47 protein-coding genes and 2 pseudogenes are annotated in these 51,746 nt (G+C 74.2%); 25 read left to right on the top strand and 24 right to left on the bottom strand.

The genetic code is table 11. The annotated features are described in order from the left end of the window. Positions 1 to 206: 206 nt before the first annotated feature. A complete protein-coding gene (locus E4P41_RS07220; protein WP_135140229.1) occupies positions 207 to 947 on the bottom strand; it encodes a VOC family protein in 741 nt (246 codons plus the stop codon). A gap of 124 nt (positions 948 to 1,071) precedes the next feature. Here E4P41_RS07220 and E4P41_RS07225 point away from each other — a divergent pair, with 124 nt between their 5' ends. Genes E4P41_RS07225 through E4P41_RS07235 form a run of 3 tightly spaced genes read left to right on the top strand, consistent with a single transcriptional unit; the run spans position 1,072 to position 2,950 of the window. Next, on the top strand, positions 1,072 to 1,551 hold the full coding sequence (locus E4P41_RS07225) for a DUF2975 domain-containing protein (protein WP_135140230.1): 480 nt from the start codon (positions 1,072 to 1,074) through the stop codon (positions 1,549 to 1,551). Beyond that, positions 1,551 to 1,796, top strand: a complete 246-nt coding sequence (locus tag E4P41_RS07230; RefSeq protein ID WP_135140231.1) for a helix-turn-helix transcriptional regulator — start codon at positions 1,551 to 1,553, stop codon at positions 1,794 to 1,796. The genes E4P41_RS07225 and E4P41_RS07230 overlap by 1 nt, the downstream gene beginning before the upstream one ends. Next, the gene (locus E4P41_RS07235) at positions 1,793 to 2,950 is read left to right on the top strand and encodes an NAD(P)/FAD-dependent oxidoreductase (protein ID WP_135140232.1); all 1,158 of its coding nucleotides are present in this window, start codon (positions 1,793 to 1,795) and stop codon (positions 2,948 to 2,950) included. The genes E4P41_RS07230 and E4P41_RS07235 overlap by 4 nt, the downstream gene beginning before the upstream one ends. A 185-nt stretch (positions 2,951 to 3,135) precedes the next feature. On the opposite strand, the gene E4P41_RS07240 is transcribed toward E4P41_RS07235, so the two are convergent. Together E4P41_RS07240 and E4P41_RS07245 are read right to left on the bottom strand one after the other, a co-directional pair. Next, positions 3,136 to 4,341 carry a PP2C family protein-serine/threonine phosphatase gene (locus tag E4P41_RS07240; protein ID WP_245177162.1) on the bottom strand — a complete coding sequence of 402 codons (1,206 nt, stop codon included), beginning with the start codon at positions 4,339 to 4,341 and terminating at the stop codon, positions 3,136 to 3,138. A gap of 279 nt (positions 4,342 to 4,620) precedes the next feature. After that, positions 4,621 to 4,824 carry a hypothetical protein gene (locus tag E4P41_RS07245; RefSeq protein ID WP_135140233.1) on the bottom strand — a complete coding sequence of 68 codons (204 nt, stop codon included), beginning with the start codon at positions 4,822 to 4,824 and terminating at the stop codon, positions 4,621 to 4,623. Between the two features lie 135 nt (positions 4,825 to 4,959). On the opposite strand from E4P41_RS07245, the gene E4P41_RS07250 reads away from it, so the two are divergent. The 12 genes from E4P41_RS07250 (at position 4,960) to gcvP (ending at position 17,112) form a co-directional block, all read left to right on the top strand. Next, positions 4,960 to 5,157 carry a DUF1918 domain-containing protein gene (locus tag E4P41_RS07250; RefSeq protein ID WP_135140234.1) on the top strand — a complete coding sequence of 66 codons (198 nt, stop codon included), beginning with the start codon at positions 4,960 to 4,962 and terminating at the stop codon, positions 5,155 to 5,157. 5 nt (positions 5,158 to 5,162) lie between these two features. Continuing rightward, the gene (locus tag E4P41_RS07255; protein ID WP_135140235.1) at positions 5,163 to 7,238 is read left to right on the top strand and encodes an elongation factor G-like protein EF-G2; all 2,076 of its coding nucleotides are present in this window, start codon (positions 5,163 to 5,165) and stop codon (positions 7,236 to 7,238) included. 247 nt (positions 7,239 to 7,485) lie between these two features. Beyond that, positions 7,486 to 8,148 carry a CDP-alcohol phosphatidyltransferase family protein gene (locus tag E4P41_RS07260; RefSeq protein WP_135140236.1) on the top strand — a complete coding sequence of 221 codons (663 nt, stop codon included), beginning with the start codon at positions 7,486 to 7,488 and terminating at the stop codon, positions 8,146 to 8,148. A 73-nt stretch (positions 8,149 to 8,221) separates the two neighbouring features. Then, positions 8,222 to 9,145 carry a DUF881 domain-containing protein gene (locus tag E4P41_RS07265; protein ID WP_135140237.1) on the top strand — a complete coding sequence of 308 codons (924 nt, stop codon included), beginning with the start codon at positions 8,222 to 8,224 and terminating at the stop codon, positions 9,143 to 9,145. Between the two features lie 2 nt (positions 9,146 to 9,147). After that, a complete protein-coding gene (locus E4P41_RS07270) occupies positions 9,148 to 9,480 on the top strand; it encodes a DUF1290 domain-containing protein (RefSeq protein WP_135140238.1) in 333 nt (110 codons plus the stop codon). Continuing rightward, positions 9,477 to 10,370, top strand: a complete 894-nt coding sequence (locus E4P41_RS07275; RefSeq protein WP_135140239.1) for a DUF881 domain-containing protein — start codon at positions 9,477 to 9,479, stop codon at positions 10,368 to 10,370. Before E4P41_RS07270 ends, E4P41_RS07275 begins: the two co-directional genes overlap by 4 nt. 45 nt (positions 10,371 to 10,415) lie before the next feature. Continuing rightward, positions 10,416 to 10,829, top strand: a complete 414-nt coding sequence (gene gcvH / locus E4P41_RS07280) for a glycine cleavage system protein GcvH (protein WP_135140240.1) — start codon at positions 10,416 to 10,418, stop codon at positions 10,827 to 10,829. Between the two features lie 288 nt (positions 10,830 to 11,117). Further along, positions 11,118 to 11,633, top strand: coding sequence for an FHA domain-containing protein (locus E4P41_RS07285; protein ID WP_135140241.1), 516 nt, complete (start codon positions 11,118 to 11,120; stop codon positions 11,631 to 11,633). A 49-nt stretch (positions 11,634 to 11,682) separates the two neighbouring features. Further along, positions 11,683 to 12,408: a MerR family transcriptional regulator gene (locus E4P41_RS07290; protein ID WP_245177163.1), complete on the top strand. Its 726-nt coding sequence runs from the start codon at positions 11,683 to 11,685 to the stop codon at positions 12,406 to 12,408. A 119-nt stretch (positions 12,409 to 12,527) separates the two neighbouring features. Further along, positions 12,528 to 13,019, top strand: a complete 492-nt coding sequence (locus tag E4P41_RS07295) for a bifunctional nuclease family protein (RefSeq protein ID WP_135140242.1) — start codon at positions 12,528 to 12,530, stop codon at positions 13,017 to 13,019. 362 nt (positions 13,020 to 13,381) lie between these two features. Continuing rightward, positions 13,382 to 13,900: a MerR family transcriptional regulator gene (locus E4P41_RS07300; RefSeq protein WP_245177167.1), complete on the top strand. Its 519-nt coding sequence runs from the start codon at positions 13,382 to 13,384 to the stop codon at positions 13,898 to 13,900. 185 nt (positions 13,901 to 14,085) lie between these two features. Further along, positions 14,086 to 17,112: an aminomethyl-transferring glycine dehydrogenase gene (gcvP, locus tag E4P41_RS07305; RefSeq protein ID WP_135140244.1), complete on the top strand. Its 3,027-nt coding sequence runs from the start codon at positions 14,086 to 14,088 to the stop codon at positions 17,110 to 17,112. 501 nt (positions 17,113 to 17,613) lie between these two features. Here the strand turns inward: gcvP and E4P41_RS07310 are convergent. Together E4P41_RS07310 and coaA are read right to left on the bottom strand one after the other, a co-directional pair. Then, positions 17,614 to 18,285: pseudogene (locus tag E4P41_RS07310) on the bottom strand (transposase); the annotation flags it as partial. 137 nt (positions 18,286 to 18,422) lie between these two features. After that, positions 18,423 to 19,385: a type I pantothenate kinase gene (gene coaA, locus E4P41_RS07315; RefSeq protein ID WP_135140245.1), complete on the bottom strand. Its 963-nt coding sequence runs from the start codon at positions 19,383 to 19,385 to the stop codon at positions 18,423 to 18,425. Positions 19,386 to 19,507: 122 nt separating this feature from the next. Between coaA and E4P41_RS07320 the strand changes: the two genes are divergently transcribed. Then, entirely contained in the window at positions 19,508 to 20,317 is an 810-nt protein-coding gene (locus E4P41_RS07320) for a GNAT family N-acetyltransferase (protein WP_135140246.1), read from the top strand. Here E4P41_RS07320 and E4P41_RS07325 read toward each other — a convergent pair. Beyond that, the gene (locus E4P41_RS07325; RefSeq protein WP_209307580.1) at positions 20,248 to 21,147 is read right to left on the bottom strand and encodes a serine hydrolase; all 900 of its coding nucleotides are present in this window, start codon (positions 21,145 to 21,147) and stop codon (positions 20,248 to 20,250) included. The genes E4P41_RS07320 and E4P41_RS07325 overlap by 70 nt on opposite strands. A gap of 160 nt (positions 21,148 to 21,307) precedes the next feature. Next, positions 21,308 to 21,853, bottom strand: coding sequence for a YbhB/YbcL family Raf kinase inhibitor-like protein (locus E4P41_RS07330; RefSeq protein WP_135140247.1), 546 nt, complete (start codon positions 21,851 to 21,853; stop codon positions 21,308 to 21,310). Positions 21,854 to 22,064: 211 nt separating this feature from the next. On the opposite strand from E4P41_RS07330, the gene E4P41_RS07335 reads away from it, so the two are divergent. Together E4P41_RS07335 and E4P41_RS07340 are read left to right on the top strand one after the other, a co-directional pair. Continuing rightward, a complete protein-coding gene (locus E4P41_RS07335) occupies positions 22,065 to 22,796 on the top strand; it encodes a beta-phosphoglucomutase family hydrolase (RefSeq protein WP_135140248.1) in 732 nt (243 codons plus the stop codon). Beyond that, positions 22,793 to 25,156: a glycosyl hydrolase family 65 protein gene (locus E4P41_RS07340; RefSeq protein WP_135140249.1), complete on the top strand. Its 2,364-nt coding sequence runs from the start codon at positions 22,793 to 22,795 to the stop codon at positions 25,154 to 25,156. The genes E4P41_RS07335 and E4P41_RS07340 overlap by 4 nt, the downstream gene beginning before the upstream one ends. 12 nt (positions 25,157 to 25,168) lie before the next feature. On the opposite strand, the gene E4P41_RS07345 is transcribed toward E4P41_RS07340, so the two are convergent. Together E4P41_RS07345 and E4P41_RS23080 are read right to left on the bottom strand one after the other, a co-directional pair. Further along, on the bottom strand, positions 25,169 to 25,888 hold the full coding sequence (locus tag E4P41_RS07345) for a M50 family metallopeptidase (protein WP_135140250.1): 720 nt from the start codon (positions 25,886 to 25,888) through the stop codon (positions 25,169 to 25,171). Positions 25,889 to 26,301: 413 nt separating this feature from the next. Then, positions 26,302 to 26,544: a VOC family protein gene (locus E4P41_RS23080; protein ID WP_348536467.1), complete on the bottom strand. Its 243-nt coding sequence runs from the start codon at positions 26,542 to 26,544 to the stop codon at positions 26,302 to 26,304. A gap of 401 nt (positions 26,545 to 26,945) precedes the next feature. Between E4P41_RS23080 and E4P41_RS23775 the strand changes: the two are divergent. Continuing rightward, a pseudogene (locus E4P41_RS23775) lies at positions 26,946 to 27,524 on the top strand (hypothetical protein); the annotation flags it as partial. A gap of 52 nt (positions 27,525 to 27,576) precedes the next feature. Here the strand turns inward: E4P41_RS23775 and E4P41_RS07360 are convergent. Both E4P41_RS07360 and E4P41_RS07365 read right to left on the bottom strand, forming a co-directional pair. Beyond that, positions 27,577 to 29,964, bottom strand: coding sequence for an excinuclease ABC subunit UvrA (locus E4P41_RS07360; RefSeq protein ID WP_209307581.1), 2,388 nt, complete (start codon positions 29,962 to 29,964; stop codon positions 27,577 to 27,579). Positions 29,965 to 30,268: 304 nt separating this feature from the next. Then, entirely contained in the window at positions 30,269 to 30,691 is a 423-nt protein-coding gene (locus E4P41_RS07365; protein WP_245177164.1) for a hypothetical protein, read from the bottom strand. A gap of 183 nt (positions 30,692 to 30,874) precedes the next feature. On the opposite strand from E4P41_RS07365, the gene E4P41_RS07370 reads away from it, so the two are divergent. Further along, complete coding sequence (locus E4P41_RS07370) at positions 30,875 to 31,651, top strand: glycerophosphodiester phosphodiesterase (RefSeq protein WP_135140251.1); 777 nt, start codon at positions 30,875 to 30,877, stop codon at positions 31,649 to 31,651. 91 nt (positions 31,652 to 31,742) lie between these two features. Further along, positions 31,743 to 33,095 carry an MFS transporter gene (locus tag E4P41_RS07375; RefSeq protein WP_135140252.1) on the top strand — a complete coding sequence of 451 codons (1,353 nt, stop codon included), beginning with the start codon at positions 31,743 to 31,745 and terminating at the stop codon, positions 33,093 to 33,095. Between the two features lie 99 nt (positions 33,096 to 33,194). Here E4P41_RS07375 and E4P41_RS07380 read toward each other — a convergent pair whose 3' ends face one another. Continuing rightward, complete coding sequence (locus E4P41_RS07380; RefSeq protein ID WP_135140253.1) at positions 33,195 to 33,782, bottom strand: class I SAM-dependent methyltransferase; 588 nt, start codon at positions 33,780 to 33,782, stop codon at positions 33,195 to 33,197. A 213-nt stretch (positions 33,783 to 33,995) separates the two neighbouring features. On the opposite strand from E4P41_RS07380, the gene E4P41_RS07385 reads away from it, so the two are divergent. Next, positions 33,996 to 34,340, top strand: coding sequence for an RNA polymerase-binding protein RbpA (locus E4P41_RS07385; protein ID WP_135140254.1), 345 nt, complete (start codon positions 33,996 to 33,998; stop codon positions 34,338 to 34,340). A 150-nt stretch (positions 34,341 to 34,490) separates the two neighbouring features. Here the strand turns inward: E4P41_RS07385 and E4P41_RS07390 are convergent, their stop codons facing one another. The 4 genes from E4P41_RS07390 to E4P41_RS07405 all read right to left on the bottom strand — a co-directional run bounded on the left by E4P41_RS07390 (position 34,491) and on the right by E4P41_RS07405 (position 39,567). Then, positions 34,491 to 35,045: an FxsA family protein gene (locus E4P41_RS07390; RefSeq protein ID WP_135140255.1), complete on the bottom strand. Its 555-nt coding sequence runs from the start codon at positions 35,043 to 35,045 to the stop codon at positions 34,491 to 34,493. A 43-nt stretch (positions 35,046 to 35,088) separates the two neighbouring features. Continuing rightward, on the bottom strand, positions 35,089 to 35,880 hold the full coding sequence (locus tag E4P41_RS07395; RefSeq protein ID WP_135140256.1) for a polyprenol monophosphomannose synthase: 792 nt from the start codon (positions 35,878 to 35,880) through the stop codon (positions 35,089 to 35,091). Next, positions 35,877 to 37,508, bottom strand: a complete 1,632-nt coding sequence (gene lnt, locus E4P41_RS07400) for an apolipoprotein N-acyltransferase (protein ID WP_135140257.1) — start codon at positions 37,506 to 37,508, stop codon at positions 35,877 to 35,879. Before lnt ends, E4P41_RS07395 begins: the two co-directional genes overlap by 4 nt. 514 nt (positions 37,509 to 38,022) lie before the next feature. Then, positions 38,023 to 39,567: an amidohydrolase family protein gene (locus E4P41_RS07405; protein WP_135140258.1), complete on the bottom strand. Its 1,545-nt coding sequence runs from the start codon at positions 39,565 to 39,567 to the stop codon at positions 38,023 to 38,025. A 117-nt stretch (positions 39,568 to 39,684) separates the two neighbouring features. Between E4P41_RS07405 and E4P41_RS07410 the strand changes: the two genes are divergently transcribed. Beyond that, a complete protein-coding gene (locus E4P41_RS07410; RefSeq protein WP_135140259.1) occupies positions 39,685 to 40,215 on the top strand; it encodes a GNAT family N-acetyltransferase in 531 nt (176 codons plus the stop codon). Positions 40,216 to 40,327: 112 nt separating this feature from the next. Here E4P41_RS07410 and E4P41_RS07415 read toward each other — a convergent pair whose 3' ends face one another. Both E4P41_RS07415 and E4P41_RS07420 read right to left on the bottom strand, forming a co-directional pair. Continuing rightward, positions 40,328 to 41,188: a lysophospholipid acyltransferase family protein gene (locus E4P41_RS07415; protein WP_135140260.1), complete on the bottom strand. Its 861-nt coding sequence runs from the start codon at positions 41,186 to 41,188 to the stop codon at positions 40,328 to 40,330. Positions 41,189 to 41,234: 46 nt separating this feature from the next. Continuing rightward, positions 41,235 to 42,371 (bottom strand): glutamate--cysteine ligase, encoded by a 1,137-nt coding sequence (locus E4P41_RS07420; RefSeq protein ID WP_245177165.1) that lies wholly within the window; start codon positions 42,369 to 42,371, stop codon positions 41,235 to 41,237. 134 nt (positions 42,372 to 42,505) lie between these two features. Between E4P41_RS07420 and E4P41_RS07425 the strand changes: the two genes are divergently transcribed. After that, on the top strand, positions 42,506 to 43,366 hold the full coding sequence (locus tag E4P41_RS07425) for a hypothetical protein (protein ID WP_135140262.1): 861 nt from the start codon (positions 42,506 to 42,508) through the stop codon (positions 43,364 to 43,366). 118 nt (positions 43,367 to 43,484) lie between these two features. On the opposite strand, the gene E4P41_RS07430 is transcribed toward E4P41_RS07425, so the two are convergent. Genes E4P41_RS07430 through E4P41_RS07440 form a run of 3 tightly spaced genes read right to left on the bottom strand, consistent with a single transcriptional unit; the run spans position 43,485 to position 46,283 of the window. After that, positions 43,485 to 44,609: an Rv2578c family radical SAM protein gene (locus E4P41_RS07430; protein WP_135140263.1), complete on the bottom strand. Its 1,125-nt coding sequence runs from the start codon at positions 44,607 to 44,609 to the stop codon at positions 43,485 to 43,487. Between the two features lie 44 nt (positions 44,610 to 44,653). Continuing rightward, positions 44,654 to 45,151, bottom strand: a complete 498-nt coding sequence (locus tag E4P41_RS07435) for an Lrp/AsnC family transcriptional regulator (RefSeq protein WP_135140264.1) — start codon at positions 45,149 to 45,151, stop codon at positions 44,654 to 44,656. Next, complete coding sequence (locus E4P41_RS07440; protein WP_245177166.1) at positions 45,126 to 46,283, bottom strand: Xaa-Pro peptidase family protein; 1,158 nt, start codon at positions 46,281 to 46,283, stop codon at positions 45,126 to 45,128. Before E4P41_RS07440 ends, E4P41_RS07435 begins: the two co-directional genes overlap by 26 nt. A gap of 66 nt (positions 46,284 to 46,349) precedes the next feature. On the opposite strand from E4P41_RS07440, the gene E4P41_RS07445 reads away from it, so the two are divergent. Then, positions 46,350 to 47,270 carry a 5'-3' exonuclease gene (locus E4P41_RS07445; RefSeq protein ID WP_135140273.1) on the top strand — a complete coding sequence of 307 codons (921 nt, stop codon included), beginning with the start codon at positions 46,350 to 46,352 and terminating at the stop codon, positions 47,268 to 47,270. 6 nt (positions 47,271 to 47,276) lie between these two features. Here E4P41_RS07445 and E4P41_RS07450 read toward each other — a convergent pair whose 3' ends face one another. From E4P41_RS07450 to E4P41_RS07460, 3 genes are all read right to left on the bottom strand, one after another. Beyond that, positions 47,277 to 47,852 (bottom strand): DUF4333 domain-containing protein, encoded by a 576-nt coding sequence (locus E4P41_RS07450; RefSeq protein WP_135140265.1) that lies wholly within the window; start codon positions 47,850 to 47,852, stop codon positions 47,277 to 47,279. Positions 47,853 to 47,931: 79 nt separating this feature from the next. After that, positions 47,932 to 50,790 carry a DEAD/DEAH box helicase gene (locus E4P41_RS07455; RefSeq protein WP_135140266.1) on the bottom strand — a complete coding sequence of 953 codons (2,859 nt, stop codon included), beginning with the start codon at positions 50,788 to 50,790 and terminating at the stop codon, positions 47,932 to 47,934. A gap of 193 nt (positions 50,791 to 50,983) precedes the next feature. Continuing rightward, positions 50,984 to 51,746, bottom strand: a 763-nt coding sequence (locus E4P41_RS07460) for a diacylglycerol kinase family protein (RefSeq protein WP_135140267.1), incomplete at its 5' end; no start/stop codon positions are given.

Raw genomic sequence — 51,746 nt, forward strand, 5'->3', positions numbered from 1 at the left:
CGCACTCCGAAGCGATGATCAAGTGGGCCATGATCGGATTGATGGCCCGCCGACTCGCGCCTGCACCCGGCCGCCGTCCCTGGCAACCGGCACGCGCCGCCTAATTGCTTTCTCAACACGTTGTCAGAGCGCCGCGGGGTTGATCAGCGCCTGAACTCGCCGGGCTGGTCGAGCTCGCGGCGGCGGCCGCCAGCACGGCCTCGCGGTCAGCGGTCCGGGTCGTTGGCGGTCACGCAGAACGGCAAGCCCACCGGGTCCTGCAGCGCGACGAACCCGTGGCCGGGCCGGAGTACCCGAGCGCCGAGCGCCTGGACCTGGGCGACCTCGGCGGCCAGGTCGTCGGTGCCCAGGTCGAGGTGGGCGCGCGCCCGCGTGGCGCCGTCGTCGTCACCGAGCCGCTGGACGAGCAGCTGCAGCGGGCTCTCGGCGCGGTGCACCAGACGGGCGAACTCCGGCGCGTCGACCGGCTCGTCGGCCCATCCGGTCGCCGACCGCCAGAACGCCAGCTCGGCGTCGTACCACGGCGCGGGGACGTCGACGCACAGCTGCACCAGCCGGCTACGGTGCCCGCCGGGCCACGTCGCGGCGCCGGGCCGCCGGTGTGGCCAGGCCTCGGCGCACACGCAGAACGGCAGGCCGGCCGGCGAGGTCATGACCTGCCACCCGTCGCCGCGGTGCGCGCGGACCGCGCCGAGCCGCTCGAGGCGTGCGGGATCGGCGTCCAGGTCGCCGAGCAGGTCCAGGTGCACCCGCGGCATGTCGTCGATGGTCTGCACGTGCAGGTAGGACGTCCCGGTGCGCGGGATCAGCGAGACGAACTCGGGGTGGCCGGGCCACGGCTTCCCCGGCGGCCAGCCGACCGCTGCCGACCAGAAGGCCCGCGTCGTCCCGACGTGCTCGGTCGGCACGTCGACGAAGGCGTGCATCCACGCCACCGGTACCGGCACGCCGACGAGGCTGGCACAGGCCTCGCCGATCTGCTGGACGGCCGGGGCCGCTCAACCCGGCCCCACGACACGACACGCTGCGTCGTCGATTGACAATCGATAGATATCAGTCGAGACTCGATGCGTGTTGACGACACGTCGGGTGGTGGGCCCGCTCAGGATCCTGCTTGCGCTGGCGTTCGCCGCCCTGGTGCTCGCCCAGGTCGTCGTGCTGCCCGGCACGTGGCGGGAGCGGGCCGGGGAGTTCCCGAACTCGGCGTACTGGGGCTGGCCGACGCTCACGGTCGCCGTCCTGGGGCTGCTCTGCGTGCAGGTGGTGATCGTGTGCACCTGGAAGCTGCTCACCCTGGTCGAGGACGACCGCATCTTCAGCGAGGCCTCCCTGGCCTGGGTGAACGCGATCGTGGGCGCGCTCGGCACCGCGTGGGTGCTGCTCCTGGGCGCGTTCGTCCACTCCGTCGTCCGCTGGGACGTCCCAGGGCTGCCGGCCGCCCTCCTGCTGGTGCTGGTGGCCGTCGCTGTGCTGGGGCTGCTCATGGTGGTGATGCGTGCGCTGCTGAAGCAGGCCACGACGCTGCGGACCGACATGGAAGCGGTCATCTGATGCCCATCGTGGTGCGCATCGACGTCGAGCTGGCCAGACGCAAGATGAGCGTGGGCGAGTTCGCCGAGCGGGTCGGTCTCACGCCGGCCAACGTGGCGGTGCTGAAGAACGGCCGGGCCAAGGCCGTCCGCTTCAGCACCCTGGAGGCGATGTGCCGGGTGCTCGACTGCCAGCCCGGCGACCTGCTCGAGTGGGTCGAGGACGACCACGCCGCGCCGCACGCCCCGCACGAGGCCCGCCGGTGAGCGAGGTCCGGAGCCCGGCGGAACGCGACGCCTCTGCACTCCGGCAGAGCGCCGACGTGCTGGTCGTCGGGGCCGGGCTGGCCGGGCTGCACACGGCCACGCTGCTGGCCCGGCGGGGCCACGACGTGCTGCTGGTCGACCGGCGACCCGGTCTCACCGGCGCGATCCGCACCACGGGGATCTTCGTCCGGAAGACGCTCGACGACTTCCCGCTGCCTCCCGAGTTCCTCGGGCCCGCGATTCGACGAGTGGTCCTTTATCCCCCGGGGCTGCGCCGTCCGGTGACCCTGGACAGTGCGCGCGACGAGTACCGGGTGGGCGACATGGCGCCGCTGTACGGAGCGGCCGCCCGCACCGCGGCCGACGCCGGCGTGCGGATCGCGCTGGGCACCCGCTACACCGGCCGGTCAGGCGACATCTCCCTGCTGGCCGGCCCCGACGGGCCGACCCGGGTGCGGGCGCGGTTCGTCGTCGGCGCCGACGGAGCCCGCTCGCGGGTCGCCCGCGACCTCGGCCTGGACCGCAACCGCCACCTGCTGATCGGTGCGGAGGAGGTCTTCGAGGTCCCCGGCGGCGAGGAGCCACCGGCCTTCCACTGCGTGATCGACCCCTCGCTCGCTCCCGGCTACCTCGCGTGGGTCGTCAACGACGGGCGGCACGCCCACGTCGGCGTGGCCGGCTACGCCGACCGCTTCCCCGACGGCATGCGCCGGGCCCTGGAGCGGTTCGGTGCCTCCGCGCCCGGACTGCCCGGTGTCGATCGCCCGGACGAGGTGGAGCGGCGTGGGGGCCCGATCCCCGTCGGTGGCCTGCTGCGCCGGATCGGCTGCGCCCACGGGCTGCTCGTGGGAGATGCGGCGGGTGCGGTGTCCCCGCTCACCGCCGGCGGCCTGGATCCGTGCCTGCGGCTGTCGGAGCTCGCCGCCACCGTCCTCGACGACGCCCTGCGAGCCGGGCGGCCGGACGCCTTGACGCACTACGACGGCGCCGCGCTGCGGGCCCGCTTCCGGGGAAGGCTCGTGCTGCGCCGGGGGCTGGCCCAGGTGCGCACGCCCGCCGTGGCGGCCACGGCGTTCCCGCTGCTGCGCACGCCGTTCGGGCGGGCCGCGGCCCGCCGGATCCTCTTCGGCGACAGGTCCTTTCCCACCTCCTGACCTGGGAGGAACAGCAGGTGACCCGGCCCGCCGGGGTGTGTCCTGCCCCAGCACCGTGCCGGTCCTCGTCCGTGGCGCCGCCGCGAGCAAGCCTGCGTGGGCGGTGCCGGCCGAGTGCCGCGGCCGTCCGGAGCCCGCCGCTGCGGCTTCCCCGACCGGAGCCTCGACGTACCCGCCGTCCTCGGTCACAGCTGTAGTCGCCGCTCGTCTCCGGTTCGCCATTCGAGGACGATGATGCTGGCGTCGTCCTGCAGGTGGTCGGCCTGGTGGGCCAGGACGTGCCGCATCAGGCGCCGGACGGTCTCCGGTGCGGGATCGCCGGCAGCGCTGGCCCGGTAGACGAAGTCGGCCAGTCGTTGCTCGCCGAAGAAGTCGCCCGTCGGCGATCGCGCTTCGACGATGCCGTCGGTGTAGAGGATGACCCGGTCGCCGGCGTGCAGCTGGGTCTCGCAGACGTCGGGCTTCTTCAGCTGCAGGCCGAGCGGAGGATGCGGCTTGCAGGGGCCCGGGCGGAGCAGCGCGCCGTCGCGGACGACCAGCGGATCAGGATGGCCGGCGTTGACCCAGCGCAGCTGGCCGGTGTCCAGGTGCAGACGTGCGATGGCTGCGGTCGCGAAGCGGCTGTCGCTGAACTCGCTGGCGATCACGGCGTTCATCGCAGCGGCGACGTCCGGTAGGTCGCGCATCTCCCGGCGGGCGTGGCGGTAGGCGCCCACCGCGGTGGACGCCAGGACGGCGGCCGGGAGTCCGTGCCCGACCGCGTCGAGCACCATCAGATCGACGGTGGGCCCGTTGATCGCGTAGTCGAACGTGTCACCGCCGATGTCGTAGGCGGGCTCCAGCGCAGCGGAGATCACCACCCGATCGGAGGCGAACGTCAGCGGGGGCAGCAGGTCCCATTGCAGCTCGGCGGCCAGGCTCATGGTCTTGCGCCGGCGCAGCTGGGCGAAGATGTCGGTGTAGCTGTCGTTGACCACGATCAGCTCGGCGATCAGCCCGACGAACGCCCGCATCTCCTCCTCGACCGCCGGCGTGATCGTGTCGAGGACGAACTCCACGACGCCCAGTCGCTCGACCCCGTCGAGCAGGGGGACCCAGAGGCGCTGCGTGCCCGAGTGCGCAGGAGACGAGAGCACCTGCACGCGGCGAAACGCCCGTCCACCCAGCGAGCCGTCGACGCTGAGCTCCTGCCGCGGCGGAACGCCCTCGCCCCGGAGCGGCTGCAGCAGCAACTGCTCGTAGTCCGCCAGGTAGATGACCGACTCCCGAGCGCCCAGTCTCCGCCCATGTGCGGCGATGACCGCGGAGAGCTGGTCGGGGGCGAGCAGGTGGACGTCCCGGAGCAACGCCCGCAGTGGATCGCCGGCCCCGGGCAGGTCAGTGGACGACACGACGGAGTCCCGTGCCCAGAACGCTCGCATCCACACCGAGCTCTCGTCGCGGCCCCGCCCACGCCCCGCAGGAGGCCGCGGGGAGCGCACGGCGATCGGTCTCGCGAGGAGAGCTACGACCACGGGGACGGCGACGCCGATGTCTCGCCACCAGCCGGGAGGGCGCCGCCGCGCCCGCTGACCCGGGCAGCGGAACAGGAACCGGCGCACTGCCTACGACCGTTATCCCCAACTAAACTACACCAAACAAGACGCCGGAACGACGACCGCCGACAGCGATCAGACCCCGACCCGGCGGGCGCACTCCGAACAGGGGCTGGACGAGCCCAGGCCGCGCCGACCGGCCCAGCTGCCCTGCACGACGGCGACCGGGGTGCCGCAGGCGGCCACCCATGGCGGCGGCCCGTCGGCGGAGTCCCGAGGCACGGCGTGCGCCAGCCCGCTGTCCTGGTCGCGGCCGGCCGCGTGGTCGCTGCTCGTCATGGTCTCCAGGATGCGGGCCACGGATGCGGTCCGGCGCGAGCCCGCGGCGGAGTCGTCCCGGCCCTTGATCCGCCCGCAGCCCGCGGGCAGGCTGTGACCCACACCACAGTACGGGTCAACCGTCGGGAGGTCGTCGTGGAAGCACGCGTCGGGGACCGGATCGTCGTCCGGTCCACCCACCAGGGAGAGCCGGAACGCACCGGCCGGGTGCTCGAGGTCAGGGGAGAGGGCGGGGCTCCGCCCTACGTCGTCCGGTGGGACCCGGACGGGCACACCGGCGTCTTCTACCCGGCGGGCACCTGCGCCGTCGTCCCCGAGCCGGCGAACGGCTGACCCGCGTGGCCAAGGAGACCGCCGCCGCACCCGCCCCGCGACCGGCCGAGCAGGTGCGCAACGTGGCGCTGGTGGGCCACGCGGCCGCGGGCAAGACGACCCTCGCCGAGGCGCTGCTCGTCGCCACCGGCGCCCTGACGCGCGCCGGCCGGGTCGAGGACGGCACCACCTGCCTGGACAGCGAGGACGTGGAGGTCCGGCAGCAGCGCTCGGTGTCGCTGGGCGTGGCCACCGTCGAGCACGCCGGCCACCGGATCACCCTGCTCGACACGCCGGGCTCGCCGGACTTCGTCGGTGAGCTGCGCGCCGGGCTGCGCGCGGCCGACGCCGCCCTGTTCGTCGTCTCCGCGGCGGGTGGGGTCGACGCGACCACGGTGCAGCTGTGGGAGGAGTGCGCGGCCGTCGGGATGCCCCGCGCCGTCGTGATCACCCAGTTGGACCGTCCCCGCGCCGACGTCGACGACGCGGTGCGCTCGTGCCGCACGATGCTCGGGGACGGCGTCCTCCCGCTGCACCTGCTCGAGCGCGGGCCGGACGGCACGGTCACCGGCCTGGTCTCGCTGCTGGAGCCGCACCCCGACGCGGAGCTGCCCGACTCCGATCGGCTCCGCGCCGAGCTGATCGAGGGGATCATCGGCGAGAGCGAGGACGAGACCCTCATGGACCGCTACCTCGGCGGCGACGAGCTCTCCGTCGCCGACCTGGTCGCCGACCTGGAGACGGCGGTGGCCCGCGGCCACTTCCACCCGGTCCTGTGCGTCTCCCCGCTGACCGGCGTCGGCGTCCGCGAGCTGCTCGACCTGCTGGTCTCGGCCTTCCCGTGCCCGATGGAGCACGGCTGCCCACCGGTCACCCGCCCCGACGGCTCCCCGGCGCCGCCGCTGTCCTGCGACCCGGACGGTCCGCTGGTGGCGGAGGTGGTCAAGACCACCACCGACCCCTATCTCGGCCGCGTCTCGCTGGTGCGGGTCTTCTCCGGCACGCTGCGGCCGGACACCCCGATCCACGTCTCCGGGCACGGCCTGGCCGACCGCGGACACCCCGACCACGACACCGACGAGCGCATCGGCGGGGTGTCCTCCCCGCTGGGCTCGACCCTGCGCCCGGTCGCCGCCTGCCCGGCCGGCGACGTCTGCGCCGTCGCCCGCCTCACCACCGCGGAGACCGGAGACACGCTCTCCTCGCCCGACGACCCGCGCCTGGTGCCGCCCTGGGACCTGCCCGCCCCGCAGCTGCCGGTCGCGGTGGAGGCGACGTCCCGGGCCGACGAGGACCGGCTGGCGACCGCGCTGTCCCGGCTGGTCGCCGAGGACCCGACCGTCCGGCTGGAGCGCCGCCCCGACACCGGTCAGCTGCTGCTGTGGTGCGTGGGGGAGGCGCACGCCGAGGTGCTCCTGGAGCGGCTGCGCACCCGGCACGGCGTCGCGGTCACCACGGTGCCGGTGCGGGTGCCGATGGTGGAGACCCTGGCCGGGCCGGCGCGGGTCACCGGCCGGCACGTCAAGCAGTCCGGCGGGCACGGGCAGTACGCGATCGTGGTGGTCGAGGCCGAGCCCGGGCCGCCCGGCTCCGGCGTCGTCTTCGAGCAGCGGATCGTCGGCGGCACGGTGCCCGGCCAGTTCCACGGCAGCGTGGAGAAGGGCATCCGCGCCCAGGCCGGGCGCGGCGTCGCAGGCGACCGCCCGATCGTCGACGTCCACGTGACCCTCGTCGACGGCAAGGCGCACTCGGTCGACTCCTCCGACGCCGCCTTCCAGGCCGCGGGAACGCTCGCCCTGCGGGAGGCCGCGGCCGCGGCCGGCACGCGGGTGCTCGAGCCGTGGTGCGAGGTGGAGGTCGTGGTGCCGGGGGAGTACGTGGGTGCGGTGATGAGCGACCTGTCCGGACGGCGGGCGCGGGTCACCGGCAGCGACGCCGACCCCGAGCGCGACCGCACGACGGTGCGCGCCGAGGTGCCCGAGATCGAACTGCTCGGCTACGCCGGTGCGCTGCGCTCGGTGTCGCACGGGACGGGCAGCTTCCTCCGCCGCCCGCGGGGCTACGAGCCGGCGCCCGCGTCGCTGACGGCCGTGCCGGCCTAGGAGAAGGACCACCCTTCCCCCCACCCCCCGTAGAAGGACCGCGTCCTCCCCACCCCTGGCAGGCTCGGGGCGGGTCCCGGGACGGGGCCGGCGGGACCCTGAAGGGTGGCCGTACCAGCACGGCACCCGGCTCGAAACGGACCCGCCGGGACCGGAACCCGGACGACCCGGGGAGTGTCGGCCGGGGGGAGTGTCGCCGCGGGACACTAGCCTCACGGTGGCGGTGTGCTGCGGGTGCGGAGGTGTCGTGACGTCGTCCAACGGGCCGTCGGCCGCCGCCTCGGCCGTCCCGGGGGCGGGTGCGTCCGCCGCGACCGACCGCGACGCGCTCCCCGACCGGGTGTGGACCCTGCCCAACGCGCTCTCGGTGGTGCGCCTGCTCGGCGTCCCCCTGTTCCTGTGGCTGCTGCTGGGGCCGCAGGCCGACGGCTGGGCCGTTCTCGTGCTGGCCCTCTCCGGCTTCACCGACTGGGCCGACGGCAAGCTGGCCCGCATGCTCGGCCAGTCCAGCCGGCTGGGGACGTTGCTCGACCCGGCGGCGGACCGGCTCTACATCGTCGCCACGCTGATCGCGTTCGTGCTGCGCGACGTCGTCCCGCTGTGGGTGGTCGCCGTCCTCGTCGGGCGCGAGCTCGTGCTCGGCCTGATGCTCCTGGTGCTGCGCGTCCACGGCTACCCGCCGCTGCAGGTCCACTACGTGGGCAAGGCGGCCACGTTCATCCTGCTCTACGCCTTTCCGTTGCTGCTGCTCGCCGACGGGGAGGGGCCGCTGGCGGCCGTCGTCGCGCCGGTGGCCTGGGCGCTGACCATCTGGGGTTCGGCGCTCTACCTGCTCGCCGGGGTCCTCTACGTGGTCCAGGTCGCGGGGCTGCTGCGTGCCGACCGGGCGGCCGGGGGGGCGGCCCCGTGACCGAGCTCGCGAGGTCGCGCAGGGGCGCAGCACCACCGGGCGTGGCCGCACCGAACGCCGGCGAGGTGAGGCCGTGACCACCCTGCAGCGCGGTGGCGGCCCGCGCTCGCTCGGCGCCTCCCTGCTCGACCAGGTGCTGGCCGAGACCCTCGACCCCGCCTACGCCCGGGCGGCGCGCGCCCGCGAGGCCCGCGCGGTGGCGGGGGAAGGCACGCCGCCGTCCCGTCGACGCCGCGGGCAGGTCGCGGTGGCCCTGGTCATGGCCGTCGCCGGCGTGCTCGCCGCGGTCACCTACGACCAGGCCGCGGCCGGCGCGCAGGGCCGGGAGGAGGTGCGGGCGGCGCTCGTCGAGGACATCCAGCGGGAGTCGGTCACCACCGACCAGCTCGCCGCCGACCTGGAGGCGCTGCGCGCCGAGGTCACCGCCGCCCGGGACGACGCGCTCGCCGCCACCGCCGTCGGCCAGCGCGCTCTCGACCGACTGGCCGACGCGGAGGTCGCCGCCGGGCTGGTCCCGGTCACCGGCCCGGGCCTGCTGGTCACCCTGGCCGACGCCGAGCCCGACGCCGACGCCGACCCGGTCGGCGGGACCGGGGAGCCCGACCCGCGCGGCCAGGTACGCGACGGCGACCTGCAGCTGGTGGTCAACGCGCTCTGGGCGGCCGGCGCCGAGGCGGTCAGCATCAATGGCCAGCGGCTGGGGCCGACATCGGCCATCCGGTTCGCCGGCGAGGCCGTCCTGGTCGACTTCCGGCCGGTCACCAACCCCTACCTGGTCAGCGCGATCGGCGACCCCGAGACGCTGCGCGGCCGTTTCCTGGCCAGCCCCGAGGTCGGCGCCCTCGCCGTCATCTCCGAGTCCTTCGGACTGCGCTTCGAGTTCGCCCAGGAGGACGAGCTGTCCCTGCCCGCCGGGAGCCTGCCCGAGCTGCGTTCCGCCGTCCCGGTGTCCGAGGAGCCCCCCGCACCGGCCTCGCAGCCCGCGCCGGGAGGCTGACCGTGGTCCCGATCCTCGGCCTCGCGGCCGGCATCCTGCTCGGCCTGGTCTTCGACCCCACCGTGCCGCTGTGGCTGCAGCCCTACCTGCCGATCGCCGTGGTCGCCGCCCTCGATGCCGTCTTCGGCGGTTTCCGCGCCCGGCTCGACGGGATCTTCGACGCGAAGGTGTTCGTCATCTCCTTCGTGTCCAACGTGGTGGTGGCCGCCCTCGTGGTGTTCCTCGGCGACCAGCTCGGCGTCGGCGCCCAGCTGTCGACGGCCGTCGTCGTCGTCCTCGGCATCCGCATCTTCGGCAACGCCGCGGCCATCCGCCGGCACGTGTTCCGGGCATGAGCGGCGAGCAGCGCCCGGCGCCCCGACCCGACGGGTCCGCGGAGGACGGCGTCCCCCCGGAGGGCAGCGACACCGCGCGGAGCGCCCCGCGGGACGATGCCGGCCAGGCCGCGCCGGTGCCCGCGGAGGAGGTCCCGGACCGGCCGGCCGACCAGCCGGGCGAGTCGGCCGCGGATCGACTACCGGTGCGGCGGCGTCGCCGGCGCGACCCGCTCGCTGCGCTGCTCATCGGCGTGCTGACGCTGCTGCTCGGCTTCGCCTTCGCCGTCCAGGTACGCACCACCGGCACCGGGGAGGACTACTCCGCCGCCCGCGAGGAGGACCTCGTCCGCATCCTCGACGACCTCGACGCGCGCGAGGACCGACTGCGCGAGCAGATCGCCGACCAGCGGGCCGCGCTGCGCGAGCTCAACAGCTCCGACAGCCAGGCGGAGGCCGCGCTGCAGGAGGCCCGGGAGCGCGCCGAGGCGCTCGGCATCCTCAACGGCACGGTCGCCGCGGAGGGGCCGGGGCTGGTGATGACCATCTACGACCCGGAGGGCCAGGTGCGGGTCGCCGACCTGCTCGACGCCGTCCAGGAGCTGCGCGGCGCCGGGGCCGAGACGATGCAGATCGACGGGGTCCGCGTCGGGGTGTCGACGGCGATCACCGGCGAGCCCGGCGCGCTCCGGGTCGACGGCGTCGCGGTCAGCAGCCCCTACGAGATCCTGGTCATCGGCTCGCCCCAGGACCTGCAGACGGCGATGAACATCCCCGGCGGCGTGGTCGACCGGGTCGGCCGGCAGGGGGGCAGCGTCGAGATCGAGCAGTCCCGGCGCGTCGTCGTCGACGCGTTGCGGCAGCTGGACCGGCCTCAATACGCTCAGCCCGACGCCGACGACGGCGACTGACCTCCGCCGCCCGCCCACCCCACCCAGACCGGGAGACGACGCCGCATGAGCACGCCCGACGACCGCCGCTACACCGAGCAGCACGAGTGGGCCCTGGTGGTGGACGGCGGGACGCAGGCGGGCGAGGGGGCCGTCGTGCGGGTGGGCATCACCGACCACGCGCAGGACGCGCTCGGCGACATCGTCTTCGTGCAGCTGCCCGAGGTCGGCGCCGAGGTGGCGCCCGGCAACCCCATCGGCGAGGTGGAGTCCACCAAGTCGGTCTCCGACGTCTACGCGCCGGTCGCCGGTGTCGTGGCCGCGGTCAACGAGGCCCTCGCCGACGCGCCCGAGACCATCAACGCCGACCCCTACGGCACCGGCTGGCTGGTCGAGATCACCGTCGCCGGCGACGGCGGCGACCCCACCGAGGCACTGCTGGACGCCGCTGCCTACCAGGCCTTGGTCGACGCCACCTGAAAGGCTCCCTGCAGGGACCCGCCGCGAGCCTGCGAGTGGCGGGGGGCAGGGAGCCCTTCTCCTATGCTCCCCGATGGGGCGCCGCGGATCCCGCCGGGGGCCCGCGCAGCCTCACCCTGTACGTTCGGTTGACCCTCGGGTCGGCCGCTGGTTCCATGACCCACGGCCCGCCGTGACCCACGCGGCGACCGACCCACGACGGGCTGTCCGGCCCGTCGTCCGCCGGCCGCCCGCGGCCAGACCCCTCAGGTCCGCGGCGGTGCCACCCCTGCACCGGAGGAGACAGACGTGCACTGCACTCGTTGTGGCCACAACAACCCCGAGGGCAGTCGCTTCTGCGCGCAGTGCGGCGCGGCGCTGTCCCAGGAGCGGATCGGGGAGTCCACCAGCGTCATTCCCAAGGTGGGTGGCGAGGACTCCGCGGAGAGCCCCGAGGTCACCGAGGCCGACGCCCACGCCGGAGCGGTCGAGTCGCTGCCCGCGGGCTCGGCTCTGCTGGTCGTCAAGCGCGGCCCGAACGCCGGCAGCCGCTTCCTGCTCGACCAGGACGTGACCACCGCCGGCCGGCACCCCGACAGCGACATCTTCCTCGACGACGTCACGGTCAGCCGCCGGCACGTGGAGTTCCACCGCGAGGGCGGCGGCTTCTCGGTGCACGACGTCGGCAGCCTCAACGGCACCTACGTCAACCGCGAGCCGGTCGACGTGGCGACGCTGGCCGGTGGCGACGAGGTCCAGATCGGCAAGTTCCGGCTCGTCTACCTGACCGGCCCGCGCACGGGCGAGCCCACAGCCGGCGCGTGACCGGGCGCGGCGCAGACAGCAGGTCGGTGCCGGGAACACGGACGGCGGCGTGAGCGCGGTGCCCTCGCGTGCGGATGCGTCCGGGGAGTCCGACGACCGGCACGCGCCCCGCCTCACGATCGGCGAGGTGCTGACCGTCCTGCGGGACGACTTCCCCGACGTCACGATCAGCAAGATCCGCTATCTGGAGTCCGAAGACCTCGTCCACCCGCAGCGCACGCCGTCGGGGTACCGGAAGTTCTCCTCCGCCGACGTGGCGCGGCTGCGGTACGTGCTGGCCGCGCAGCGTGACCAGTACCTGCCGCTGCGGGTCATCAAGGACAACCTGGACGCGCTCGACCGGGGGGAGCCGCTGCCCGGCAGCACGCCGCCGGCGCCGCCGCCGCCCGAGGAGGAGGCCGACGGGAGCAGCCTGTCGCCCGAGCAGTTCGCCCGGGCCTCGGGGCTCGAGCCCGGGCAGCTGGCCGACTGCGTGCAGTTCGGGCTGCTGGCGCCGGACGCCGACGGTCGGCACCCGGCGGCCGACCTGCCCATCGCGCGGGCGGCGGCCGGACTGGCCCGGCACGGCATCGAGCCCCGGCACCTGCGCGTCTACCAGAACGGCGCCGAGCGGGAGGCCGGGCTGGTCGAGCAGCTGGTCGCGCCGGTCCTGCGGGCCCGTTCGGAGGAGGCCCGCACCCGGGCCACCGAGAAGCTCCGTGAGCTGGCCGGCCTCTCGGCGCAACTGCACGGTGCGCTGCTGGAGGCACGTCTCCGGGATCTCCTGCGCCCCTGAGTCGGGCGTACCGTGGTCGGCGTCGGGCACCGAACCCATGGCCTCGGTGCCGCCCCCGTCCGCCAGCCGCCCGTACCGACCCACCGCCCTCTCCGGGCCGCAGCTGAGGGAGTCCCACCGTGCAGGAACTCAGAGTCGTCGGCGTCAGGGTCGAGCTGCCCGGTAACCAGCCGATCCTGCTGCTCAAGGAGACGCAGGGGGAGCGTTACCTGCCCATCTGGATCGGTGCGGTGGAGGCCGCCGCGATCGCCTTCGAGCAGCAGGGCGTGCGCCCGGCCCGGCCGATGACCCACGACCTGCTGCGCGAGGTGGTCCGCGCGCTCGGGGCGACGCTCGAGGCGGTCAACATCACCGAGATGCGCGACGGTATCTACATCGCCGAGCTGGTCTTCGGGGACGACCGGGTGGTCAGCGCCCGCCCGTCGGATGCCGTCGCCCTCGCCGTCCGCACCGGCGCCCCGATCTACGGCGCCGAGGACCTGCTCGACGAGGTCGGCATCGAGATCCCCGACGAGCAGGAGGACGAGGTCGAGAAGTTCCGCGAGTTCCTCGACCAGATCTCGCCGGAGGACTTCGGTGCCGGCTCCGGCTCCGGCGGCGGATCCAGCTGAGGACGACGCGTCTGTGCCTGTGACGGTCGGTGCTGCTGTGACGCGAGGGAAGCGTGAGCCGGTTCCCACCGGATCGGCCGGCCCTCCGGGTCAAGAGCGGACCGCTCCGCGCCGATACCCCTCCGATGGGTGAGTGCCGCGACACGCCGCCCGCCTCAGTTGACCCACCTCAGGGCCCGGCTTACCGTCGGCGAACAACACCGGTGTGACACCCGGGGCGTGACGCGACAGCCGGCGCTGCAGCGACACGAACCGGGTATCCCGCCCCGGGAACCGCGGCGAGCGCCGCGGGAGCAGAGGAGGACGCTGACGTGAGCGACCAGAGCAACGGCTCCCAGGGTCAGCTCTTCAGCGACGCTGCCGTGGGGGCACCGTCCTACGACGAGGTCGACACCGACCTGGTCGGGTACCGCGGCCCGACGGCGTGTGCCGCCGCCGGCATCACCTACCGGCAGCTGGACTACTGGGCCCGCACCGGCCTGGTCGCCCCGTCGGTGCGCAGCGCGACCGGCTCGGGGACGCAGCGGCTGTACTCCTTCCGCGACATCCTGGTGCTCAAGGTCGTCAAGCGGCTGCTCGACACGGGCGTGTCGCTGCAGAACATCCGCAAGGCCGTGGACCACCTGCGCAACCGGGGCATCAAGGACCTCGCCAACGTCACCCTCTTCTCCGACGGCGCCACGGTCTACGAGTGCACCTCCGCCGAGGAGGTCGTCGACCTGCTCGCCGGCGGCCAGGGCGTCTTCGGCATCGCCGTCTCCGGTGCCCTGCGCGAGCTCTCCGGTGAGCTCGCCGAGCTGCCCGCCGAGCGCATCGACGGCGGCCCCGTGCACCCGGTGGACGACGAGCTCTCCCTGCGCCGCCGCCGCCGCGCCATGTGATCTGTCGGACCACCGGGCGACACCGCGGCCCCTGGCCGTCCCCACGGCTGCGTCGAGCCGTTGCTCTTGCGGTGTTGTGCGCCCCTCTGCACCGTTGCATCACCGCAAGACTCCATCAGGGAGACCGAGTAGCAACCCCTCCCGTCGCAGCCGGAGCGTGCCAGCGCGCTGGTAGCGTCGTGGTAATGGCGGACCGTGCCCCTGAGCCCCTGCCCGCACTCGCCTCGCTGGACCCCGCCGGGTCCTTCGTCGCCCGGCACATCGGCCCACGGCCCGACGAGACCGAGGCGATGCTGGCCGCCGTCGGCCATTCCTCGCTGCAGTCGCTGGTCGACGCGTGCGTCCCCGAGGGGGTCCGCGACCGGGGGCCGCTGGACCTGTCGCCCGCTGCCGACGAGGCCACGGTGCTGCGCCTGCTGCGCGAACGCGCCGACGCCAACGACGTCTACACCTCGATGATCGGCCTCGGCTACTCCGGCACGGTCACCCCGGCGGTCATCCAGCGGGCCATCCTGGAGAACCCCGCCTGGTACACCGCCTACACGCCCTACCAGCCGGAGATCAGCCAGGGCCGGCTCGAGGCGCTGATCAACTTCCAGACGATGGTCGCCGACCTCACCGGCCTGGCCGTGGCCGGCGCCTCGATGCTCGACGAGGCGACCGCCGCCGCCGAGGCGATGACCCTGGTCCGCCGCGCCGGCCGGGCCAAGGCGGACGCGGTCTTCGTCGTCGACGAGGACACCCTCCCGCAGACCCTCGCCGTCCTGCGTACCCGCGCCGAGCCGCTGGGTATCGGCCTGCACGTCGCCGACCTCTCCGCCGGATGGCCGGCCGACCTGCCCGAGGCCGGGGCGTTCGGCGTCCTGTTGTCCTACCCGGGGGCCAGCGGGGCCGTCCGCGACCACCGCGCGCTGGTCACCGCCGCGCACGAGGCCGGCGCGGCGGTCGTCGTCGCCGCCGACCTGCTCGCCCTCACGCTGCTCGAGGCGCCGGGGGAGTGGGGCGCCGACGTCGCCTGCGGCAGCTCCCAGCGCTTCGGCGTCCCCATGGGGTACGGGGGTCCGCACGCCGGCTACCTGTCGGTGCGCGAGGGCCTGGCCCGGCAGCTGCCCGGCCGGCTGGTCGGCGTCTCCGTCGACGCCGACGGCGACGTCGCCTACCGGCTGGCGCTGCAGACGCGCGAGCAGCACATCCGCCGGGAGAAGGCGACCAGCAACATCTGCACCGCGCAGGTGCTGCTCGCGGTCATGGCCGGCGCCTACGCCGTCCACCACGGCGCGGAGGGGCTGACCGCGATCGCCGCCCGCGTGCACCGCAGCGCGCAGACCCTCGCCGGCTGGCTGCGCGCCGGGGGAGTGGGCGTCGTCCACGAGCGGTTCTTCGACACCGTCCAGGCCACCGTGCCCGGCCGAGCCGCCGGGGTGGTCGCCGCCGCGGCGGCCCGGCGGGTCAACCTGCGCCTGGTGGACGACGACACCGTCGGGATCGCCTGCGACGAGACGACGACGGTCGACACGCTGCGCGCCGTGGCCGAGGCGTTCGGCGTCCCCGCCGACGATGCCGCGCTGACCGACGGCGGCGCTGACGCGCTGCCGGCCGAGCTGCGCCGCCGCACCCCGTTCCTCACCCACCCGGTGTTCTCCGCGCACCGCTCGGAGACCGAGCTGATGCGCTACCTGCGCTCGCTGGCGGACAAGGATCTCGCGCTGGACCGCACGATGATCCCCCTCGGGTCCTGCACGATGAAGCTGAACTCGGCAGTGGAGATGGCCGCCATCACCTGGCCGGAGTTCGCCCAGCTGCACCCGTTCGCCCCGGCCGAGCAGGCCCGCGGCTACCGGCAGCTGATCGACGAGCTGTGCACCGCGCTGGCCGAGATCACCGGCTACGCCGCGGTGAGCGTGCAGCCCAACGCCGGCTCCCAGGGCGAGTTCGCCGGGCTGCTGGCCATCCGGAGGTACCACCACTCCCGCGGCGAAGCGCACCGCGACGTCTGCCTCATCCCGTCCTCGGCGCACGGCACCAACGCCGCCAGCGCCGTCATGGCCGGCATGCGGGTCGTCGTCGTGGCCTGCGACGAGGCGGGCAACGTCGACGTCGGCGACCTGCGGCAGAAGGTCGCATCGCACGCCGACCGGCTGGCCGCGATCATGCTCACCTACCCGTCGACGCACGGCGTGTTCGAGGCCGAGGTGCAGGAGATCTGCGCCGCGGTGCACGACGCCGGCGGGCAGGTCTACGTCGACGGCGCCAACCTCAACGCGATGGTCGGGTTGGCCCGGCCCGGCCGGTTCGGCTCGGACGTCAGCCACCTGAACCTGCACAAGACCTTCTGCATCCCGCACGGCGGCGGCGGTCCCGGCGTCGGGCCGATCGGCGTCCGCGAGCACCTGGTGCCGTTCCTCCCCGGCCACCCGGTCGTCGACACCGGCGCGCAGGGCCCGGCGGTGTCGGCCGCGCCGTGGGGGTCGGCCGGCATCCTGCCGATCTCCTGGGCCTACCTGCGGCTGATGGGGCCCGACGGGCTGCTGCAGGCCACCGAGCACGCCATCCTGGCGGCCAACTACGTGGCCGCCCGGCTGCGCGAGCACTACCCCGTCCTCTACACGGGCGCGGACGGGCTGGTCGCGCACGAGTGCATCCTCGACATCCGGCCGCTGACCAGGGCCACCGGCGTCACCAACGACGACATCGCCAAGCGCCTGATCGACTTCGGCTTCCACGCCCCGACGATGAGCTTCCCGGTCGCCGGCACGCTGATGGTCGAGCCCACCGAGAGCGAGGACAAGGGCGAGCTGGACCGCTTCGTCGACGCGATGGTCGCCATCCGGGGCGAGATCGCGAAGGTCGCCACCGGCGAGTACGACCGGACCGACAACCCGTTGCGCAACGCCCCGCACACCCTCGCCATGGTGGCGGGGGAGTGGGGCCGGCCGTATCCGCGCGAGGCGGCCGTGTATCCGGTGCCGGGGTTGCGCGGCCGCGGCTACCTGAGCCCGGTGCGGCGGATCGACCAGGCCTACGGCGACCGCAACCTGGTCTGCTCGTGCCCGTCGCCCGAGGCGTTCGCCGAGCCCGAGACCGCCCCGGGGCCGGCCGCCCGCGTCCCGGACCGTGCCGAGGGCGCCCCGGACGACCTGGGGACGACGGCCGACGCCGTCCCCACCGACGCCGTCCCCACCGACGCCGTCCCCACCGGCGCTCGGGCCTGACCGCCGCTCCCGGCTGCGGCGCCGGCCGTGGGCGGCGTCGAAGCCGCCGCCTGGCTCCATGGCGCCGTCATCCCCAATAGATGCACCACTTCCGCGTCCTCGGGGCCCCAGGACCAAGCGCTGAATCGATCATGGGGTTGTTGCCGGCGACACGCGAGGACACACCGCCGCGGCCAGCGACAATCCCATGATCGACTCGGGGAGCCGAACGGCGTCGAGTGTTCCGGGCGGTCGGTGGACGGTTCGTGCGTACGGGTACCGCGATGCAGCGCGCTCTCCATGGGGGTACGCACGTCAAGTCTGCAGTACCGTTATCCCTAACTATAAACCGCTAACTAGAGATCCCCCACGCCACCACCGATAGAAACCCACAACATGGAGCACGCCAACCGATCCAGCCCGGAGCAATCGTCAAGACCTGTGGATGAAGATTTTTTAGGCGGCCTCGGACTGGGACTGGTCGTCGGGTCGTTCGACGAGCTTGCCGCGATCGAAGACGGCCGACTCGCGGTAGCCGTCGGCGAGGGCGACCAGTTCCTTGCGTCCGTCGGCGCGCACGCCGATGAGCACGAGCAGGCACAGCTTGTGCTCTTCGAGGCGAACGTTGACGTGGATGCCGTCGGCCCACAGGTAGACGTAGTCGGCGCCGGACAGATCGCGGGCGGCGAAGGCGCGCTGCTCGGCCTGCCAGGTCTCGGTCAGCTTCGTGATCACCGACGCCGACAGCCCCGCCGAGCTGCCGAGGAACTGACCCAGCGCCGGCACGAAGTCCCCGGAGGACAGCCCGTGTAGGTACAGCAGCGGCAACACCTCGGTGATCTTCGGGGTCTTGCGGCACCAGGGCGGCAGGATCGCCGAGGAGAACCGAGCCCGCTCACCGGTGGCGGGGTCGACCCGGCGGTCGTTGACCCGCGGAACGGTCACCTGGACTGCGCCGGCGGAGGTGGTCACTTCCCGCGGCTGGTGGTAGCCGTTGCGCACCACCAGCCGCCGGCCGGACTCATCCCGGCAGTCGGTGAAGCGAGCGATGTACTCGTCGACCTCGGCCTGCAGCGCCTCGGCCAGCATCCGCCGGGCGCCCTCCCGCACGATCTCGTCGATCAACGCCGACGAGCCACCAGCCGCGACGCGCTCCTCACCGCCGTCGCTGTCCTCCGGAACTACGCTGAGCATGGGTCGTACCTTCCCGACCGGCGTTGCCGCGCCGGCCTTTGCTTGAGGGACCTGTCCAGGATGTTCGGGAGGGTACGACCCCTCCACGATCTTGCTCATCCACAGGTTTCAAGCATTGCTCCCAGCCCGCCGCGGTCTCAGATCTTGCGCAGGAGCACCCGGCGGACCTCGTGGTCGGCGGCCTTCTGCAGCACCAGCCGGGCGCGCGAGCGGGTCGGCACGATGTTGTCGCGCAGGTTCGGGCCGTTGACGGCGGCCCAGATGCCGAGCGCGGTCTCCCGCGCCTGCTCGTCGGTCAGGCCGGCGAAGCGGTGGAAGTAGGCGCTGGTGTCGGCGAACGCCGTCCGCCGCAACGCGAGGAAGCGCTCGACGTACCACCGCCGGATGTCGGACTCCGCGGCGTCGACGTAGACGGAGAAGTCGAAGAAGTCGGAGAGGAACACCTCGGGGGCGCTGCCGTCGGCCCGCCGGCCGGCCTGGAGCACGTTGAGCCCCTCGAGCACCAAGATGTCGGGCCGGTCGACCACCTGCCGGGCGCCGGGGACGACGTCGTAGGACTGGTGGTCGTACAGCCGGGCGCTGACCTTGCCGCGGCCGGACTTGACGTCGGCCAGGAAACGCAGCAGCGCCCGCCGGTCGTAGCTCTCGGGGAAGCCCTTGCGGCCGAGCAGCCCGCGCGCCTCCAGCTCGGCGTTGGGCAGCAGGAACCCGTCGGTGGTGACCAGGTCGACCCGCGGGGAGCCGGGGCCTGCAGCCAGGAGCGTCTGCAGCAGCCGGGAGGTGGTGCTCTTGCCGACGGCGACGCTGCCGGCCACCGCGATGACGTAGGGCACCTTGGCCGTGGAGTCGCCCAGGAACTCGCTCCGCGCCGCCCACAGCCGCCGGCTGGCCTCGACGTGCAGCCGCAGCAGCCCGGCCAGCGGCAGGTACACCGTGGCCACCTCGTCGAGGTCGATCCGGTCACCCAGGCTGGCCAGCGACTCCAGCTCCACCTGGTCGAGGGGCAGCGTGGTGCCCGACGCGAGGGCCCGCCACGAGGTTCGGTCGAAGACCGCGTAGGGCGACACCTGGGGTCGTGCCGCGGTCGTCACGGTGCCCATCCCAGTGCCGTCACGGTGTCCATGGTGCCGTCCGGCCCGCGGCTCTCACCCGCCCGGGTGGCCTCCGGCTGCTCCGGCGGCCGGGGGCGGACGCCGTCCGGGGGCCGGTCTAGGGTGCCGGTGTGTCCCAGCCTCCCGGGCTGCTCGAGCGCATCGAGCGGTACTTCGCCGCGGCACCGCTGCCGGACGCGCGCATCGAGGCCGTCGGCGCGCTCGACGTGGCGGTCGGCAGCCCCACGTGGCCGTACCCGGCGCGACCGCGACCGGGGGAGACGGTGACCGCCGACGACGTCCGGGCCGTCGTGGCGCTCCAGCAGGCGGCCGGCCTGCCGGTCGCGGTGGAATGGGTGTGCGAGTGCTCGCCCTCGACGGAGGCCGCCGTCCGGGCGGCCGGGCTGGCCGTGGAGTCCTCGCCGCTGCTGGTCGCCGCGGACCCGGTCGACCTGCTGCTGCCGTACGGGGTACGGCTGTACCTGGTCGGCGCCGACGACCCCGAGCTGCCCAGCTACGAGTGGCTGGTGTCGATCGCCTTCGCCCACCCGGGGCCGCGGCCGGAGGCCGACGATGCCACGGTCGGCGCGGCGCCGGGCTCGCCCCGCACCGCGGTGCTGCGCGAGCGGATCGCGACCGGCCGCACGGTGATGATGGTCGCGGTGGAGGACGGCGAACCGGTCGCGGTCGGCACGCACCACCCGGTGGAGGTCGACGGCACGGAGATCAGCGAGATCGCCGGCGTCGCGACGCTGCCCCGGCTGCGGGGACGTGGGCTCGGGGCCGGCCTCGCCTCGGCGCTCAGCGCACACGCCCGGGAGACGGCCGAGCTGGTGTTCCTGGTGGCAGGCGACGACGACGTCGCGCGCGTCTACGAGCGGACCGGCTTCGCCCGCCTGGCGACCGTCGGCGTCGCCGACCTCCCCGACGCCGACGTCTGATCCACGGAGGTCACCGGAATCGCCGCTGCGGCCGCGTCCAGGGCCGCCTTCGCCGCGTCCCAACCCACCGACGACGGCACCTCGCTGAGCAGCACGACGACCCGGGAACCGACGACGCCCACCGAGTGCAGGTGCCGCTGGCCATCGACGCAGCACATCCAGCCCTGCTTCACCGCGGGCTGTCCGGGCACGGTGCCGAACACGCCGAACTGCTGGTCGAAGCCGTCGGCGGCGATCGGGGTGGCGGCGCGCATCCAGCCCAGCAGGGCGGCGGCGTCGTCCGGGTGGGCGACGACCGGCAGCCGGGTGAGGAACCACGCCAGGTCGCGGGCGGTCGTCGTCGTCTCGCCCCACTGCCCCCACTCCCGGGGCGGAGCGGTGCCGGGCAGGTCGTAGCGGGCGGCCACGTTCCGGACCGCCTGCGGCCCGTCGAAGCGCACCCACAGGTCCGAGGCCGCGGGGTCGTCGGAGCGCCGGATCATGGCCTCGAGCTGTGCCCGGTCGTGGGGCGTCAGGGTGACGGCGCCGGTGCGGGCGCGGTGCAGGATGTCCTCGGCGAGAAAGAGCTTCACCATCGAGGCCGTCGGGAACGGCCGCCCGGCCAGCTCGTTGCCCGCCCTCTGGGCCAGGACCCGCGCACTGCGCGCCTCCGCGGCGCGGATGGAGAGATCCTCGAGGCGCTGCTGCTGGCGGGCGACCACCACCGCGAGCGTGCCCACCTGCCCGTAGGCCGCCGTCACCGCGGGGACGACGTCAGTGGGTGGAACGGCGCGCGCCGCTGCCCGCCGGGGTGTCGACACCTCGGCGAGCAGCAGGACGAGCAGCACCACGGTCGGCAGCAGGCCCAGACGGGCTCCCCACGGCCGGGGTCGGTGCGACGGGCCAATCGGCATACCGACGTGGTGCCCACCTCGGAGATCGATTCTTCCAAAGCTCAATCATTGACGCGTGTCGGCTGCCCTCTGCTCGCGGCCCGTCGCGCTGCGCCGATCAGTCCTGCTCGTAGGTCCCGACGAGGACCGCCCGGGCCAGGGTGTGGCCGAAGAGGTTGAAGCCGAGGAAGGCCGGGGTGCTGTCCGGAGTCACCTCCAGCCGCTCGACGTCGACGGCGTGCACGGTGACGAAGTAGCGGTGCGGACCGTGGCCGGCGGGGGGAGCCGCGCCGACGTAGCCGGCGAAGCCGGCGTCGTTGCGCAGCTGGACCGCACCCTCGGGCAGCCCGGCTCCGTCCCGGTCGCCGGCGCCGCTCGGCAGCTCGGTGACCGAGGCGGGGATGTTGGCCACCGCCCAGTGCCAGAAGCCGCTGTGGGTGGGCGCGTCGGGGTCGTACACGGTGACGGCGAAGCTTCGGGTGCCCTCCGGGAAGCCAGACCAGGACAGCTGCGGGGAGCGGTCCTCCCCGCCGGCGCCCATGACCCCGCTGACCTGAGGGGTCGACAGCGGCCGGCCGTCGGTGGCATCGGTGCTCGACAGCTGGAAGCTCGGCACCTGCGGCAGGAAGTCGTACGGGCTCGGCGGCGTCGGTCGGTCGGGCATGGGGCTGCTCTCCTCGGACTCGGGTGGACGGTGGGGACATGCCGACCCTAAGAGGACCCCCTGCCCCCCGCCGCTCGCAGGCTCACGGCGGGACCCTGCAGGGGGCCGCCCGTCCTGCCCGCCCTTCGCAGGCCCCGGACGGGGCCGCGCGCCGGTGAACAGGGTGTTTCCCGGCCCGGCGGGTGTGGCCGCACGCCGGTAGCGTCGGGTCGTGCTCGGTCTTCCCGGCAGCGTCCGCGCCTGCCTGTTCGATCTCGACGGCGTCCTGACCCGGACGGCGACGGTCCACTTCGCCGCGTGGAAGCGCACGTTCGACGAGTTCCTGCGCCGCAGCGACCCGGCTGCGCCGGAGTTCACGCAGGAGGACTACAACCGTCACGTCGACGGCAAGCCCCGCCTGGACGGGGTGCGGGACTTCCTGACCAGCCGCGGCGTCACGTTGCCGGAGGGGACGCCGGACGACCCGCCGGACGCGTCCACCGTGCACGGCGTGGGTCGGCGCAAGAACGACCTGGTGCACGCCGAGCTCGCCGAGCACGGCGTCGAGGTCTACCCCGGGTCGGTCCGCTACCTGCGTGCCGCGAAGGAGGCCGGCCTGGCCACCGCGGTGGTCACCGCGTCGCGCAACGGGCGGCAGGTGATCGAGGCCGGCGGGTTCGCCGAGCTCGTCGACGTCCGGGTGGACGGCGAGGTCGCGGCGGCGCAGGGGTTGCGGGGGAAGCCCGCCCCCGACACGTTCCTCGCCGGGGCCCGCGCGCTCGGAGTGGACCCGGCCGCGGCGGTGGTCTTCGAGGACGCCCTGGCCGGGGTGGCCGCCGGGCGGGCGGGGGAGTTCGGCTACGTCGTCGGCGTCGATCGGGTCGGGCAGGCCGACGCGCTCGCGGCGTCCGGCGCGGACGTCGTCGTCCAGGACCTGGCGGAGCTGCTCGGGGACACGACATGACCGAGGGGCGGCCGCACTTTCCGATCGAGCCGTGGGCGCTGACCGAGACCGGGCTGGACCACGCCTCCCTCGCCGTCCACGAGTCGGTGTTCGCGCTGTCCAACGGGCACATCGGCATGCGCGGCTCGTTCGAGGAGGGTGAGCCGATCGTCGTTCCGGGCACCTACCTCAACGGCTTCTTCGAGGAGCGGCCGCTGCCCTACGCCGAGGCCGGGTACGGCTTTCCCGAGCAGGGGCAGACCGTGGTCAACGTGACCGACGGCAAGCTGATCCGGCTGTTGGTCGGCGACACCCCGCTCGACCTGGACTACGGCGAAATCGTCGAGCACCGGCGCACCCTGGACCTGCGCCGCGGTGTGCTGTGCCGCACCACCGAGTGGCGCTCGCCGAACGGGCGCACGGTCACGGTCACCAGCACCCGGCTGGTCTCGCTGCGCCGCCGCTCGATCGCCGCGATCGAGTACACGGTCGAGTGCACCGACGGGCAGGGGGACCTCTACGTGGCCCTGCAGTCGGACCTGCTGGCCAACGAGCCGGTCGACCCCGGCTCGGAGGCCGACGACCCGCGCGCGGCCGCGGCGCTGGCCCGCCCGCTGGTCAACGAGTCGGCCGTGGCCCGCGGGTACCGGGCGGTGCTGGTGCACCGCACCAAGCGCAGCCGGCTGCGGATGGCGGCCGGGATGGACCACCTGGTCGAGGTCCCGGACACCTCCACGGAGGACATCGAGGCCACCGACGACCTCGCCCGCTTCACCCTCGCCGCCCGGCTGCCACAGGGCTCGTCGGTGAGGCTGGTCAAGTTCCTCTCCTACGGCTGGTCGTCGCGGCGGTCGGCGGCGGCGCTGCGCGACCAGGTGGAGGGCGCTCTGGCGACGGCCAAGCTGGCCGGGTTCGAGCAACTGCTGCGCGAGCAGCGGGAGGTGCTCGACACGCACTGGCAGCACGCCGACGTCGAGATCGAGGGCGACGAGGAACTCCAGCAGGCGGTGCGGGTGGGCGTCTTCCACCTGCTGCAGGCCGGCCTGCGCGCCGAGCGCCAGCCGATCCCGGCCAAGGGGCTGACCGGTCCCGGCTACGACGGGCACACCTTCTGGGACACCGAGACCTACGTGCTCCCGGTGCTCACCTACATCGCTCCCGATGCCGCCCGCGACGTGCTGCGCTGGCGGCACTCGACCCTGGACATGGCCCGCGAGCGGGCCCGGGAGCTGGGCCTGCGGGGTGCGGCGTTCCCCTGGCGCACCATCCGAGGGGAGGAGACGTCCGGCTACTGGCCGGCGGGGACGGCGGCCTTCCACGTCAACGCCGACATCGCCGACGCCGTCGTCCGGTATCGGAACGCCACCCTGGACGAGGAGTTCGACCGGGACCACGGCGCGGCGCTGCTCGTGGAGACCGCCCGGCTGTGGGCGTCGCTCGGCCACTTCGACGACGAGCACGGCTTCCGCATCGACGGCGTGACCGGGCCCGACGAGTACACCGCCGTGGTGGACAACAACGTCTACACGAACCTGATGGCCCAGCGGAACCTGCGCGAGGCCGTCGCCGCGGTGGAACGCCAGCCCGACGTCGCCGGCCGCCTGGACGTGACCGAGGACGAGACCGCGTGCTGGGAGCGTGCGGCCGCGCTGATGGCGGTTCCCTACGACACCCGGCACGGCGTGCACATGCAGTCCGACGCCTTCACCCACCACGAGGAGTGGGACTTCGAGAACACCCCGCCGGCCTGCTACCCGCTGCTGCTGCACTACCCGTACTTCGACATCTACCGCAAGCAGGTCGTCAAGCAGGCCGACCTGGTGATGGCCCTGCACCTGCGCGGTGATGCCTTCACCCTCGAGGAGAAGATCGCCGACTTTGCGTACTACGAGGCTCGGACGGTGCGCGACTCCTCCCTGTCGGCCACCCAGCAGGCGGTGGTCGCGGCCGAGACCGGGCACCTGGCGCTGGCCTACGACTACTGGGGCGAGGCCACCCTCACCGACCTGCAGAACCTGCACGGCAACTCCGGGCACGGGCTGCACATCGCGTCGCTGGCCGGCGGCTGGACGGTCGCCGTCGCCGGATTCGGCGGGATGCGCGACCACGGCGGACGGCTGCAGTTCGCTCCGCGGTTGCCCGAGCAGATCACCCGCCTGCGCTTCCGCCTGAACTACCAGGGTCGCTGTCTGCTGGTGACCGTGACACCGACGCGGGCCACCTACCGGCTCGCCGAGGGCGAGCCCCTCGACGTCCACCACCACGGCCGGCGGCTCACCGTCACCGCGGAGGAGGTGGGCGCCGACATCCCGGCCGCGCCGCAGGTGGCGCCGGTGCGCCAGCCGCACGGCGCCGCCCCCCGGCGGCGCGGCCGCCGCTGAGGCGGCGGGGGCTCAGGCCGGCCAGCGCGCGCCCAGCAGCCACCAGCCGCCGAGCAGCAGCGCGCCGACGTCGACCAGCAGGAAGACCCCGACCCACAGCACCGCGGGCACGTGCGTCAGCCGGGCCAGCTGGTCGGCGTCGGACTCCGGCGCGGCCCGCCGGCGCCGCGACCGCTGCAGCTCGAGCACCGTCTTGGGCGCGGCCAGGAGGAGGAACCAGGTACCGGCGGCGGCGAAGGCGGCCTGAGCGGACGGCGGCAACCACCCGGTCACGGTCAGGACGACGGCGCCGGTCGCCAGCACCGCCCACAGGCCGTACCAGTTGCGGATCTGCACCAGCAGCAGCGCCAGCAGGGCCAGCAGCGCCCAGAGCAGCCCGACCGCGTGGCCGGCGGCCAGCAGCGCCGCCGCGCCGAGCCCGAACAGCGCCGGCCCGGTGTAGCCGGCGGCACAGGTGAGCACCATCCCCAGCCCGGTCGGCCGCCCCGCGGACACGGTGAGGCCAGATGTGTCGGAGTGCAGTCGGATGCCCGCCAGCCGGCGGCCGGCGGCCAGCGCGACCAGCCCGTGCGCACCCTCGTGGGCGATCGTCACGACGGTGCGCGCCGGTCGCCACAGGGCAGGGGCGAGAACGACGACGGTGGCCGCGGCCAGGGCGCCCAGCAGGACCGCGGTCGGCAGCTCGGGGAGGGGAGTGGTGACGCGGGCCCAGAGCTGCTCGACGACGTCCACGGCGGGGAGTCAACCGCATGTAGCTGGGAGCGTCCGGGAGGCCACGGGGGTCACGGACGGCGGCCCGGACGCCGATGTCGCAACGGGTCGGCGACGTCAGACGTTTGTCCGTTATCCCTAACTTAATAAACAATATACTAGCGACAAACAAATCCCACTACACAAGAACCGCACAGAACAACCAGAACGACGACGACCCGGACAGGCATGGGCCCGCGAGGTCCGGGCCGTGGACGTGCCGTCTCGCTGCCGGTCTTCGTGCTGACCGGGCTCCACCTGGCCTTGGCCGCCGGCGTCGCCCCAGCGGGGGACTGGTTCCGGCGTCCGCGGATCTGTCACCGACTGAGGCGGTCAGCGGCACCGTCTTCGTGGCCCTCGGCGTCCGGGTGGCCGGCTCCAGCCGCTGGAGGGATTCAACCCGTTTTTGTCGTCAGGTTGACGGCGTTGCCGTCCGGGTCCTGCACGTGCGCGACCCGCTGGCCCCAGGGCATGTCGTCGGCGGGCGCGGATGCCCGGCCGCCGAGGGCCTCGACCTGCGCCAGGACGGCGTCGACGTCCGCGACCTCGCGACTGAGCAGCACCCGGCCAGGGGGAGCGGGCTCGACCGATTCGTCGGAGACGATCCCGAGCTCGGAGTCGCCGACCCGCAGGCCCAGGTAGAACGTCGTGCCTGGTCGGGCGCCCGGCTGATCTCCGTGGCACCGGTGAGGCCCGTGTAGAAGCGAGCCAGGCGATCGAGGTCGGAGGTCACGATGATCGGGATGACGCTGCTCGGCACGGGTCCTCCTCCTGCAGGTGGGCGTCGACGGGCAGACCGCCCGAGGATGGCGAACTCATCGGTCGCCGGCGCGCTAGCCGACCAGCACGTAGGCAGGTCGGCGGCTTGACGACGTTCCTGCGGGAACGCGCATGGGTCCCCAGAGCCCCGCGGAGCAGGTCATCCGGCTGTGAAGGATCAAGATGACGATGATGTGCAGCAAGCTCGGATCTCGCGCGGCGCCGCGGATCACGCGGTGCCCGACGGGCTCGCGCAGGAGCTGCCCACGACTTCGAGGCGGTACCGGTCACTGTCGAGGACGGCCTCGCGGCTGGCGCGTTGCCGCGTCACCACGCCGGTCCGTTCGACCGCATGCTCATCGCGCAGGCCGCGCGCCGCAGGTTGGTCGTCGTCACGGCCGATTCGCGGACTACGACATCCCGACGTTCGCGTAGCCGGGGAGCGGGTTCGCCGCGTTCTGGATACCGGGACGCCGGCCGAGTTGACATAATGTCCATTATCGGCGTCGACCCCGTGCGTCCGAGAGCCGACCCGTGGAGACCTCGACGCCCCGTTCCGCAGCGTTCGACCTGGCGACCGGCGGCGACGCATTCGCCGCCGGGTCGTCGCGACGTCGACGCATGCTGCCTGTCACGCCGGCTTTCCCGTCACGCCGCCGGATCGCTCGATCTCGATCGCCGGCGGCCCCAACCTGGCGACCATGATCATTCGCCGCGTCCAGCGCATCATCCCGTCCGGCCCATCGTGATCATCTCCGCCCGGTCACGACCCGCTGGACGTCGACCGCCCGGCACCCGGCACCCAGGGGCACCCCTCTTCCCGGTACATCCTCCGCGACCCTCACTTGCGTCACTGTGACGAAACAACGGGGATGTCCGCGCCAATCGGCGACCAAATCGCCGATCGCCGGTCAGCTGCCGACGTAGGCCGCCAGGTGCTCGCCGGTGAGGGTGGAGCGGGCAGCGACGAGGTCGGCGGGTGTGCCCTCGAAGACGATCCGGCCGCCGTCATGGCCTGCGCCGGGGCCGAGGTCGACGATCCAGTCGGCGTGCGCCATGACCGCCTGGTGGTGCTCGATGACGATGACCGACCTGCCGGAGTCGACGAGCCGGTCGAGCAGGCCGAGCAGCTGCTCGACGTCGGCGAGGTGCAGACCGGTGGTGGGCTCGTCGAGGACGTAGACGGCGCCCTTCTCCGCCATCTGGGTGGCCAGCTTGAGCCGCTGCCGCTCGCCGCCGGACAGCGTGGTGAGCGGCTGACCGAGGCCGAGGTAGCCCAGCCCGACGTCGGCGATCCGGTCGAGGACCTTGTGGGCGGCCGGCGTGCGCGCCTCGCCGTCGTCGAAGAAGCCCTCGGCCTCGGTCACCGACATCGCGAGTACCTCGGCGATGTTCCGACCGCCCAGCGTGTACTCCAGCACCGACGCCTGGAACCGCTTGCCCTCGCACTCCTCACACGTGGACTCGACGGTGGCCATGATGCCCAGGTCGGTGTAGACGACCCCGGCGCCGTTGCAGGTGGGGCAGGCGCCCTCGGAGTTGGCGCTGAACAGCGCCGGCTTCACGCCGTTGGCCTTCGCGAACGCCTTGCGGATCGGGTCGAGCAGCCCGGTGTACGTCGCCGGGTTGCTGCGTCGCGAGCCGCGGATCGCGCCCTGGTCGATCACCACCACGCCGTCACGGCCGGCGACCGAGCCGTGGATCAGCGAGCTCTTGCCGGAGCCGGCGACGCCGGTGACCACGCAGAGCACGCCCAGCGGGATGTCGACGTCCACGCCTCGCAGGTTGTGGGTGCGGGCGCCGCGGACCTCCAGCACTCCCGCCGGCGTCCGCGCCGACGGCTTCAGGGTCGCCCGATCGTCCAGGTGTCGCCCGGTCAGCGTGCCACTGCTCCGGAGCTCCTCGACGGTGCCCTCGAACACCACCTCGCCACCGGCGGCACCTGCGCCGGGGCCGAGGTCGATGACGTGGTCGGCGATCGCGATCGTCTCGGGCTTGTGCTCCACGACGAGCACGGTGTTGCCCTTGTCCCGCAGCTGGAGCAGCAGATCGTTCATCCGCTCGATGTCATGAGGGTGCAGGCCGATGGTGGGCTCGTCGAAGACGTAGGTGACGTCGGTGAGCGACGAGCCGAGGTGGCGGATCATCTTGGTGCGCTGCGCCTCTCCCCCGGACAGGGTGCCGGACGGCCGGTCGAGCGAGAGATAGCCCAGCCCGATGTCCGTGAACGAGTCGAGGAGGTGCTGCAGCCCGGTGAGCAGCGGCGCCACCGATGGTTCGTGCACTCCCCGCACCCACTCGGCCAGGTCGCTGATCTGCATCGCGCAGACGTCGGCGATGTTCTTCCCCCGGATCTTCGACGATCGCGCTTCCTCCGCCAGTCGGGTGCCGTCGCAGTCAGGGCAGGTCGTGAAGGTGACCGCGCGCTCGACGAACCGGCGGACGTGGGGCTGCAACCCATCCACGTCCTTGGAGAGGATCGACTTCTCGATCTTCGGGATCAACCCCTCGTAGGTGAGGTTGATGCCCTCGACCTTGATCTTCACCGGTTCTGCGTAGAGGAGCTGGTGCATCTCCTTCTTGCTGAACGCGCTGATCGGTTTGTCCATGGGTAGTCCGGCACCGCTGAAGATCCGGCCGTACCAGCCGTCCATGCTGTAGCCGGGAACTGTCAGCGCGCCCTCGTCGAGCGACTTGGTGTCGTCGTAGAGCGCCGACAGGTCGAAGTCCTGGACCGTGCCGCGTCCCTCGCAGCGCGGGCACATGCCACCGAGCCGGTTGAAGGTCGCCTTCTCCGCCTTGGTCTTCCCGCCGCGCTTGATGGTGATCGCACCGCTGGCCCGCACCGAGGGGACGTTGAACGAGTACGCGTTGGGCGAGCCGATGTGCGGCTTCCCGAGCCTGCTGAAGAGGATGCGCAGCATCGCGTTGGCGTCGGTGGCGGTGCCGACCGTCGAACGGGGGTTGGCACCCATCCGCTCCTGGTCCACGATGATCGCCGTCGTCAGGCCGTCGAGGACGTCGACCTCGGGCCGCGCCAGCGTCGGCATGAAGCCCTGCACGAAGGCGCTGTAGGTCTCGTTGATCAGCCGCTGCGACTCCGCGGCGATCGTGCCGAACACCAGCGAGCTCTTGCCCGAGCCGGAGACGCCGGTGAACACCGTCAGCCGACGCTTCGGGATCTCGACGCTGACGTCCTTGAGGTTGTTCTCGCGCGCACCCTGCACGCGGATCAGATCGTGGCTGTCGGCGACGTGCAGCGCAGGCGACTGCGTGTCCGACCTCGTGGCCATGCTCATCGTGTCTCCATCTGTGCGGCGGGGCCGCCTTCGTGGTCTCCGTCAGCGTCGCCTGGCTCGAGCCGACCGGCCTGGAGCAGTACGTCTGGGGCTCCTTCGTCGGCCCGGTCGCGGCACCGGCCGTTGTCTACCTGGCTCGCGGCCACTCCTCCCCCGACCCGCTTCCCGCCCATCTGCCGATACGTCACGGTGACGTATCGGCAGATGCCCCCCGGGCCCCGAGACGACCCAGGAGTCCGAGCCGTCGCAGGGCAGCGGCAACGGCAACGGCATCGTGGACGCCGGCTGACGCGACCGGGTGCGGTCAGCCGGCCGCGCGCTCGGCGACCCAGAGCTTGTCCAGCCGGCCGGTCGACCGCACCAGATCGTGGAGGGAGCGTTCCAACTCGGCCTTCGTGTGCCGTTCGGCGAGCAACGTCTGCACGTCCTCGATGGCGCAGCGCAGCTGGTACAGCCGGTCCTGCAGGCCGTCGAGCTCGGCTCGGGTCACCAGGACGACGTCGCCGGAGAGGCCGGCCCTCGCCGTCGCCGAGCGCTGCTCGTAGGCCCGTTGCCGGCATGCCTGGCCGCAGTACTGGCGCGGCCGCCCGACCGACCCCTGCTGGGGCAGCACCCGGCAGCACCAGCCGCACCGGCGCTCGCTGCCGCTCCCCCGGCGGGAGCTGGGCAGCCCGGTCCCCGCCGTTGCCTCCTCGTCGACCGTTCGGATCGTGTCTCGCTCTGCCACGCTGGGCACCGTAGACGCCGGTACCGACAGGACCCGGGGACACGCCCGGCCCACCCCGCACACCCGACCCGCCGGGGCCGCCCGGCCGTGTCCCCGGGTGGGCGAGCGGGACGGACGAGCCCGCTGCGGCAGGAGGCACGATGCCCTGACCGGCGAGGCGACGAGCGGCGTTAGCGTGTCGGCGTGGTTCCGGCCCGCTATGCCTTCCTCGACGGGCCGACCCCCATCGCGATGGCCCACCGGGGCGGGGCCATCGAGCACCTGGAGAACTCCATGCCGGCCTTCGCGGCCTGCGTGGTCATGGGCTACCGGTACCTGGAGACCGACGTCCGAGTGACGGCCGACGGCGTGCCGGTCGTCTTCCACGACGCGACCCTCGACCGCGTCACCGACCGGACCGGCCGGGTCGACCAGCTGCCGTGGTCGGAGCTGGCCACGGCCCGCATCGGCGGGCGGGAGCCGATCCTGCGGCTGGAGGAACTGCTCGGCGCCTGGCCCGACGTCCGGTTCAACCTCGACATCAAGGCCCCCGGCGTGCTGGCGCCCCTGGCGCGGACCGTCCGCCGGCTCGGGGCGGCCGACCGCATCTGCCTGGGCTCGTTCTCCGACGCCCGCATCGCTGCCGCACGCCGGGTCTTCGGGCCTTCGGTGTGCACCTCGCTCGGCCCACGCGGGGTCGCCGCGCTGCGGCTGTCCTCCTACTCGCCCCGGGCGGCCGGGCTGGTGCGCATCCCGGCCGGCTGCGCGCAGGTGCCCCTGCAGCTGGGCGGCCGGGCGCTGGTCGACGAGCGGTTCATCGCCGCGGCGCGCGCCCGCGGGCTCCAGGTGCACGTGTGGACGGTGAACACCGAGGCCGAGACCACGGCGATGCTCGACCTCGGCGTGGACGGCGTGATGACCGACCGGCCCGCGATGTTGCGCGACATCCTTGAGCGGCGCGGCCAGTGGATCCCGCGGTGACCGGGATCGGGGCCGTGGTCACGCATGGACCAGAGCACCCCGTGACCGTGCCCCGCTGGACGGTCACCCCTGCGGCTGACACCCTGCGGCCGTGACGACCGCCGCCACCACCGGGTCGACCAGTCCCCCCGCCGACCGCGCGCTGCGCCGTGAGCGCCTCGGCTGGTACTCCTACGACTGGGCGATGTCGGTGTTCAACACCAGCGTCACCACGGTCTTCCTCGGGCCTTACCTCACGTCGGTCGCCGAGGAGGCGGCCGGCCCCGACGGTCGGCTGGGCTTCCTCGGCCTCGCCATCCCGCCGGGCAGCTGGTTCTCCTACGTGCTGTCGGCCTCGGTGCTGCTGCAGGTCCTCGTCCTGCCGCTGACCGGGGCCGTGGCCGACCGCACGGGGCGCAAGCGCGAGATGCTCGCCGGGTTCGCCGCCCTCGGAGCGCTGGCGACCACCGGTCTGTACTTCGTCGCAGACGGCCGGTACCTGCTGGGTGCCGCCCTGTTCGTCGTCGCCAACATCAGCTTCGGCGCCGCGACCGTCGTCTACTACTCGTGGCTGCCGGACTTGGCCGGCCCCGACGAGCGGGACATCGTCTCCAGCCGGGGCTGGGCGTTCGGCTACGTCGGCGGGGCGCTGCTGCTGGCCGTGCACCTCGGGCTGGTGCTGGGGGCGCCGTCCCTCGGCCTGACCACCGGCGAGGCCGTGCGGATCTGCCTGGCCACCGCGGGCCTGTGGTGGGGCGCCTTCACCGTCTTCACCGTCTCCCGGCTGCGGAACCGGCCGGTGCGCGAGGGCGCCGCCCGGCCCCGCAGCGGCTTCCGCCAGCTGGCGGCGACGCTGCGGGAGATGCGGGCCTTCCCGCTGACACTGTGGTTCCTCGGCGCGTACCTGCTGTACAACGACGGCGTCCAGACGGTGATCTCGTTGTCGGCGGTCTACGCCACCGAGGAGCTCGGGCTGGCGCAGGACGTGCTGACCGGCGCGATCCTCATGGTGCAGGTCGTGGCCGTCGCCGGCGCGCTCGGCCTCGGCCGGCTGGCCGCCCGCTACGGCGCCAAACGCACGGTGCTGGGGGCGCTGCTGGCCTGGATCGCCGTCCTGGTGGCCGCCTTCTCCCTGCAGGAGGGTGCGGTCGCGCAGTTCTACGCGCTGGCCGCGGTCATCGGGTTGGTGCAGGGCGGTACGCAAGCCCTGTCCCGGTCGCTGTTCAGCCAGCTCATCCCGGCCGGCAAGGAGGCCGAGTACTACGGGTTCTACGAGATCAGCGACCGCGGCACCAGCTGGCTGGGGCCGTTGGCGTTCGGGCTGACCTACCAACTGACCGGCTCCTACCGGCTGGCGATCGTGAGCCTCGTCGTCTTCTTCGTGGCCGGCTTCGTCGCGCTGGCCGCGCTGCCCATCCGACGGGCGGTCGTCGCGGCGGGCAACACTCCGCCGGAGCGCCTCTGAAACCCCGGACAGAGCCGCGGCTGTCCGCCGTCCCGGCGCACCGGCGCTGCCCCCACGGTCCGATGGACGGCGGGAGGTCCACCCTGACCCGCGGTGAGGTCAGCGGCGGCTGAGCACGAGGAAGCGCTCGTCCTCGACGGTGCGGCCCCACAGCGCCGGATCGGTCAGGTGCACCGCCTGCGCCTCCTCCCGGCAGGTGCGCACCAGGTCGACGACGTCCGCGGCGTGCAACCCGCCGCCGGTGGCCCAGCGGCCCTCGACCAGCACCATGCGCCCGCCGGGGGCCAGCAGACCGACCCAGCGCTCGACCGCCGCGGCGGGGTCCGGGAGGGTCCACAGCACGTGCCGGCACAGCACGACGTCGACGGAGCCGGGCGGCACCGCCGGGGCGCTCGCGTCGCCGACCCGGAACCGCGCGGCCACGCCCGCCGCCGCGGCCTTCCCCCGCGCTCGCTCCACCATCGCGGGCGCGAAGTCGACGCCGTGGACGTCGTGGCCCGACCCGGCCAGCAGGACGGCGAGGCTCCCGGTGCCGCAGCCCAGGGCGAGGACGCGCGCCGGCGGGGACGGCAGCAGCGGAGTCAGCAGCTCGCGCCACGCCGCCCGCACCGACGGGTCGGTGAGCCCGTGGCCCGGTTCGGCGCCGAAGATCTGCGCCCGAGCGTCCCAGTCGGCCGGCGTCGTCACGGCCGCCAGAGTGCCCCGGGCCGCCTCGTCGCTCCCCCGTCGGGGGGTGCCCACCGGCCGCCATACCACCCCATGCGATGATGTGGGACCGATTCCGCGGAATCTCTCCGCGAACTCTGTCGTTGGTTCTTTCGATCCCGCCGTGCAGTGGGTACCCCCTGCTGCGACGGTGAGGGCCGGACCGACACCACCAGCACGAGAGGACGGTGTGCCATGGGCGAGCGTTCCCTGCGGGGCAGCCGACTGGGCAGCGTGAGCTACGAGACCGAGCGGAACACCGCGCCGATCGAGCGGCAGTACGCGGAGTACCGGTGCCCGTCGGGCCACCTGTTCACCGTGCCCTTCGCGGACGACGCGGAGCTTCCCGACACGTGGGAGTGCAAGTTCGACGGGGCGGCCGGGAAACTGGTCGGAGGCGCCGAGCCCGCTCCCAAGAAGGTGAAGCCGCCGCGGACCCACTGGGACATGCTGCTGGAGCGCCGTTCGGTGGAGGACCTCGAGGAGGTCCTGGCCGAGCGCCTCGAGGTGCTTCGCGGCCGGCGGACCCGCGCCAGCTGAGCAACCCCGCACGACAGCGCCGAACGGCTCCGGTGGGACCCTCCCACCGGGGCCGTTCCGCGTCACCCGACGGCTCGTCCCGCGTTGATCATGGGGTCGTTGTCGGCGACACGCGCCGACACGCCGACCAGCCCTGCCGGAAGCCCATGATCAACTCCGGGAGTCCGGTGTCGGTTCCTCCCGTACGACCTCGCCCTCGATGACCAGCGGCCGGCCGGCCGAGTGCCCGGACGCCGGGCCGGAGGGGCCGGCACCGTACGACCCCGCCCCGAACGGCCCGCCCGCGTACGGCGCTCCTTCCGCCCGGGCGCTGCGCACACGTACCGGGCCGCGCAGCTCGACCGGCAGTCGCGAGGTCACCAAGCGTCCCAGCAGGCCACGCACCAGGAACCGGGTCGGCGGCAGGAGGCACAGCAGGCCGACGACGTCCCCCAGGAAGCCCGGCAGCACCATGAGCAGGCCGCCGGCGGCGATCAGCCCGGCGTCGCCCAGCGCCCGTCCGGACGGCCGCCGCTCCCGCGCGCGGTTGTGCAGCTCGACCAGCGCGCGGGTGCCCTGCCGGGCGAGCAGCACCCAGCCCAGGGCGCTCGTGGCCAAGGTGGCCAGCAGCGTCCACCCCACGCCGATCCAGCCGGCGACCAGGACGAAGACGACGACCTCGGCCAGGGCCAGCAGCCCGGCCAGCACGCGCACGCGGTGTCCCACGGCTCTCCTCCCGCCCGGACGCGCCGGCGGCCCCGGGGTCCGCCTACCGGACCCCGGTCGACCGCCCGCGGTCGCGGGCCCGTTCCGGCACGGGGCGGCGGACCCGGCCCGGCAGCCGGTCGGCCAGCCGGTCCTGCAGGCCCCACCAGGTGACCCGTACCAACGCCTCTGCAACGATCGAGGCGCTCATCTTGCTCCGGCCGAAGGCTCGCTCGGTGAAGGTGATCGGTACCTCCACCACGCGAGCGCCCGCCCGGACCGCCCGCCAGATCCAGTCGACCTGGAAGCAGTAGCCCTGGCTGGCGACGTCGTCGAAGGGCAAGCGGTCGACCAGCTCCCCGCGTACGGCCCGGAAGCCGCCGGTGGCGTCGGCCAGCGGCAGCCGCAACGACCAGCGGGTCCACAGGTTCCCGGCGCGGGAGAGCAGCAGCCGATGCACCGGCCAGTCCTCCACGCGGCCGCCGGGCACGTAGCGGGACCCCAGCGCCAGGTCGGCCCCGTCCAGGGCGGCGAGCAGGTCGGGCAGTTGCTCGGGGCGGTGTGACCCGTCGGCGTCCATCTCGACCAGGACGTCGTAGCCGCGCGACCGGCCCCACCGGAACCCGGCGACGTAGGCCGGGCCGAGGCCGGACTTGGTGGTCCGCCGCAGGGCGTGCACCCGCGGGTCGAGGGTGGCCAGCTTCTCCGCGAGGTCCCCGGTGCCATCCGGCGACCCGTCGTCCACCACGAGGACGTGCGCGTCGGGGACGCTCGCGTGCAGCCGGTCGAGGATCGGCTCGAGATTCTCCACCTCGTCGTAGGTGGGTACGACGACCAGGACCCGCGACGGGCTCACGTCGCGCCCCGACCGGTGCTGCGGCGGGCGGCCCTACGGCGGCGCAGCGCCGGGCCGGCGACGGCGAGCAGCGCGCCGGCCCCGAGGGCGGTCAGCACCCACTCGGGCGCGGCGCCCACCCGCTCGGCGAGCGTCGTGGAGCCGCGCTGCGCGATGTCGGCGACGAACACGGCCGGCTCGAACAGGCCCGAGGCGGCGACGAGCGAGCCGTCGGGCGCGATGATGGCCGAGATGCCGCTGGTGGAGGCGAGGGCGACCGAACGGCCGAACTCCACCGCCCGCACCTGCGCCGCCGCCACCTGCTGCTCGCTCTCGTCGCTGTAGCCGAAGGTGGCGTTGTTGGTCTGGACGACGATCATCCCTGCTCCCGCCCGGACGACGTCACGGACCAGGCCGTCGTAGACGACCTCGAAGCAGATGACGTCGCCGACCCGCGCCCCGCCGATCTCCAGCAGGCCGACCTCGTCGCCGGCGGCGAAGTCGCGCCGCACCAGGTCCACCTTGTCGCTGAACAAACGGAAGAAGTCGCGGAACGGGATGTACTCGGCGAACGGGACCGGGTGGCGCTTGACGTAGGTGTCCCCGGGACCGGTCTCCGGGTCCCACACGATCGCGGTGTTGCTGATGAAGCGGCCCGGCCCCTCGACGACGGCGCCCACCAGGATCGGCGCGTCGATCGCCTCGGCGGCCCGGCTGATCTGGCGCGCGGCGTCGGCGTTCCGGTACGGGTCGATGTCGGAGCTGTTCTCCGGCCAGACGACGAAGTCGGGCTGGGGCTCCTCCCCCGCCGCGACCGTCTCGGCGAGCGCGACGGTCGCGGCGACGTGGTTGTCGAGGACCGCCCGACGCCGCTCGTTGAAGTCCAGACCGGGCTTGGGCACGTCGCCCTGGACGACCGCGACGGTGCGGGTCGGACCGCCGGCGGTGAGCGAGGAGCCGGGCAGCGGCAGCCAGGCCAGCCCGCCGAGCGCCGGAACGGCCAGCGCCCCGAGCGCGGTCAGGGCGGCGGCCCGCCGTCCCCCGGCGAGCAGGCGCAGCAGAGCGGCAGCCAGCAGCGTCCCGGTGAGGGCGACGGCGAAGCCGATCAGCGGCACGCCGCCGTACGCGGCGAACGCCAGGAACGGGCCCTCGGTCTGGCTGAAGCCCAGGCGGCCCCAGGGGAAGCCGCCGAACGGGAAGCGTCCGCGCAGAGCCTCCTGGGCCACCCACAGGGCCGCCGCCCACAGCGGCCACAGCGGCAGTCGGGACGTGGCGGCCGTCGCCGCACCGAGCAGGGCGACGAACAGCGCCTGCGACATCGCGAGGGCCAGCCAGGGGAGAGCACCGACGAAGATGCCGCTCCAGGACAGCAGCGGGGCGAAGAAGCACAGCCCGAAGACCAGGCCCAGCCAGGCTCCGGACCGGGCGCGCTGCCCGTGGACGGCCAGGGCGAGGGCCGCCGGGCCGAGGGGGGCCAGCAGCGGGAGGGAGTAGCCGGGAAAGGCCAGCAGGAGGAGCAGGCCGCCGGCCGCGGCCACCAGCGTGCGCCATGCCGCCTGTCCACCCGCCCGTCGGCGGCGGGTCGCGGAGGCCGGGCCGCTGGACTCCGCGGGCCGCTCGAGGATGCCGATCCCTGTCGCTGGCGGCACCCGTCGCCTCCCGTCCACCCGTGCGTCCGGGGCGCTCCCGGTCGCTGACCTGCCCCGAGCCGGTCGGACGGGGCCGCGGCCACCGGCCTGGTCGCCGGTGGTCCGCACTCCAGCATCCCACTCCCGGCACGGGGAGGCGGTCGTCGTCACGTGAGGACCTCCCGTCCGTGCCGGCACCCGGAATGCGCCGGCGACGGTCGCGGCTCCGGGCGCCGCACCCCGGGTCCGGCCGACCGGTCGCCGGCGGCGAGCGGCGGGTCGTCGTCCGGGTGTGCAGGGCCGGACGGACCTCCGCCGGGTGCCCGGTACGCGACCTCCCGGTCAGCCGCCGGCGCCCGGCCGCGTGACCGGGGAGCCGCGCGACCGGTCCCGAGGAACACGTGCCGGAGCCCCGGGGTGGAGCTGCAGGCACTGCGAGCAAGATGCGGCCGTGGCCGCGCCCTCCGCGGGCCACGTGGCGGACCGTGGCATCTTCGTCACTTCGCGCCGGGCAGCTCCGGGACGCCGCGCGTGCTCAGGGGGCGTCCGTCACGGGAGCGCCGCCCACCAGGAGCAGGCGGCAGGCCGGGCGGGTCCGCACGGCGAGGACGGTCGAGAGGGTGTCCGTCGTCGCCCACAGCGCCAGGTCGGCCGGGGCGCCGACGGCCAACGGACCCTGGGGATGCTCGGCGCCCACGACGTGCCAGCCGCCGTGGGTGGCGGCGTCGAAGGCGTCGAACGGCCGCAGCCCCGACGCCGGCGTGTGGTGGTCGACCGCCGCGTGCACCCCGCCCCAGGGGTCCAGGGGCGTGACCGGGGCGTCGCTGCCCAGCGCCAGGGCGACCCCGGCGTCGGCGAGGTCGGCGAACGGGTTGGTGGCCAGCGCCCGGTCGGCCCCGAGCCGCGCGGCGTACATCCCGGTGTCCCCGCCCCAGGCCGCGTCGAAGGCCGGCTGGACGCTGGCGACCATCCCCCAGTCGCGCATCCGCTCGACCGCCCCCGGGCCGGCCATCTCCACGTGCTCCAGCCGGTGCCGGCAGGCCCGCACCGCGCCCCGGCCGAGCTCGTCGACCACGGCCCCGACCGCGGTCAGCACCTGCTCGACGGCGGCGTCCCCGATGACGTGGAAGCCGGCCTGCACGCCGGCGAGGGTGCAGGCACGCACGTGCTCGACGAGGGACGCCGTCTCGAACCGGAGGTGGCCGGCGGTCTCGGGCCGGTCACTGTAGGGACTGCTCAGCGCGGCGGTGTGCGAGCCGAGTGCGCCGTCGCAGAACAGGTCTCCCCCGGCGCCAGCCAGGCCCAGCTCGCGCACCACGTCGAGGCCGCCGCGCTCGGACAGCTCGCCCCAGTAGCCGAGCACCTGGGGTCCGGGCCCGGCCGCGGCCAGCGCCAGCAGCCCGGCGAGGTCCGCCGACCCGGAGACCTCGGGGCCGGCCATCTCGTGCAGGCTGCCGATGCCCAGCGCGGCGGCCGCGGCCAGGGTGGCGCGCTGGGCAGCGGTGCGCTGGGCGACGTCCACGGCGGCGTAGGCGGCCTGCCGGGCCGCGTGGTGGGCGTCCAGGCGCAACCGGCCGTCGGGGGCGAAGCCGGGTAGCGCGGCGATGCCCGGGACCCGGTCCAGCAGCGCGGTGGAGACGGTGGCGGAGTGGACGTCGACCCGCGCCAGATAGGCCGGCCGGTCGCCGACGACGGCGTCCAGGTCCTGCCGGGTCAGCCCGCGGCCCTCCGGCCAGCCGGTCTCGTCCCACCCGGTAGCCAGCACGATGCCGCGCGGCACCGCCGCGGCGTGCGCCCGCACCGACGCGACGGCGTCCGCAAGGCTCAGGCTCGAGTACAGGTCGAGACCGGTGAGCGCCAGCCCCGTTGCCGTGGCGTGCACGTGGGCGTCCACGAACGCCGGGGTGAGCAGCGCCCCCTCCCCCGCGACGACCCGAGCGGCGGGCGGCGCCTCGGCGGCGTCGCCGAGCCACGCGATCCGGCCGTCCGCCACCAGCACGGCGCGACCGGCGCGGTCGCCCACCGTCACGTCGGTGACCAGCAGGCTGCCGGCCTCCTCGAGCACCGTCACGTGCGCCATCCCTCCCGCTCCGGACGCCGTCTGCGCCGACGAAGAACACCACGGGCTTCTCCGCGTCCGCGGCGCGGGTCCTGCGTCCGGTGGCCGCCGACCGCCCCCGGCGGTAGGCAGGACGGCGTGACGCCCGTCGGCGGGGAGCTGCGCAGCGCCCGGCTGCGACTGCGGCCCTGGACGACGTGCCGCGGCGACCTGTCCCGGTTGGCGGACCTCTACGGCCGGGAGGAGGTCACCCGCTGGCTGGGGGGCACGCCGTCGGTCCCCCCGGTCGAGCTCGTCGCCCGCTGGCGGGCCGTGGCCGAGGCCGAGGACCCGTTCGGCGTCTGGGCACTCGAGGTCGCCGGCTCCCGGACCGTCGCCGGCACGGTGCTGCTCAAGCCCCTGCCGGACGGCGTCGGCGAGGTCGAGGTCGGCTGGCACCTGCACCCGGACTCGTGGGGACGCGGGTACGCGACGGAGGCGGCGCGGACGGTCATCACCCGGGGCTTCGCGGCGGGCCTGCCGGAGGTTTACGCCGTCGTCCGGCCCGGCAACACCGCGTCGGTGGCGGTCTGCACCCGGTTGGGGATGGAGCTCCTGGGCCGGATGCGGCATTGGTACGACGTCGAGCTGGACGCCTTCCGGCTGATGGCGCCGGGGGTCGTCGAGTGAAGGACCCCGTCCTCCTCACCGTGGAAGGACCCCGCCCTCCCCACCCCTCGCACGCTCGGGGCGGGACCCGGGACGGGGCCGCGGCGAGCCTCTGGACGGGGCCGGCAGCGACTCAGCGGGACCGACGCCGGCGCACGAGCGCGCGGGCCCGCGTGAGCGGGCTCGCCTTCTGCCGGGTGCCGCGCACGTCGGAGGAGTCGAGCCGCTCGGCCTCCTCCGGCGTCGGCGCGGTGCCGCCGAGGTGGGCCGGCAGCCACCAGCGGTCCTCGGGGCCGGCCGGTTGCTGCGGGTAGGTGCGCTGCGCCTCGTCGACCAGCTCCTCCATCGCGGTCCGGATGCGCTGCAGCAGCTGCCGGGGCTTCTCTCCCGGCCCCGGGTGGATCGGCTCGCCGAGGACGACGGTGACCGCGACACCGCGCCGGAGGGCGACCGGGTGGTGCTTGGTGAACAGCCGGTGGCCGCCCCACACCGCCGCGGGGACGACCGGCACACCGGCGTCGACGGCCATCCGGGCCGCGCCGGCCTTGAGATCCTTGACCATGAAGCTGCTGCTGATGGTCGCCTCGGGGAAGACGCCGACGATCTCGCCGTCCTTCAGCGCCCGGACGGCGAGGTCGAACGCGGCCGCCCCGGCCTTGCGGTCGACCGGGATGTGGTGCATCGCCCGCATGAACGGCCCGGAGAACCCGTGGTGGAACACCGAGATCTTGGCCATGAAGCGGACCAGCCGGTGCCGCGGCAGCGCAGCCAGCCCGAGGAAGGTGAAGTCGAGGTAGCTGACGTGGTTGCTGCACACCACCGCGCCGCCCGACGTCGGCACGTGTTCGGCGCCACGGACGTCGAAGCGGAACCGCAGCAGCCGGAAGACGATGAGCGTCAGCCGGACGACGAGCCGGTAGGGACGGTCGCGGGGATCCGGGCGCCGGCCGAAGAGGTCCCGGCGGACGACGTCGCGCCAGCTGGCGGTGTACATGGCGGGACGATAACCGCCGTCCCTGGACGTCGCGCGCGGCCCGGGGTCACCGGTGGGTGGCCTCGACCGCTGCGCGGACCACCGCGGCCAGGTCGCCGGTCTCGGCGTGGACCCGGCGCTGGAACTGTGCCCCGGTGCCCCGTTCGAGGACCGTGGCGACGCCGTGGGCGACCCGCTCCTCGTCCCCGGCATCGGCCAGCGCCGGCCGGACGTGCTCCAGCAGCGCGGTCACGACCTCCGCGGCGGGCGCGGGGCGCCCCGTGGCGGGGTGCACCAGCTTCCCGGTGAGCCCGGAACGGCTGGCCCGCCAGGCGGCCATGCGCACGACCTCACCGCGGACCGCGGCTGCGGGCAGCCCGGCCCGCCACTCCCCTGCGGCGGTGTCCACCAGGCCGCGCACCAGGCCGGCCAGCGTGACGGCGTCCACGGCGTGCAGCGCGACGTCGGCGACCCGGACCTCGACGGTGGGCCAGCGCTCGGAGAGCCGGGCGTCGAAGTACACCATCCCGGTGTCGACGATCGTCTCCGTGGCGAGCAGTTCCCGGATCAGCCCGTGGTAGGTGGCGGCGTCGCCGAAGATCTCGTTGGGTCCGGACGACGGCCAGCGGTTCCACGCCTGGGCGCGGTAGCTGGCGTGCCGGCTGTCCTGTCCGAACCAGAACGGGGAGTTGGCGGTCAGCGCGGTGAGGACCGGCAGCCACACCCGGATCCGGTCCAGGACGGCCACGCCTTCCTCGTCGTCCTCGACCGAGACGTGCACGTGGCACCCGCAGGTCAGCTGCCCGACCGCGGTGAGCCCGAAGGTGTCGGCCATCTCCGTGTACCGCTCCCCCGGTGTGGTGAGCGGCTCGACGAGCACCGGAGAGCTGGCCAGGGCGGCGACCCGGGCGCCGACGTCCCGCGCGGCCGCGTCGGCCCGCTCGCGCCAGTGCCGCAGGTCGGCGGCGACCTCGTCCAGCGACGCGCAGACGCGGGTGCCGAACTCCAGCTGCTGCGCCTTGAGCTCGGGCACCAGCCGGGCCTGCGGGTCGCCGTCCCCGCTGTCGGCGACGTCCTCGTGTTCGACGACCGTCTCCCCCTCGCCACGTCGGGCGGCCGCCTCGAGGGCCGCCGGGCCCAGCGGCACGGGCCGTCCCGAGGGGTCGACGACCAGCAGTTCCTCCTCGACGCCCACGGTTCGCACGCCGACCAGGATCGTCAGTAGGTCGCGGTGCCGCGAGGCGAGCCGGTGGGACGTTGTCGTGCGGTTTCGGTGGTTGTGGTCTTTAGATGTCTGGATCGTTGTTGCTTAGTTGGTGATAACGGTAGAGTGACGTCATGGTCAACCGGTGGGAGCCGCCGCTGCCGGCGATGCCGGCGCCGGCTCCGGAGCGGGCCTGGCGCCGCCTTTCCGCACCTCAGGGCTACGAAATCCAGTGGCGCCGGCTGATCGACGCCGCGCTCGAGGTCGGCCTGGGACCGGACGAGCTCGCCGACGACGGCATGGACACGATCGCGGCCGCCCGTGGGTGGAAGCCGGCCACCGTCGCCCTGTACAGCAAGGTCGCCCGGTACGGCGGGATCGCGCTGCCGATGGTCCGCACCCCGGAGCCCGACCCGCAGACGCTGGAGCTGCGGCCGCTGTCGCAGCTCCGTTCCGAGGACCCCGAGCACCTGCGCACCGTGGCGTGGTGCGCGCTGGCCCTGGACTGGCCCGCCACCGTCGGCCAGTTCCGGGCGCTGCGCCGTGACCAGGTGCACCCGACAGCGCGCCGGGTGGTCGTCCGCACCGAGGACGGCGAGTGGTCGGTGCCCGGTGCACTCACCGCGTGGCACGCCTGGGAGGAGTGCCGGTCCCGCTTTCCCGCCCTCGCCGACAGCCCGTGGGTGCTACCGGCGCTGCGCCGCGGCCCGGGTCCGGCATCGGCCGTGGGCGCACAGCTGTCGACGCAGGCGCTGCAGGTGACGTTCGCCAAGCACGCCGTGCGGACGGCGCAGCACCTGCGCATGACCGCGCCACCGTCACGGCGCGAGCGGGCCGAAGCGCTGGCCGTGCAGTACCTGACCCTCTCCTACGACTCGTACCGCCGGCTGGCCCTCGCCGATGGCGCGGCGCCGGTGGCCCCTCGTGGCGCCGTGCGCGCGAAGCGCAGCGTCGCCCGGGCCGCACGCGCGGAAGCCGGCGGTTCCTCCTCCTGACGAGCTGTACGGCGGGCCGGTGTTCGTCGCTGTCGCTCGCGTTCTCGATTTGAGAGTTGGAGTTGTTGGGGATAACGGCAAGGTCAGGGCCGACGTCTCGTACGGGTCGGAGAAGGCGTCAGAGCAGCGTCAGCTGCTCGGCAGCCGGGCCGGCAACGGGCCGCTCCTGCCGGGGGCCCGTCCCGGTCCCCGCTGCGCGAGGCAGGCTGCCGGCCGGGAAGTCGCTGTCGCCGTCCCCCGGGATGCCGGCCGGGGCCGCATCGGCGTCGACGCCGCGGGCCTCTCCCCCGCCCTGCCGGTCCAGCCCGTACTGCTCCAGCAGCGGGGCCACCCGACCGGCCAGCCAGCGGCGGTACTCCGGCGCCACCGTGGCCCCGCGGCGGTAGAGCTGCTGGTAGCGCGGGACCAGCTGCGGGTGCTCACGGGCCAGCCAGGCGGAGAACCACTCCCGGGCACCGGGCCGCAGGTGCAGCGGGACGACGGTGACCCCCGTGGCCCCTGCCTCGGCGACCGCCCGCAGCGCGGCGTCGAGGTCGGCCCGGCGGTCGGTGAGCCCGGGCAGCACCGGGGCGAGGAACACCCCGCAGGACAGGCCGGCGTCGGTGATCGCCCGCACCAGTTCGAGGCGGGCCCGTGGGCTGGGGACGCCGGGCTCGAGCGAGGCGTGCAGCTCGTCGTCCCAGATGGCCAGGGAGACCCCGAGGCCGATCGGGACGTCGCGGGCGGCGGCGGCCAGCAGCGGGAGGTCCCGCCGCAGCAGGGTGCCCTTCGTCAGGATGGAGAACGGCGTCCCCGAGCCCGCCAGCGCCGAGATCACCCCGGGCATCAGTCGGTAGCGCCCCTCGGCCCGCTGGTAGGGATCGGTGTTGGTTCCCAGCGCGATGTGTTCGCGCCGCCACGAGGGCCGGGCCAGCTCGCGGCGCAGCACGTCGACCAGGTTCGTCTTCACGACCACCTGGCTGTCGAAGTCCCGCCCGGCGTCGAAGCCGAGCCATTCGTGACTGCCCCGCGCGTAGCAGTAGGTACACGAATGACTACAGCCCCGGTAGGGGTTGATCGTCCAGCGGAACGGCATGGGCGAGCCTGCGGGCACCGCGTTCAACGCACTCTTGCTGCGGACCTCGTGGAAGGTCAGCCCGGGGAACTCCGGCACCTGGACGCTGCGCAGCAGACCCCGCATCGTCGGCATGCCGGGCAGCGTCGTCGACTCGTCGGCATCCAGCCGCTGCGTATCCCACCGCATGACGACGATCCGAACACACGTTCGATGCGGTGTCCAGGCGGGTCCTACAACGGTGGGCGGTCCTCGTAGGAGGTGGAGAGCACCACCGTGGTCCGCGTGCTCACGTTGGCCGTCTGCCGGATCTTGCTCAGCAGCGCCTCGAGGGCGTCGGTCGAGGACGTCCGCACCTTGAGCAGGTAGCTCTCCACCCCGGCCACCGCGTGGCACGCCTCGATCTCGGGCAGGTGGGCCAGGAGCCCCGGCGCGTCGTCGGCCTGGGAGACGTCGATCGGTGTGATGGCCACGAAGGCGGTGAGCCCCAGGCCGAGCGCCCGGGCGTCGAGCTTGGCGTGGTAGCCGGTGATCAGCCCGCGCTGTTCCAGCCGGCGCACCCGCTGGTGCACCGCCGACACCGACAGGCCCACCCGCTCGGCGAGCTCGGTGTAGCTGGCGCGGCCGTCGCGGGCCAGGGCGGCCAGCAGCGACCGGTCGACGTCGCCGGAGGTCGCGGGGGCGGCGGGGTTGGACCCACCTGCCTCAGCCGGGGAGGACGACGAGCTCACGGGGGCCCTCGTTGAGCGCCGCGACGCCGTCGTCGGTGCAGACGACGATGTCCTCGATGCGGGCGCCACAGCGGTCCGGCAGGTAGATGCCCGGTTCGACGGAGAAGGCCATCCCCGGCTCCAGCGGCAGGTCGTTGCCGGCCACGATGTAGGGCGCCTCGTGGGTGTCCAGCCCGATGCCGTGCCCGGTGCGGTGGATGAAGTACTCGCCCCACCCGCCCGCGGCGATCACGTCGCGGGCGGCGGCGTCGACCTGCTCGGCGGTCACCCCGGGGCGGACCGCGGCGGTGGCGGCGCGCTGCGCCTCCTGCAGGACGGCGTACCACTCGGCGACCTCGGCACCCGGTGCGCGACCGACCGCGTAGGTGCGGGTGCAGTCCGACCGGTAGCCGGCGGCGGTCTCCCCGCCGATGTCGACCACCACGAGGTCGCCGTCCTGCACCACCCGGCCGGAGAGCTCGTGGTGCGGGCTGGCGCCGTTGGGCCCGGACCCGACGATCGTGAAGTCGACCGACACGTGGCCCTCGGCGAGGATCGCCGCGGCGATGTCGGCCCCCACCTCGGCCTCGCTGCGCCCGACCCGCAGCCACTCCCCCATGCGCGCGTGCACCCGGTCGATCGCCGCGCCGGCCACGGCGAGCTCGGCCACCTCGGCCGGCGTCTTCACCATCCGCAGCCGGTCGACCACCGGGCTCGCCAACTCCAGCGCCGCGCCGGCCAGCGCACGCTGGACACCCAGGGCGTGCAGCGCCCAGGTGCGGTCGCCGACGGCCACCCGCGCCGGGGCCGACCCCAGCCGAGCGGTCGCCGCCCGGCCGAGCAGCGCGAACGGGTCGTCGGTCTCGTCCCACGCCAGCACCTCCAGGTCCAGCACCCCGGCCGGGCTGGCACCGACCATCGGTGCCTCCAGCCGGGGGACGACGAGGAACGGCTCGCCCTGACGCGGCACGGCCAGCGCGGTGAGCCGCTCCATCGCGTGGGCGTCGTAGCCGCACAGGTAGCGCAGGTCCGAGCCCGGTGTGACGACGAGCAGGTCGACACCGAGCTCCGCGGCGACCCCGCGCGCGGCGTGCACGCGATCGAGGGTCACCAGCGGCGCAGAGGCCGTCGGAGCGGCGGTCGGGTCGGTCACGATCGGAGCCTAACCAGCGCCGACGACGAGCACCCCCGGCCGTTACCGTCCCGAGTCGTGACCACGATGCTGCTGGACGCCGCGAGCCTCTACTTCCGCGCGTTCTACGGTGTGCCGACCAGCATCACCTCGCCCGACGGACGCCCGGTCAACGCCGTCCGCGGCTTCCTGGACATGACCGCCCGGCTGCTCACCGCCCACTCCCCCGACCGGCTGGTGGCTTGCTGGGACGACGACTGGCGGCCGGCCTTCCGGGTGGCGGCGCTGCCGTCCTACAAGGCGCACCGGCTGGCCCCGGACGGCACCGAGGAGGTGGTGCCCGCCGAGCTGGGCCCGCAGGTGCCGGTGCTGGCCGACGTGCTCGCCGCGGCCGGGATCGCCCGGGTCGGCGCCCCCGCCTACGAGGCCGACGACGTCATCGGCACGCTGGCCACCCGCGCGTGCGGCCCGGTCGACGTGGTCACCGGCGACCGCGACCTGTTCCAGCTGGTGGACGACGAGCGTGACATCCGCGTGCTCTACACCGCCCGCGGGATCACCGACCTCGAGCTGGTCGACGAGGCGGCGGTGACCGCGAAGTACGGCATCCCGGGCCGGGCCTACGCCGACTTCGCCGTCCTCCGGGGCGACCCCAGCGACGGCCTGCCCGGCGTGGCCGGCGTCGGCGCGAAGACGGCGGCGGCGCTGATCACCGAGTTCGGCGACCTGGCCGGCATCCGGGAGGCGGTCGCGCACACCGTCGTCCCGAAGCCGCCGCTCACCGCCGGCGTCCTCAGGAAGCTGCACGCCGGCGCGGACTACCTCGACGCCGCGCCGGTGGTGGTGGCCGTCGCCCGTGACCTCGACCTGCCGGCCGTGGAGGGCGCGCTGCCCCGCCGGCCGGCCGACCCGGGTGCGCTCGCCGCGCTGGCCACCGCCCACGGCATCGAGTCGTCGGTCAAGCGGCTGGGCGCCGCCCTGGGCTGGCCGCAGGACGCGCTGGCCTGACGGCGCTCACACCTCTTCCCAGGTGTAGGAGGCGGTCACCTCGTCGGTGATGACGATGCGGAGGGTGACCTCCTCGCCGTCGGCGGTGGTGCCGGTGCACTCGTAGTCCGCCCCCTGCTCGACGGTCATCTCGTCGTCGCAGGACAGGTCGACCGCCACGCCCTCGACCTGCTCGAACTGCTCGGCCACGTCGTCCTCGACGGCACCGGTGTCCAGCACGGTGTCGCCGAGGAGTCGGGCGAGCACGACCGCGACGACCAGGAGCACGGCCGGGACGACGATGCCCGCGGCCAGTCCCGTCCGCGACCGCCGCGGCGGGGCCGGCGGCCCGTACGGCGGCTGGCCGCCCCATGGCTGCCCGTACAGCTGCTGCCCGTGGGCCGGTTGCCCGCCCCACGGCTGCCCGTAGGTCGGCTGCCCGTAGGTCGGCTGACCGGCGCCCGGCCGGCCGCTCCACGGCTGGCTGTACTGCGGGGGCGGCGGGCCGTACGGAGGCTGACCGCCGTACGGCCCCGACTGCTGCGGCCACGGCTGCTGTGGCCGGTACGGGCCGGGCTGGTCGCCCTGCGGTGGGTTGGTCATCGTCGCTCCCGCTCGAGGGTCCCTGGGGCCGCGGGATCTGCCGCTCCGGAGCCGGGTCGATTGTGCCCCGGCCGCCGGCTCAGCCGCCGACGGCCACCGCCACCACGCCGCGCCGCACCCGCTCCACCGCCGTCCGGGCCGTCGTCGCGAGCGGGCCCTCGGCCACCTTGGCCACCTGGTCGAGCAGGTCGACCAGCTGCCGGGCCCAGCGCACGAAGTCCCCGCCGGAGAGCTCGGTGCCGGCCTGCTCGGCGCCGGCCAGGACCCGGTCCAGGCTCTGCCCGTCGGCCCAGCGGTAGGCCGCCCAGGCGAAGCCGAGGTCCAGGTCGCGGGAGGCCGGCACGCCGTGGTCGAGCTCGACGTCCTGCAGCCGCGACCGGATCCGCCGCATCTCCGCGATCGCGGCGGCGACCTTGCCGGCCGGCACGGCGGGCTGGCCCGGCATCTCCCGCCGGGCCTCGAACACCAGCGGAGAGACGGCGGCGGCGAGCTCGGCCGGGGTCAGCCCGCGCCACACCGCCGAGCGCAGGCACTCGGCGACGAGCAGGTCGGCCTCCGACCAGATGCGCGCCAGCCGCCGGCCGTCACCGGTGATCACCGGGGCCACGTCGGCGACCTCGCGGTCCACCGGATCCTCGCCCTCGGCGACGGCCGGAGCCGCGGGATCGGGCACCAAGTAGCCGAGCTCCTCGAGCACGTCGCAGGTGCGGTCGAACTGGCGGGTGAGCGACCCGGTGCGCTCGGCCATCCGCCGGTGGGTGGCCTCCGCCTCCCGGGTCGCGCGCAACCAGCGCTCGGCGGCGCGCACCCGCTCCTCCCGGTCGGGCAGGGAGTGCACCGGGTGGGCCCGCAGCGCCCGGCGCAGGTCGTGCAGCACCGGGTCGTCTGCGGCCGCGGAGCGCTGCTTGACCCGACGGGCCCCGAGCTCATGCTCGACGCGGGCGTTGCGCAGCGTGGCGGCCAGGTCGCGGCGGGCGTGCGGGCTGCGGTGGTTGAAGTTCCTCGGCACGCGGACCCGGGCGAGCGCGGTGACCGGCGTCGGGAAGTCGATCGTGCCGAGGCGGCCGGCCCACTTGTCCTCGGTGACCACCAGCGGGCGCGGTTCGGCAGTCCCGCCGATACCGCTGTCGGTCACCCCGGCGTCGAGGACGACGGCCAGCCCCTGCCGCCGCCCCGACGGCACCCGGATCACGTCGCCGGGGCGCAGCGCGGCCAGCGCGTCGGCCGCCTCCATCCGGCGCTTGGCCTGCGAGTCGCGGGAGAGTTCCTTCTCCCGGTCGGCGATCTCCTGGCGCAGCCGCGCGTACCCGGCGACGTCGCCTCCCTCCGAGTGCATCTCGGCGGCCCAGCGTTCCGCGTCCTTCTCGTGCCGGGCCGCCGCGCGGGCCAGCCCGACGACCGAGCGGTCGGCCTGGAACTGGGCGAACGAGGAGGCCAGCAGCTCGCGGGCGCGCGCCCGGCCGAACGAGCTGACCAAGTTGACCGCCATGTTGTAGCTGGGCCGGAAGCTGGAGCGCAGCGGATAGGTGCGGGTGCTGGCCAGCCCGGCGACGACGGAGGGATCCATGCCCGGCGCCCAGACCACGACGGCGTGCCCCTCGACGTCGATGCCACGCCGTCCGGCCCGGCCGGTGAGCTGGGTGTACTCCCCCGGCGTCACGTCGACGTGCGCCTCGCCGTTCCACTTCACCAGCCGCTCGAGGACGACGGTGCGCGCCGGCATGTTGATGCCCAGGGCGAGGGTCTCGGTGGCGAACACGGCCTTGACCAGGCCGCGGACGAAGCACTCCTCGACGGTCTCCTTGAACGCCGGGACCAGGCCGGCGTGGTGCGCGGCCAGCCCGGCCAGCAGCCCCTCGCGCCACTCCCAGAAGCCGAGGACGTGCAGGTCCTCCTCCGGCAGGGAGCCGGTGCGCTCGTCGACGATCGCGGCGATCTCCGAGCGCTCGTGCTCGTCGGTCAGCCGTAGCCCGGACCGCAGGCACTGGTCGACCGCGGCGTCGCAGCCGTTGCGGCTGAACACGAAGGTGATCGCCGGCAGCAGGCCGGAGCGGTCGAGCCGCTCAATGACGTCGGGGCGCGCCGGCGGCCTGTAGCGCGGCTTGTGCGAGAAGCCGCGCCGAGGCCCGCCGTCCCACCCCTCGATCCGCCGCTCGTACTCGCGCACGTAGCGGACCAGCTCCGGGTCGACGACGCTGGCGCCCCGCTCGCGGGTGGACTGCCCCCGCGGCGTCCCGCCCTGCTCGGCGGCGTGCGCGGCCGGGCGGAGGCTGAACAGGTCGAACACCCGGTTGCCGACCAGCATGTGCTGCCACAGCGGGATCGGCCGGACCTCGCTGACCACGACTTTCGTGTGACCGCGGACGGTGACCAGCCAGTCGGCGAACTCCTCGGCGTTGCTCACCGTCGCGGACAGCGACACCAGGGTCACCGACTGCGGGAGGTGGATGATCACCTCCTCCCACACCGCGCCGCGGAAGCGGTCGGCGAGGTAGTGCACCTCGTCCATCACCACGTAGCCGAGCCCGGCGATCGCCGGCGACTCCGCGTAGAGCATGTTGCGCAGCACCTCGGTGGTCATCACGACCACGGGCGCGTCGCCGTTGATGGCGTTGTCCCCGGTGAGCAGGCCGACCTTCGCCTCGCCGTAGCGGTCGACCAAATCGTTGTACTTCTGGTTGGACAGCGCCTTGATCGGTGTCGTGTAGAACGCCTTGCGTCCCTCGGCCAGCGCCTTGTGGACGGCGAACTCGCCGACGACGGTCTTGCCGGCGCCGGTCGGGGCGCAGACCAGGACGCCGGCGCCCTCGTCCAGGGCCTCGCAGGCCTCCACCTGGAACGGGTCGAGGGAGAAGCCGAGCTCCGCCGTGAAGTCGGCCAGTGCGGGGTGGGCGCTGCGCCGCCGGGCAGCCGCGTACCGCTCAGCGGGGCTGGACATGCCTTCACGTTAGGCGTGTTACTCGTTCTCGGCGCGAGCGTCTTTCTTCGTGGCCATAGTTAGGGATAACGGCAACAGCGATACCCGGCGGGCCCCAATGATCAGCTCACCTGATCATTCTCGGTCCGGGCTCACGACCAGTGGTGAGCCCGGACCCGGAACGGTGATCCCAGCTGATCGTCGCGGGACGATTTCAGCGGGTGGCGCCGACGACGCGCAGCGCGCCGGGCACGCATACGCTGACGGCCGGCAGCGACGCGACCGGCTCGCCGTCGGCGTAGGTGGAGAGCCCCTCCCCCACCAGCTCCACCCGGCCGGCACGGTGCACGGTGACCGCGGCGTGCTCCACGTGCGTGCCGGCGGTCAGCCGCGGGCGGGTGCGCACCAGCTCCCGCCGGCTGACCGGGCCGACGACGGTGACGTCGAACGCCCCGTCGGCGGGGTCGGCGGCCGGGCAGACCCGCATCCCGCCGCCGTACCAGGACGTGTTGCCGACGGCGACCAGCGTCGCCGCGAGGGTCCACGGCTCGCCGTCGAGGGTCAGGGTGAGCTCGCGGGGCCGCAGTCGGGCCAGCTCGGCGAGGATCGCCACGTCGTAGCGGCGCGGCCCGCGAGGCCAGCGCAGCCGGTTGGCGCGGTCGGTCACCGCGGAGTCGAACCCGCAGCAGAGCACCGTCGACCACCAGCGGTCGCCGGTGCGGCCGGCGTCGAGCGTGCGCACCTGCCCGGCCAGCAGATCTGCGGCGGCCGCCTCGGCCGCGGTCGCCGGGTCGGCCGGCACCCCCAGGGCGAGCGCGAGGTCGTTACCGGTGCCGGCCGGGACGACGGCCAGCGGGGTGCCCGTCCCGGCCACCGCCTGCAGGCCTGCATGCGCCGCGCCGTCCCCACCGACGGCGACGACCGCGCCGGTGCCGTCGGCGACCGCCGCGGCGGCCTCCCGCTCGGCCGCGGAGATC

Origin of the sequence: Geodermatophilus sp. DF01-2, assembly GCF_004571065.1 — a bacterium.
Lineage (GTDB): Bacteria > Actinomycetota > Actinomycetes > Mycobacteriales > Geodermatophilaceae > Geodermatophilus.

Coding starts and splice junctions, on each gene's coding strand:
- E4P41_RS07445 (WP_135140273.1), top strand. CDS start 46,350: ATGCTGCTGGACGCCGCGAGCCTCTACTTCCGCGCGTTCTACGGTGTG.
- coaA (WP_135140245.1), bottom strand. CDS start 19,385: ATGGGCACCGTGACGACCGCGGCACGACCCCAGGTGTCGCCCTACGCG.
- E4P41_RS07385 (WP_135140254.1), top strand. CDS start 33,996: ATGGGCGAGCGTTCCCTGCGGGGCAGCCGACTGGGCAGCGTGAGCTAC.
- E4P41_RS07430 (WP_135140263.1), bottom strand. CDS start 44,609: ATGCGGTGGGATACGCAGCGGCTGGATGCCGACGAGTCGACGACGCTG.
- E4P41_RS07455 (WP_135140266.1), bottom strand. CDS start 50,790: ATGTCCAGCCCCGCTGAGCGGTACGCGGCTGCCCGGCGGCGCAGCGCC.
- E4P41_RS07405 (WP_135140258.1), bottom strand. CDS start 39,567: ATGGCGCACGTGACGGTGCTCGAGGAGGCCGGCAGCCTGCTGGTCACC.
- E4P41_RS07330 (WP_135140247.1), bottom strand. CDS start 21,853: ATGCCCGACCGACCGACGCCGCCGAGCCCGTACGACTTCCTGCCGCAG.
- gcvH (WP_135140240.1), top strand. CDS start 10,416: ATGAGCACGCCCGACGACCGCCGCTACACCGAGCAGCACGAGTGGGCC.
- E4P41_RS07360 (WP_209307581.1), bottom strand. CDS start 29,964: ATGAGCATGGCCACGAGGTCGGACACGCAGTCGCCTGCGCTGCACGTC.
- E4P41_RS07450 (WP_135140265.1), bottom strand. CDS start 47,852: ATGACCAACCCACCGCAGGGCGACCAGCCCGGCCCGTACCGGCCACAG.
- E4P41_RS07230 (WP_135140231.1), top strand. CDS start 1,551: ATGCCCATCGTGGTGCGCATCGACGTCGAGCTGGCCAGACGCAAGATG.
- E4P41_RS07415 (WP_135140260.1), bottom strand. CDS start 41,188: ATGTACACCGCCAGCTGGCGCGACGTCGTCCGCCGGGACCTCTTCGGC.
- E4P41_RS07275 (WP_135140239.1), top strand. CDS start 9,477: ATGAGCGGCGAGCAGCGCCCGGCGCCCCGACCCGACGGGTCCGCGGAG.
- gcvP (WP_135140244.1), top strand. CDS start 14,086: ATGGCGGACCGTGCCCCTGAGCCCCTGCCCGCACTCGCCTCGCTGGAC.
- E4P41_RS07245 (WP_135140233.1), bottom strand. CDS start 4,824: ATGACGAGCAGCGACCACGCGGCCGGCCGCGACCAGGACAGCGGGCTG.
- E4P41_RS07340 (WP_135140249.1), top strand. CDS start 22,793: ATGACCGAGGGGCGGCCGCACTTTCCGATCGAGCCGTGGGCGCTGACC.
- E4P41_RS07425 (WP_135140262.1), top strand. CDS start 42,506: ATGGTCAACCGGTGGGAGCCGCCGCTGCCGGCGATGCCGGCGCCGGCT.